The sequence below is a fragment of the Vibrio sp. JCM 18905 genome (genome assembly GCF_055393305.1).
The window spans coordinates 1,037,947-1,095,617 of record NZ_AP043879.1 but is presented as its reverse complement, the minus strand read 5'-3'; the positions used below and the strand labels follow the sequence as shown (position 1 = coordinate 1,095,617).

The following is a 57,671-nucleotide window of genomic DNA, read 5'->3' as shown; positions in this document are numbered from 1 at the left end:
GCAGTCCCCATGAAAGGCTCACATATAAGCCACTAAAGATGAGAAGACTTCGGTTGCTCAATTTAAAAAGGTGTGAACTAAGCCACTTTTTAACTACTAACCACACCGCCATAAATTTATAACCTCGATATTCATTGATTGCATCAATAGTAACTCATTGATAGTAAGACACAAAAAAACCAGCCATATTCGACTGGTTTTTGAGATTTACTTTCAGTTACGCCTACTTTTTAAGCATTACCTTTCACTTGCATATTTAGCTGCTCAGCAAAGTCCAACATACGATTTAACGGAATGAGCGATTTAACACGCAATTCTTCATCAACAAAGATCTCGTGTTCTTCACCGCCTTCGCTAAGCGCTTTCTCTATCGCTTTCAAACCGTTCATTGCCATCCAAGGACAGTGTGCGCAGCTGCGACATGTTGCGCCAGCACCTGCGGTTGGCGCTTCGATAAGTTCTTTCTCTGGCACAAGTTGCTGCATTTTAAAGAAAATGCCTTTGTCTGTCGCAACGATCATTTGTTTGTGAGGAAGCGCTTTCGCTGCTTTGATCAGCTGACTCGTTGATCCAACGGCATCGGCAAGTTCTACGACGCTTGCTGGTGACTCAGGGTGAACCAAAATAGCCGCATCTGGATACACGCTCTTCATTTTGCGTAGCGCATCAGCAGAAAACTCATCATGAACCACACACTCACCTTGCCATAGCAGCATGTCTGCGCCAGTTTTATTAGCGATGTACGATCCTAAGTGACGGTCTGGTCCCCAGATGATTGGCTTGTCTTCAGCGTCTAAGTGTTCAACGATTTCAAGCGCAATGCTTGATGTAACGACCCAGTCGGCACGGGCTTTAACCGCTGCTGAGGTATTTGCATAAACCACAACCGTGTGATCAGGGTGAGCATCACAGAACTCACTGAACTTATCCGCTGGACAGCCAAGATCGAGCGAACATTCCGCTTCCAACGTTGGCATTAGAATTCGCTTTTCTGGTGTTAGGATTTTGGCCGACTCGCCCATAAAGCGAACACCGCCAATGATCAGTGTGCTTGCAGGATGACGATTACCAAACTTCGCCATTTCCAACGAGTCACCAACAAAACCACCCGTTTCTTCCGCTAGGGCTTGAATCTCAGGATCGGTATAGTAGTGCGCGATAAGTACCGCATCCTTTTCTTTTAGCAGCTTTTTAATACGCTCAATGTAAGACGCTTTTTCTTCTTCGCTTAATGGAACTGGCTTCGGTGGGAATGGGTAAACAGTGTCGATTTTATCTAATATATGGCTCATTGCTCTTGCTCTACGCAACTTCCTTTAGTCCGAGTATTGTAACCTCGTTAATTTTCAAAAACCAACTTGTCGCGGGGATTTCTAGCTATCTAGCCGTATATCTTTGTTACAGGTAGCATTTCTGATTGAAAGGATCCGTTGCAAGATGGGGATAAAAGGCTCAATGCCATTCCTCTCGATTTATTCGATCACCACCGATAAAGAAACGGAAAAGAAAAAGGAAGCCGAAGCTTCCTTTTTAAAACATAACGCCTTACAGCTTAGAGCTGGCAAGTTTTGCAGATGCACTACCTGGGTATTCATCAACCACTTGTTGGTAGTACTTTTTCGCTTGAGCTGCATTGTTATTACGCTCTGCGATTTCACCTAACTTGAGCAAAGCATCGGCTCGCTTATTGGAGTCTTTATAAGACACCACCGCTGCAAAGCTCTTTACAGCATCTTTGTCCTGCTTCTTAGCGAAGTACAATTGGCCTAGCCAATAGTGAGAATTCGCTGAGTATGTGGAATCAGGATAATCTTTCTGGAACTGCTGGAACGCTGCAATTGCGCCAGTGTAGTCACGTTTTTTGAGAATGAGGTCGACTGCATTTTGGTATGCCGTTTGCTCATCAACATTTGGTGTGTACTGACCACCTGTTTTAGCCGGTTTCGCTTCTTGCGCAGGCGCGGATTTGATTTCTCCACGCACACGATCTAGCTCGACAAACAACTCTCGTTGACGTTGCAACATTTGCTTCATTTCGTAGCTATTTCGCTCTAATTGACCACGTAATTCACTGATCTCTTGTGACATTTGGTCAATTTGCTGTTGCATTTGGAGCTGAACGCGATTGCGGTTTTGTAGCAAGCGCTCTAGACGCTCTACTTCCGTTTCAGATGAACGGCTCTTAGAGACGGATGATGTGCTGTTGAGATCGGATACTGGAGCTGGTGCAGCGAACGCAAAGTTCGCTGCACTTGCCAGTAACGTAAGCGCAACAGCGCGCTTAGTGTTACTGAACATGAGGATTACCTCGAATTAGTATACTAGAACCGCGCGACGGTTCTTAGCGTAAACTTCATCTGATTGACCTAGAAGAAGTGGCTTCTCTTCACCGTAGCTAACGATTGAGATTTGGTCAGCTTGAACACCTAGTGCTTGCAGGTAGTTCGCTACTGCTTGTGCACGACGCTCACCAAGAGCGATGTTGTACTCAGGAGTACCACGCTCATCAGCGTGACCTTCGATAGTCACGTTAAGAGCTGGGTTCTTGCTTAGGTAAGAAGCATGAGCTGCAAGCATCTCTTCGTAATCTGTTGCAATTGTTGAGTTATCAAAAGCAAAGTAGATTGTTTGAGTTTCACGTAGCGCTTGCTCTTTTAGCTCTTGCTCTGTTAGCTGACCGCTTTGATCAATTGGCGTAGCTACTGTTGTTTCAACTGCGCCATTGTTGTTTGTTGCTGCACCAGTGTTAGAAGCAGCGTCGTCGCTTGAGCTACACGCTGTAACAGCCATTATAGGAAGCGCGATTAGTAGCCCTTTTAGAACCTTGTTCAGTTGCATCTTATTTTCCTTTATTAATCAAACTTATTACTACAAAAACGGTGACCATGCAGGCGCTCTAACACGCCCATTTGTTGCCGGTAATCTAGCTTTGAATCGACCATCAATTGACACCATCGATAGTACGTTTTTCTTGTTGTAAATCGAGCTATACACAACCATGCCACCGTTTGGGGCAATACTAGGAGACTCATCAAGCAAGGTCTTAGTTAAGACTTGAAGAGCACCAGTTTCCAAATCTTGTTTCGCCAAGTTAAATCCTGCGTTGCTGCGGTTCACCATTACTAGGAATCGCCCATCAGGAGTAATCTGGCCACCCAAATTTTGGCTGCCTTGCCAAGTCAAACGGTCAATAGAACCGCTGCCCAAATTTACTTGATAAATCTGTGGTTTACCACCCCTATCCGATGTGAAAATCAACGATTTTCCATCTGGATGCCAGAACGGTTCAGTATTATTTGATCTGCCACGCGTAATTTGCGTCAGCTTGCGAGTGTTAAGATCGAACGTGTAAACATGAAGCGAGCCTGTCTTAGAGAGAACAATCGCTAACTTATTGCCGTCAGGCGAAAATCTTGGCGCACCATTATGACGTGGGTATGAAGTAATCTTCTCACGCTCACCGGTGTAGATGTTCATGATAAAGATTTCTGCTTGACCATTTTGGAAGCTAACATACGCAAGCTTTTTACCATCTGGCGACCATGCTGGTGACATTAATGGTTGCTTAGAACGTAAAACCAAGCGCTCGTTGTAACCATCGTAATCAGCCACACGAAGTTGGTAAGGGAAACGGTCTTTATCATTCACCACCACGTATGCAATACGGGTCATGAAGGCGCCACGGTCACCCGTTAACTGCTCATACACCAAATCAGAGATGCGGTGAGCGTACTCACGCATGCGAGGACCTTGAACTGTCGCGACCTTATTGAACAGCACATGATCTTTTGACAGTACTAATTCGCCATCGCTACCAAGCGCTTTACTATTTCCACCCGTTAGCTGACCACGCACAATATCAACAAGTTGATAGTTGATAACGTAATCACCTTGAGCATTTTGTTTGATTGAGCCAGTCAGCAGAGCATCTACACCTAAATTAGTCCAGGCATCAAAATTGACTTCTGATTCACTGAACGGAGTTTGTGGCATCTTGCTCGTTGGAACGGGGCTGAACTTACCACTGCGTTGCAAATCCGAGGCAATAACAGCAGAAATATCCGTTGGAAGCGCTTGAGTACCCTCCCACTTAAACGGAACAACAGCAATTGGTCGTGCTGAATCAATACCATCGGTAATGACCAACTCTAATGCGGCATTCGCCACATTTGTCATACTGCTAAACAGTACAAACATTCCTAGTAAAAGGCGTCTAATCACGTCTTATTCCTTTTAGTCCAAAGCAACAGTTATGTTGATGTCTTTTAGTCTTTCGTTTACCGCAGCTTCTGAAGATTTAGGGAACGTCCCTACCTGAGCTATCGCTCGCTTCGCCGCTGCACATACTCGAGTATCGCCACTCAAAACGGTAACACCAGAGACCATCATATCAGTTCCTGTCGGAATCAATTTGATGTTTACCCTACACTCCTTTCCCAGCAAGTAGTCATCCTTAATCAACTTTTGCTGAATATTTTGAGTATAGATGGATGACATTCGAGAAAGTTCGTCGTCAATAAATTGATTTCGAGCAGCACTATTTTTACTAACCTCATCCTCAAGGCCTGCAAAAATATCATCTAGCGCGGCTTCTTGCGCTTTACGCTCGCGCTCTGCACGTTCCGCAGCTTCTCTCGCTTTGCGCTCTCGCTCTGCCGCCTCTTTTGCCGCTTTCTCTTTTGCGATGCGCTCTTTTTCAGCTTTTTCAGCGGCTTCACGCTCACGACGTGCTTTTTCTTCCGCTTCTTTTGCCGCCTTTTCACGAGCTAGACGTTCTTGCTCAGCTTTTGCTATAGCCGCTTCTTTCGCTAAACGCTCCTGCTCAGCTTTACGCACAGCTTCTTCTTTTGCCTTACGCTCTTTTTCTAGCTTAGCAGCTCGCTCTTTTTCTTTGCGAACGCGTTCTTCTTCCTGCTTGCGCTCTTGCTCTTTTTTCTTACGTGCAGCTTCTGCTTCTCGTGCCGCTTGAGCATCTTTCGCTTGCTGTTCTTTCAACTTGCGAATTTGCTCTTCTTCAGCTTTACGGTTTTTTTCTAGCTGCTCTGCTTCGCGTCTCAATTTATCAAGACGCTCTTGTTCTTTTTTTGCTGCCTTTTCGCGTTGCTGGCGAATTTCTTTCGCTTGTTGCTGCACAAGTTTTGGATCGATGACAACAGCTTGAACCATTTGCCCTGTAGGCTCTGGTTTAGACATGTTGAAGTCCGTCCCCCAAAGCAGGGCTGCAACTAGAATTGCATGCAAACCAACCGATATTGCTATCGGTTTGGCGTATTGGTTGGGTTTCTTCTTGTGATCTTTCATAGATAATTGATGTCTATTCCCTGATATCGGTCATTAGACCTACCTTAGGGATACCAGCTCGACTTAGTTCATCCAGCAATAGCACAACATCGGCATATGGTGTTGCCGCGTCGCCACCTACCGCAACTGGTGAATCTGGCTTAACCTCTCGCTCCGCTTTCACTCGCACAATAACATCTTGCAACGACAAACCTCGTTGAACTTCTTCATCGTTTACGCTTAGGCCTAAATTACCCTCGCTATCAATTTCGATGATGATAAAACTACTGTCAGTTTCGCCAGCAAGGTCTTGCATAGATTCAGCGGTCGATGTTTTCGGAAGATCAACATCGACGCCTTGAGTCACAAATGGAGCGGTCGCCATAAAAATGATCAACAGTACGAGCATTACGTCGATATACGGAACAACGTTGATCTCCGCTGTCATTTTTCGCTTTTTAGGTTGATAACCCGCCATGCTTTATTCCTTATCCGCGCTGTCTCGGCCAGCCATCGCTTGACGATGAAGGATGCTGTGGAATTCTTCAGAAAATGTTGCGTAAGTGTGCTCTAGTTTGCTCACTTTATTGCTTAGGCGGTTGTAGGCCATTACAGCAGGAATAGCCGCAAATAGACCCATCGCTGTCGCGATCAATGCCTCGGCGATACCCGGTGCAACCATAGACAGCGTAGCTTGTTTTACTTCACCCAACGCAATAAAAGCGTGCATGATGCCCCAAACGGTACCAAATAGGCCGATGTAAGGACTGATAGAACCGACTGTCGCTAAGAACGGTAAGCTTGTTTCTAGTTCATCAACTTCACGAGAGACAGCAACACGCATTGCGCGGCCAGTGCCTTCCATGATGTACGCTGGTGAGTTTGCGTTGCTCTTACGTAGACGAGCAAACTCCGTGAAACCTGCGTAAAAAATTTCTTCTGTGCCTTCAATTTCGTCTTTACGCGCTTTTACTTTTTGGTAAAGCTGAGAAAGATCAGTACCCGACCAAAATTTGTCTTCAAACTGCTCTGCATTTTTTGACGCTTGAGAAAGCACTTTACTGCGCTTGATGATCATTGCCCATGACACAATTGACATGCCAAGCAACGTCAGCATCACAAGCTTTACCAACAGACTGGCCTGAAGAAAGAGATCTAAAATGGAAATATCAGCAGTCACTATTTGTTAGCTCCGAATTTATAAAGGTTGGAATAGCTATTGGTTTCATTTTCTTATTATCGATACATGCTACCTTAACAGAGGCCTTGCACAATATCTTGCCTTGATCATTGACCAACTCTTGACAGAATTGCAGGGAAGCACGTTTTATTTCTGACACTCGGGTTAATACTGTCAAATGCTCGTCCAGCCTTGCCCCTTGGTTGAAATCAATATCCATGTGTCGGACAACAAAGCCGATATTTTGTTCCAGTAACACATGTTGAGAAATGCCTTTGGCACGTAACATTTCTGTCCGCGCGCGCTCAAAGAATTTTAGATAATTAGAATGATATACAACGCCGCCCGCATCGGTGTCTTCATAGTACACGGTGATCGGCCAGCGAAAGAGATTTGATGTGCCTTGCAAGGGAGTCCCAATATATTCAATTCTTTAAAGTAATTACTATAACTGAAGCGACAGCAATTGGTACCGAGCTAAGGGAATATTTTTGAAATTTGTAGAAAAAATAAAAGCTAGGCGAAATACCTAGCTTTTATTCGATGATTTAGTAACCGACTTTATTACAGCGTATTTCAGCCTAAAAGAAATAAAGTGCCGTTAAATAAATTAAGATAGCTAACGAAAAGTAGGGACTAAACAAAGCTTGCCAGTACCAGTTTCTCGGTTTGAAGCCCACACCATAAACCATGCTTGAGCATACAGACCAAATCAGTGCTGGTGCGATGATTGAGTTAAAACCACCAATTGCTTGATGGTAAGCTTCAGGATCCCACATCACCAATCCTACATGCATAAAGCCAAGGATGAGAGATAAGACTCTTAACAGAGTCTTATCCATCGGAGCGTGAAGTTGCGCTACCTTATCAGCGAGATTACTCACTGTCTTTGTCCATCATTTCTGAGTGCTCTAACCAAAGAGCGTTGATGATACCGAATGCACAAGCAAGTAGTACACCTAGAATCCATGCGAAATACCACATAGTAAATGCTCCTTAGTAAAGTGAGTTTTTGTTGTCTTCAATGTACTGATCATCAAGGCGACCAAACATCTTGTAGTAAGTCCAAGACGTGTAACCAAGGATGATTGGTACCATAACAAACGCAACGCCTGTCATTAGATTCAGAGTCAGTTCAGATGACGTTGCATCCCACATTGTTAAGCTGTGGCTTGGCATTAAGTCTGAAGGCATGATGAATGGGAACATCGCAAAACCTGCAGTAAAGATAACGCCAGCAACACCCAAGCTTGAAGTAATGAACGAAATCGCACATTTTTCAAGACGAGATGCCAATACGGCAAGAAGCGGCATTGCGACACCTAGTACAGGAGCAGCCCATAGTAGTGGGTAGTTTTCAAAATTCTTCATCCACGCACCAGCTTCACGGATTACCTCTTTGTTTAGAGGGTTAGAAGCTGCATTAGTGTCGATACCGCCAACAATGACGTAACCATCAATATTTTGGATCCAGAAACCAGCAGCTACAAACGCTGCAACCGTCAGTAAACCAGCCAACTGAGCAACGTTGCGAGCACGCACATGCACTTCGCCCGTTGTTTTCATTTGTAGCCAAGTCGAACCTTGCATCAAAATCATGAACAAGCTAACTAGGCCACACAGCAGTGCAAATGGGTTTAGAAGACCAAAGAATGAGCCGTGGTATGTTGGCATCAAGAACTCACTCAATTGGAATGGTACGCCCTGTAGTAGGTTGCCAAACGCTACACCAAAGATGATTGGTGGAACAAAACCACTGATTGAGATACAGATATCCCAGGTATTGCGCCATTTTGGATCTTCAATTTTAGAGCGGTAGTCTAGGCCCAGAGGACGAAGCCATAGCGCTGCTAGTGTCAAAATCATCGCTAAGTAGAAGCCTGAAAATGACGTTGCGTAAACCAAAGGCCAAGCTGCAAACAATGCACCACCAGCAGTGATAAGCCAAACTTGGTTACCATCCCAGTGAGGGGCAATTGAGTTAATCATGACGCGACGTTGCGTGTCGTTTTTACCGATAATAGGTACAAGCGCGCCTACACCCATATCGAAACCGTCTGTTACTGCAAAACCAACTAGTAGAACACCGATTAGTACCCACCAGATGAGTCGCAAGATTTCGTAATCAAACATCTTGTTATCTCCTTACCTTACGCTTCTACTTGGCGACTAACTTTGTCTTCAACAGAGTCAGCATTTTGCTCGAAGTGGTAGCGACCCGTTTTCAGGCTGCTTGGGCCTTTACGAGCGAATTTCAACATTAGGTAAACTTCTGCAACCAGGAATACCGTGTATAGCGCCAGAATTGCGAATAGTGAAGTCCAGATTTCGCCAGCAGTTAGTGCAGAAGCTGCAACGTGCACTGGTAAAATTTCACCAACAGCCCATGGCTGACGACCGTACTCAGCGACGAACCAACCCGCTTCAATCGCAATCCACGGTAGTGGGATGCTGAATAGTGCAGCTTTAAGAATCCATTGTTTCTGTTCGATCTTCTGACGACACGTTTGAATAAATGCCGCACCGAAAACGAATAGCATGATGAAACCACAAGCAACCATGATACGGAATGACCAGAATAGCGGCCATACTGTTGGGATTGAGTCATCCGCAGCAGCTTGGATTTGCTCTTCTGTCGCATCAACAACATTGTCTGTGTAGCGTTTTAGAAGTAGACCGTAACCTAGGTCACCCTTCACTTCATCAAACGCAGTCATGTTTTCTTCTGACTTGTCGCCCGCACGAAGCTTCTCAAGAAGTTCATAAGCGTACATACCGTCACGAATACGATCGACGTGCTCATCACGTAGGTCACGAAGACCTGTTACTTGCTCATCAAAAGAACGTGTCGCGATGATACCCATTACGTAAGGGATCTTGATTGCGTAATCTGTGTGCATGGTTTCTTGGTTAGGAACACCAAACAACGTAAACGCTGCTGGAGCTGGTTCTGTGTGCCATTCTGCTTCAATTGCAGCAAGCTTCACTTTTTGAACTTCACCAAGCTCGTAGCCAGATTCATCGCCAAGAACGATGGTAGATAAGATAGCCGCAATACCGAAAGAAGCAGCGATAGCAAATGAACGACGAGCAAACGCAATGTCACGACCTTTTAATAGGTAGTATGAACTGATGCCTAGAATAAACATTGCGCCACAAGTGTAACCAGAAGCAACCGTATGCACGAACTTAACCTGAGCAACTGGGTTTAGTACAACTTCAGAGAAGCTTACCATTTCCATTCGCATGGTTTCGAAGTTGAAGTCCGCGCCTACTGGGTTTTGCATCCAGCCGTTTGCGATAAGAATCCAAAGTGCAGAGAAGTTAGAGCCCAGCGCCACAAGCCAAGTAACCGCTAAGTGTTGACGTTTAGATAGACGATCCCACCCGAAGAAGAATAGACCAACAAAAGTTGACTCCAGGAAGAATGCGACAAGGGCTTCGATCGCTAGCGGCGCACCGAAGATGTCACCTACATAGTGGGAGTAGTAAGACCAGTTCGTACCAAACTGGAATTCCATGGTAAGGCCTGTCGCCACACCAAGTGCAAAGTTAATACCGAATAGCTTACCCCAGAACTTGGTCATGTCCTTGTAGATTTGCTTGTTCGTCATTACGTACATCGATTCCATAATGGCCAGAAGGAAGGCCATACCAAGGGTCAATGGTACGAATAGGAAGTGATACATCGCTGTCAGTGCAAACTGCAACCGCGATAGATCAACTACGTCAATCATGGTAACTCCTATGTGTCGGCTGAATGACACTCTCTACATATTGCAATCCATATTCAAGTGTTATTTACACTTGAAAAATGTTGAATTATCACAACTCATTGTTGCAAAAATGTGCTTCATTGGTTAGTTAATTGTTAAGCATCAGCTAATATAGCTAGGGCTAATATTACTTGTAAAAACAGATTGTTTCAAAAGGTTTATAGCCGGAATGCGCTTTGATATACATCAATGTTTATGCGCGGAATTTGCACAAAAATCCATCACATTGATCCAGATCAACCAGTATTAGATACGGATGTTAAGAGAGAGTAATCAGGAGAGAAATTAACCAGTTGCGAGCAAACATAGAGTTAACAATCAATGCTTTTTACTTACTAAACTGGTATGAGAAGAAATTCAAAAAATGTGAGTTTGGTCAACTTTAATGAAGCGCTGGGCAGCAAAGGTCCAGCGCGGGAATCTTATTTTTCAATTCCGAAATGCAAATACGCACGATCTGTCGCGATTCTTCCACGTGGAGTGCGTTGTAAATAACCTTGCTGAATAAGGTAAGGCTCAAGAACGTCTTCGATGGTATCCTTTTCTTCACCAATCGCTGCCGCCATGTTATCGAGTCCGACCGGACCACCACCAAATTTCTCCATAATTGCGAGTAGTAGTTTGCGGTCCATGTAATCGAAACCTTCGGCGTCCACATCAAGCATATTCAGCGCTTTGTCGGCAACCTCTGCACAAATGTGACCATTTCCTTTCACTTCCGCATAATCGCGAACACGACGTAGTAGACGGTTAGCAATACGTGGTGTGCCACGTGCACGTCTTGCCACTTCCAATGCACCTTCAGGCTCCATTGACAAACCTAAACAATCCGCGCTGCGCTGCACAATATCTTGGAGGTCTTTTATCTTATAAAACTCAAGGCGCTGAGTAATACCAAAGCGGTCGCGCAATGGTGACGTTAAAGAGCCCGCTCGGGTCGTCGCACCAATTAACGTAAATGGTGGTAAATCGATCTTAATAGAACGAGCGGCCGGACCTTCACCGATCATAATATCCAGTTGATAATCTTCCATCGCCGGATACAGAACCTCTTCAACCATCGGGCTCAAGCGGTGAATCTCATCGATGAACAACACATCGTTTTCTTCTAGGTTAGTTAACAGCGCGGCCAAATCCCCTGCTTTCTCAAGTACAGGGCCCGAAGTGGTGCGAATGTTCACTTCCATTTCATTGGCAACGATATTCGCAAGTGTGGTTTTACCCAAACCTGGAGGACCAAAAATCAAAAGGTGATCAAGAGCTTCACTACGTAACTGAGCAGCTTTAATGAAGATCTCCATTTGGTCACGGACATGGTCCTGACCTTGGTAATCCGCTAATTTTTTTGGTCGAATAGCACGGTCAATGACATCTTCATCACGAAAGGCAGGGTTTTCTGGCGCGATTAAACGATCGGCTTCAATCATCTTTTTACCTTGAAAAATGGTTACCTGAGAGAATAATGCCGCTCGTTTAACGGCAAGTGGCATATTTCTGTATCTCGTCATCCTGTACAGCGACGAAGGAGCATGATACAGGATCTTCTATCCGAGCACTTTATGGTCAAAATTGTTTCATTAACCGCTCAGCGCGCTGCTATTAGATTCCTAGTCTCGCCAAGGCTCGCAGGAATGACACAAAAATATCGTTAAGCGATTGGCATTAACCTTAGAGAATGAGTTATCTTGAACAAATGCTCACTGTGAAACCAGCGTTACACCATTGATTTTAGAGCTTCACGGATCATTTGCTCACTGCTCATGTCCGGTTTAGCAATTTGAGACACCACTTTCGACGCTTGAGTCGGCTTGTAACCCAAAGCTAGAAGCGCGCTAATTGCCTCTTCTTCCGCGTTGTTGGATGTCGAACCAGAATCCGCAGGAGCAGCATCCGTAAATGGTGTAAATAGATCGCCAGCGCCCCACCCTTTCAAGCGGTCTTTCATTTCAACAACCAATCGCTCTGCGGTTTTCTTGCCAACGCCTGGAAGCTTAACCAGCGTAGAAACGTCTTCATGTTCCACACAAGTAACAAATTGCGTTGCTGTCATACCAGAGAGAATACCAAGACCGAGTTTAGGACCAACGCCATTGGCTTTGATCACTTCACGGAAAAGTGCTCGTTCTTTTACTGTGTTGAAACCGTATAGCAATTGCGCATCTTCACGGACGACAAAGTGAGTATAAATAATGGCTTCTTCGCCAACATTTGGCAGCTCGTAAAAACAGCTCATTGGCATCTGGACTTCATAACCAATGCCATTAACTTCAATTAATACTTCAGGTGGTTGTTTTTCAATCAGTGTGCCACGAAGACGTCCAATCACTATAAATACTCTTTGGAAATGAATTTGCGACAGGATAATAAAGAACTGGATAGACATCCAGTTAATTTTATCGGTAGCGCCCTTTTCTGGCACTGGTTGCTTTGCCCGCTAAGGCAACGAGGGTTTTGTTCGTATTGGCATGACAAATCGCCACACCTAAAGCATCGGCTGCATCCGCTTGAGGCTTGGCGGGCAGTTTAAGCATCTGCTGAACCATATGCTGAACTTGCGCTTTGTCCGCGCCACCAGTACCGACTACTGCTTGCTTAATAAGACGCGCGGCGTATTCGTATACCGGCAACTCTGCATTTACAGCAGCAACAATTGCGCTGCCACGAGCCTGGCCAAGCTTTAATGCTGAATCCGCATTTTTAGCCATAAACACTTGTTCAATCGCAAATACGTCCGGTTGAAACTGAGTAATGATTTCCGTGACGCCAGCGTAAATCTGCTTAAGACGGCCCGGAAGTTCTTTTTCTGAAGTACGAATACAGCCACTACCAAGGTATTGCAAATGGCGTCCATTTTGACGAATGACCCCATAACCGGTAATGCGTGAACCTGGGTCAATGCCCAAAATAATTGACATGAATGTTCCTAAAAATGAGGCCGAATGCGACCTCAATTTCTTATTATTACTTTCTAATTTCGGAGCGAATACCGCTCACTGCACATTGAGTTTACTCTAGAGAGGCTGCAACGTCGTCAGAGATGTCACCGTTGTGATAAACCTCCTGAACATCGTCCAGATCTTCTAAAGCGTCAATCAAACGAAGCAGTTTTGGCGCAGTGTCCACATCCAGTTCTGCTTTCGTTGAAGGGATAAGCGACACTTCGGCGTTTTCCGCCTCAAAACCTGCAGCATCAAGGGCATCTTTTACGAGCCCAAAATCGCTTGGCGCGGTGTAAACATCAATCGAGCCATCTTCTGATGTTTCGATGTCATCAGCGCCACTTTCTAACGCCACTTCCATCACCGCATCTTCATCTAAACCTGAGGCGTATGAGATCACGCCTTTCTTGTCGAAAAGATAGTTTACACTACCATCCGTACCCAGATTGCCTCCTGACTTCGAGAACGCATGGCGTACGCCAGATACTGTGCGATTTCGGTTATCCGTCATACATTCGACCATGACCGCAGTGCCACCCGGACCATAACCTTCATAAATTACGGTTTCCATATTGTCATCGCCTTCACCACCAGCACCTCGGCTGACAGCGCGGTTGACAGTGTCACGCGTCATGTTGTTAGACAACGCTTTATCAATTGCAGCTCGCAAACGTGGGTTATTTTCTGGCTCACCGCCTCCCTCTTTTGCGGCAACAACGATTTCACGGATTAATTTGGTAAAGATTTTGCCGCGCTTCGCATCTTGCGCTGCTTTACGGTGACGAATATTCGCCCATTTACTATGACCTGCCATAATTCACCTTTTAATGTATTTTGACGCTTAATAGCAAACATGAGCTAAAAAGCGTTGCTTGGGAAATTGCTTTGGAAGTTTCTTAGGTTTATTTAAACAAAAACTCCCGCAGTTGCGGGAGTTTTCTTCAAATGTTGTGCGCTTATTCTGCGTCTTTTTCTTTCGCTGCAGTCACTGCGATTGCTAGCTCTTCTAGCGCAGCTGGGTTCGCAATGCTTGGTGCGTCTGTTAGTAGACACGCCGCTGCTGTTGTTTTCGGGAATGCAATAACATCACGGATGTTCTCGGTACCACATAGCAGCATCACTAGACGGTCAAGACCGAATGCAAGACCAGCGTGTGGAGGCGTACCGAATTTCAGTGCATCAAGCAGGAAGCCAAACTTAAGCTGTTGCTCTTCAGGTGTGATGCCTAGAATATCAAATACGGCTTCTTGCATATCTGCGTTGTGGATACGAACAGAACCGCCGCCAACTTCGTAACCATTTAGAACCATATCGTAAGCGTTAGAGTTTGCCGCAGCTGGGTTCGCTTTTAGCTCTTCCGCAGTCACACCTAGAGGCGATGTGAATGGGTGGTGCATCGCGTGTAGGTTGCCTTCGTCATCTTCTTCGAACATTGGGAAGTCAACAACCCATAATGGAGCCCATGCAGATTCGTCAGTTAGCTCTAGATCTTTACCTAGCTTCAGACGCAGTGCGCCCATAGCTTCTGCAACGATACCCGCTTTATCAGCACCAAATAGGATGATATCGCCAGATTCCGCTTGAGTGCGATCTAGGATAGCGTTGATCACGTCTTCGTTTAGGAACTTAGCCACTGGAGACTGGATACCTTCCATGCCTGCAGCACGGTCGTTAACCTTCATCCAAGCTAGACCTTTCGCACCGTAGATACCAACGAATTCACCGTAGCCATCAATTTGCTTACGAGTCAAAGATGCACCACCTGGAACGCGAATAACGGCAACGCGGCCTTTCTCATCGTTCGCTGGGCCAGAGAATACTTTGAACTCAACGTCTTTCACTAGGTCAGCAACGTCTACTAGCTCTAGTGGGTTACGTAGGTCTGGCTTGTCAGAACCGAAACGGCGAATCGCTTCGCTGAATGGCATTACTGGGAACTGACCTAGGTCTACGTTTAGTAGCTCTTGCCACATATCGCGAACCATGTTTTCCGTCACTTCACGTACTTGGTCAGCCGTCATGAATGACGTTTCGATATCGATCTGAGTGAATTCTGGCTGACGGTCAGCACGCAAGTCTTCATCACGGAAACACTTAACGATTTGGTAGTAACGGTCAAAACCAGACATCATTAGAAGCTGTTTGAATAGCTGTGGAGACTGAGGAAGCGCGTAGAAGCTGCCTTTGTGAACACGGCTAGGTACTAGGTAGTCACGCGCGCCTTCTGGTGTCGCTTTCGTTAGTACTGGTGTTTCGATATCTAGGAAGCCGTTGTCATCTAGGAAACGACGAACAAAGCTAGATGCTTTAGCACGTAGCTTGATGCGGTCACTCATTTCAGGACGACGAAGGTCTAAGTAACGGTACTTCAGACGTTGCTCTTCAGAGTTCTTTTGGTTGAAATCTAGAGGCAAAACGTCACTGCGGTTGATGATTTCAAGACCTGTCGCAAGGATCTCAACTTCACCTGTTGCCATGTCTTTGTTTGCTTGGCTTTCTGGACGAACGCGTACTTCACCCGTTAGTTTGATACAGAATTCATTACGAAGTGTATTAGCCACTTCATACGCATCCGCCATATCTGGATCAACAACTACCTGAACGATACCTTCGCGATCTCGCATATCAATAAAAATAAGACCGCCTAAATCACGACGACGGTTAACCCAGCCGCAAAGTTCTACAGTTTGTCCTGCAAGGGACTTGTTCAGGTGACCACAGTAATGGGTACGCATAATGAAATTCCCAATCTCTCAAATGTTGTTAACTACGCTCTGTCAGCCTCATTGCCAAGCAGAGTAAAGATTCAGTTATACGCTGAATGTCCACGAAAATCGACTACTCAACATACAATTACGTGTGTTTTATTATTCACTGGTGCTTTTTAGTACAACAAATGTTCAAAAGCGCACCAAAGCGAAAAAATTGGTGGGGATTATAGCGTGAAATTACCTATTTCAGCAAAACTCTCGTAAAGTATTCACACGAGTAGCAAGCAGTAAAGAATAATGGATAACTTACCTCTTCGACTTGGATTGACGATGTGGTCGCACAATCAATGGCAACAAAGCTTTTACGGCAGCGGGACAAAGCCCGCTGAACGTTTGGAAAAGTATGCACAGGTGTTCCATACCGTGGAAGGCAACACGACATTTTATGCCACGCCGACGCTCAACACGGTGCAAAACTGGAGATCAGCAACCCACGATGATTTTCGCTTTACTTTCAAACTTCCTAAAGCCATCACTCATGAGCAAATGCTAAGAGGTTGCAGCGAACAACTGAGAGACTTCATGAAAGTCATGGAGCCGTTGCATGACCGTGTGGGGCAATGGACAATTCAATTGCCAGCCGCATTTGGTCCTGAGCACCTTGATCGATTGAAAAAGTTCTGTGCGAGCTTTCCACCTAACTTCCCTCTTGGTGTTGAGGTTCGTCATATGGCATTTTTCTCCAAAGGTGAAGAAGAGCGAGCGCTTAACCAATGGTTAGTAGAAAATAACATTGACCGCATTATTATGGATAGCCGCCCTGTCTTTGCCGCTAAGCCAGATAATGAAGCGATCATTGATGCGCAAATGAAAAAACCAAGAGTACCAGTCCACGCTATTGCTACCGCTTCACATCCTTTGGTTCGCTTTATTGGTCATCCAGAAGAACAGCAAAATTACGAGTTTTTTACACCATGGCTCAGCAAGTTGCCGCAATGGATTGCAGAAGGTAAACAGCCGTATGTCATGATCCATACTGCGGACAATATGATTGCGCCGGAGTTGGCAGCCAATCTGTATAAAGACATACAAAAGCGTATAACACTTCCTGACTTGGCATCTTTCCCGGCTAACGATGGCAACTCGCAGTTGCAGATGTTCTAACGCAACACATGACAGAGGCGTGAAATTCCCATAAAATACGCGCCTTTTTTGGTGCCTGACGTTTTCAGGCGGCTTGTATGCAGAGACTTGGTTATGAACCCTAAGAGCAATCCAGATACTATTTTTTCGGCTCCAATCGATAAAATTGGGGATTTCACGTTCGATGAACGCGTAGCGGAAGTATTTCCTGACATGATTCAACGATCGGTGCCGGGTTACAGCAACATTATTTCTGCAATTGGTATGCTGGCAGAGCGTTTTGTAAAACCTCACTCAAACATCTACGACCTAGGTTGCTCTTTGGGTGCTGCTACGCTGTCTATGCGTCGTCATATCAAACAAGAAGGCTGTAAGATCATTGCGGTCGACAATTCACCTGCAATGGTTGAGCGTTGCAAATTGCATGTAAACGCGTACCGAAGCGATACTCCTGTAGATGTGGTTGAAGCGGATATTCGTAATATCGATATTGAAAACGCATCAGTTGTCGTACTGAACTTTACTCTGCAATTTCTTTCTCCAGACGATCGTTACGCCCTGCTTGAACGAATCTACGCGGGTCTACGTCCAGGCGGAATTTTGATTTTGTCGGAGAAATTCGTCTTCGAAGATGAAGTGTCAAACGAGCTATTAATTGACCTTCACCACGACTTTAAACGTGCAAATGGTTATAGCGAACTAGAAATCAGCCAAAAGCGCAGCGCGATAGAAAACGTAATGCGCCCAGATTCAAAGAAAGAGCATAAAGAGCGTTTCGCTAAAATTGGCTTTTCTAGCTACGATGTTTGGTTCCAATGCTTTAACTTTGGCTCTATGTTCGCAATTAAATAAACCTTGCATACAAAGGCCCTGAATCACGCCACTTTAGGCTGTTATTTAATAATTTTAATACCATCAACTCAGCGATTAACTAACTATGTTTAACTTTGCAAACTTCTACCAATTGATTGCCCAAGACACACGTCTTCAACCTTGGCTCAATGTGCTACCACAACAGCTAACGGATTGGCAAAATGCAGAGCACGGTGACTTTGGTCGCTGGTTGAAAGCACTGAACAAGATCCCAGAAGGCTCACCGGATCAAATTGACATCAAGAATTCAGTGACCATCAGCAACGACACTCCTTTCCATGAAGGTGAGCTGAAGAAATTAGAGAACTTACTTCGTACATTCCATCCGTGGCGCAAAGGGCCATACCACGTACACGGCATTCATATTGATACTGAGTGGCGCAGTGATTGGAAATGGGACCGCGTGCTTCCGCATATTTCTCCATTAAAGAACCGCAGCGTACTCGATGTTGGTTGTGGTAACGGCTACCACATGTGGCGCATGCTGGGTGAAGGTGCACGCTTAACCGTCGGTATCGATCCATCTCACCTGTTCCTAATTCAGTTCGAAGCAATTCGTAAACTAATGGGAGATGACCAACGTGCGCACCTACTGCCGTTGGGTATTGAACAACTACCTAAGTTAGAAGCGTTCGACACGGTATTCAGCATGGGCGTACTTTACCACCGTCGCTCTCCACTGGATCACTTGGTGCAGCTAAAAGATCAATTAGTGTCTGATGGTGAACTAGTATTGGAAACACTCGTGATTGAAGGTGATGAGAATGCAGTGTTGGTTCCAACTTCTCGTTACGCACAAATGCGCAATGTCTATTTCTTCCCTTCAGCAAAAGCGCTGAAAGTATGGTTAGAGTTGGTAGGATTTGAAGATGTGCGCATCGTTGATGAAAATGTCACTTCGGTTGATGAACAACGTACCACAGATTGGATGACGCATAACTCTCTACCAGACTATCTAGATCCGAACGACCCAAGCAAGACTGTAGAAGGTTACCCTGCCCCTCGCCGCGCGGTTCTTGTCGCTCGCAAACCATAATTCGCTGAGATTCCTGACATTGTCTTAACTCATTTTACGAGTTAAGACATTACCCTCTTTCCTCGTACTGAGCGTGTTTGTTTTTCGAGTCCATTTGTTACATCAAAACATAAGCACGCTCTAAATAAGGATGCGCTTTTATGTCCTTGATTTTTAGCTTTTCATCACTATTCCTCAAACAATAAGTAATAGAGAAACATTCTTACTTGTGAGGCTTTATCGATATGAGCTAAACTCCTAAAAAATAAACAACTTAATCCAATCCCAAGGTTTTCAATGTTATTACGATTGACCCCGATTGTTGCCATCGCCTTACTATCTGGATGCTCACTAACCAAAGGCGAACAGTACCACCAAGAAACGTTAGCGGCTATTCAAACTTCAGAAGCGAATGTCAATAATCGCATTACTAACTTAGAGCTTCAGCTCAGCAACCAATCGGACTATATCGACAGCCTTGAAGAACAAGTCGATAAACTACAGGTTGAACTTCTGACATTTCGTGATGAAGCAATGGCAGAAGTGAAAAAGCCAAAAGAGCCGATTATTGTCCAATCTCCTGCTCCTGTGGAACCAACACCAACTCATGATATTGTCCTTGGCTCAATTGAAAAGGTCACTATCGACTCCATTAAGCAGACTTTTGATGCACGTGTCGACACCGGTGCCGCAACCTCATCTTTAAATGCAGTTGATATTGAAGAGTTCGAAAGAAACGGCAAAAACTGGGTTCGATTCCACCTGGCAGATACCAGTAAATCTGAAGAAGAAAAAAATACTTGGATCGAAGCGCCAGTCATTCGTTACGTAAAAATTCGCCAAGTTACCAGTGAAGAACTAGAACGTCGCGCTGTAGTCGAACTTTGGGTGCGCGTTGGAAAAATTCATGAAAAAGCGCAATTTACGTTGGCAGATCGCTCGCATATGAACCATCCTATTTTACTGGGTAGAGAATTTATGCGCGACATCGCACTTGTCGATGTAAGTCGTACCTATATCCAAACGGACGAAGATAAAAAATAATAAGGTAGATTATGACGTCAAAAATACCGTTTTACCTTTCAATCATCTTATTGGTGATTGCGGGCATTGCTTTGAGTGTTTTCAGACATGAAAACTACGGCGTGCCTTGGACACCAGGCGAAACTCGTCAGGTATGGGATGTAGAGGCACGTATTGAGTTCAATGCTAACGGCAATGAAGTCAAAGCTTCACTCGCAGCACCTCATACACAAAGTGGTTATACGCTTATCGGTGAATCCGCTTCCTCTTCTGGTTATGGCGTTTCCTACATTAATTCTGATTCTGGACGTCGTGCCGAGTGGTCAATTCGTCAGGCCAAAGGTCCTCAAACCATTTACTACAAAGCGCAGTTCTTAGTGGACCCTCAGGCTAAAGTTACGCCTCTACCACCAACTGAAGACATTACGCCACCAACTCTATCAGCGCCACAAGCTGCGGCGGCAAATGCCCTTGTTGAGCGTGCGATGAGTCGTTCTGCCGACAATGTGACCTTTACTCGTGAACTCATCAAAGCGCTTAATGACCCAGACAGTCAAAACTCATCGCTACTACTGAATGACTTCAGCCGTACTGATGCACTACATAATATTTTGCTTACCGCAGGTATACAGAGCAAAACTGTCGGTGTTATCGAACTAGAAGATGGCCGTCGACGCCAAACCATTCAACCAATGGTTCAGGTTTGGTCAGATAAAGATTGGGTACTGTTCTCACCAAATTCCGAACAGAAAGCCGTGAAACCAAACTTATTAGTTTGGGATGAGTCGAATGTATCCCTGCTTGATCTTGTTGGTGGTAAAAATAGCCAAGTTCATTTCTCAATGATCAAGCAAGAAATGACTCCACAGCAAGCGACGAACAACAAGATAGAAGCTGATGGGCTGCTGAATATTTCAATTCATAGCTTGCCTCTTGAAGAACAAGCAATGTTTAAGACCATCATGCTGATCCCTATCGGTGCCCTTATCGTGGTGTTCTTGCGTGTGATTATCGGTCTAAAAACATCCGGTACTTTCATGCCAGTACTGATTGCTGTTGCATTTGTTCAAACCCAGCTATTAACGGGTATTGTCGGTTTCTTACTGATCGTTGGCACAGGCTTGATTATTCGAAGTTACTTATCGAGGTTGAACTTACTGCTTGTAGCACGGATATCAGCGGTCATTATTACCGTTATTATGATCATTTCGGTGTTCACAGTAGTCGCATTTAAGATGGGCTTAACGGAAGGCTTAACAATTACGTTCTTCCCGATGATCATCTTGTCTTGGACAATTGAACGTATGTCTATCCTATGGGAAGAAGAAGGCGCGAAAGAAGTTGCTCTGCAAGGTGGGGGCTCACTGCTCACCGCAGTATTGGTTTACTTAGCGATGACGAACTCATACATTCAGCACCTAACCTTTAATTTCATTGGTCTACAGTTGATTGTTCTGGCCGGTATTCTATTGCTAGGTACTTACACAGGTTACCGTCTAACTGAGTTACGTCGTTTCAAACCACTAGCGGAGGACTAAACGATGTTCGAAAGTTTTACTTCGCCAGCTAAGCTTCGCCATAAAGGCATTATGGGGATGAACAAACGTAACCACAGTTATATCGGCCGTTACAATGATCGTTCTAAATACCCATTAGTTGATGACAAGCTCAAGACTAAAATTATTGCGCAGGCAGCAGGGGCGACAGTCCCTGCCCTGATCGGCGTTATTCATAACCAAGCAGAAGTAAAGACAATCCATAGAATGGTGCAAGATTGGCCTGGTTTTGTTATCAAGCCCGCTCAAGGTAGTGGTGGTAAGGGTATTTTGGTTATTACCTCGCATAAAGATGGGGTCTATACCAAACCTTCCGGCTCTACAATTGGTAAGGACGAAGTTGAACGTCATATCAGTAATGCGCTTGCTGGCCTTTTCTCTCTTGGTGGTAAAAACGACGTCGCAGTCGTTGAGAACCTGATTAAGTTTGATGATTGTTTCGATGGCTTCAGTTATGAAGGTGTGCCTGATGTTCGAATCATCGTATTTAAAGGCTACCCTGTTATGGCAATGATGCGCTGTTCTACGGCGGCGTCGGACGGTAAAGCAAACCTCCACCAAGGCGCTGTGGGCGTGGGCATTGATATCGCCACAGGTAAAGCAATCCGAGCGGTGCAATTCGACCATCCAGTCACCCACCATCCGGATACAGGCAAAGACCTTTCTACCCTCCAAGTCCCGCACTGGGAGCGCTTGCTTGAGCTTGCGTCTAGTGCGTGGGAGATGACAGGGTTAGGGTACATGGGCACGGATATGGTGTTAGATAAAGAAGAAGGACCTATGGTTTTAGAGCTCAACGCTCGTCCTGGCTTGGCAATCCAAATCGCCAATGGTGCAGGCTTGCTTCCTCGTTTGAAACACATAGAGAGCCTCGGCACACCTGCCGAGTATCCAAAGCCGATTGAACGTGTCGCCTACGCAGCAGAGCAGTTTGGGGTAAAACCACAGTTCTAATCGCCAATCGCAATACCATTCGCCAGTAATTGTTCGGATTGCTGGCGTTTTTATATCCGTTTCCAAAACCGTCTACCTACTAATCTTATTAAACAAACCCATCTCACCTATAACTTGAATCAATGATCGAGCTAACAGAATCAACATAGATCGTTTCTTTTCTCCTTTAACTTTTGAGTATGATGAGGTCTCCCCTTACTCAACTTGAGAGGTTGAGAAATGCTAACAAAAGAAACAGATAACGATGAACCAGAGCTTGAAGAACAAGAGAGCTTAGACCAGCATTTACAACGCTTGTCTGAGCTTTCTGTCCAAGCACTTGAAGAGCTTGCTGAAATGATCGATATCAGAGACGATATTTCAGAGGAATAAAACTTAGCCTCCCCGCTAAGTTCTATTAATAAGCCGAGACTGTCGTCCTACAGTCTCGGCTTATTTTATACGCTTTGAAGCCTCCCGCTAACAAATACAAAAACGCCCGCGTTCATTGCGGGCGTTTTGCTAGATTCAGAGTTTACGATTCAAACTCTTCGATCATCTCTTGCGCTTCGGTCTTAGGCTTATCCGTTTGACCAAAACCACGTAGACCAACTACGTGTACGTGCTCATGGTCTTTAAACACCTTACGCACCAACTTGTAGGTAGTCCCTTTCTCTGGGCTGATGTTTTCTGGTGCCGCGATAAGAAGCTGCATATCCAGACGGTCACACAATTCGAACAATGTCGCGATCGATTTCGCATCCAGACGCGCAGCTTCATCCAAGAAGAGCAGACGACAAGGCACAATGTCTTTGCTGCGTAGACGACGAGATTCTTCTTCCCAGCTTTGAACAACCATCAGAAGGATTGACTGACCAGTACCGATCGCTTCACCTGTTGATAGCGCGCCAGACTCAGCCTGTAGCCAACCATCTGTACCACGGTTCACTTCTACACTTAGCTCTAGGTAGTTACGGTAATCCAGTAGCTCTTCACCCAGAACCTGAGGAGAACGTTGACCCATATCGATATGTGGGTTCACACGTTGGAACAGTTTCGCCATTGCTTCAGAGAAGGTAAAGCGAGTCGATTCGAACAGATCTTTATGCTGCTCTTGTTGTGTCGCTAGACCGTTCAGTAACACTTCGTGACTTTCACGAATTTTCACGTTTAGACGTACGCCCTTGACCTGACCGAACGAGATGTTCGACAAGCCTTGGTTCAGCATACGAATACGGTTTTGCTCACGCTGAATCGTCTTCTTGATGATGCTCGCTACCGACTCAGAGCTGATCGCTAGGCGGTTTTCACGTTGCGTTAGCTCTTCCGTTAGACGCGCCAGTTCCACTTCCATCTCTTCGATCGCTTCTACTGGGTCATCGGTGCGGATGATGTCCTGACGAATACGCTCACGAAGGTGTTGGTAAACAGCAATGTAGAACAGAACTTTACGCTCTGGGCGAGCGTTGTCTTCAGACAAACGGAGTGCATCACGCAAGTCATCATTGTTTGCAACAGCAAGACGCAGCGCACCCAATGATTTATCCGACATGGAACGCAATTCATCTGCCGACATATACGCCAGTTCACGTTTGTGTAGACGACGCTCAACATCGTTTTCACGCGCTAAGCGAAGTACTGAACACCAACCCGCTTTCGCTGCAACGACAAATTTGCGCAGCTCTGCGTATTCTTTCTGCACTTTCTTCAGACGTTTCGCCAAGCCTTTCATCTCAAGCTCGGTCGACGTTATCGTGCGCTCGTATTCACTCTTACGGCTACGTGAAGTATGTAAGCGTTCTTGCAGCTCGTCACGACGGCGCATTGCACGCTCTTCCGCGCCTTCATCGGCATTTACGCCATACTCTTGCAGCTCTTGTTTGAACTCTTGTACGGTTTCTTGCTTCGCTTGATGCGAACTCTTCAAAGACGCCAATACTTGGTTGTATTGGTTCATTTGTCCTTGTGCTTGCTTCAACTCTTCACGAGAACGAGTACGAGTCTGTTCAGCTTGAACCAACTTCGCTTTTAGCTGCTCACTCAGTTCGCTACTTTTGTTCAGAAGATCAACCGAGTCTGAGTAAGCGAAGTAGTGACGACGTTCAACCAGATCCGAGAGTGCAAAGATTTGCTTCTTAAGATCTTGTAACTGTTCATCTGCCGCTTTGTATTCTGCTTCTAGTGCATCAAATTGCTCTGGGTCAGCATCAAGCGCAGACGCAATATTCTCTAGTTGCGCGACGGCTTTTGCATGGTTGTTTGAGAAGTTTTTCGCCTCTGCAAGCTGAGCGATTTTCTCTTCTAGCTCATCATAACGCGCTTGCAATGATTCATCTTCAACAAGCACCATGTGTGATGATAACTTGTCCAGAGAAGACAGTGCTTGCTTACTAGTTTGAAGCTGAGAGCGTTGCTGCTGCTCTTTTGCATCCAGATCCGCCAGCACGCGAGCGATTTGGTTACGCTTATCACGAATGGTTGCGAGTGCTTGTTCTGGATCGGCGTCAAAAGCAACTTGAATATGGTTAGACACAAATTGGTTAAATGCTTGGTACAAACGCTGCATTTTCTGAGAATCAAACGCCGCTTTTGCGTGTTTCTCTACCACTTCTTCTCGTTCGTTACGCAGCAACTCAAGACGCTGCTCACGTGCTGCACGACCAAACAATGGGATCTCAGGCAAGCGAGAGTAACGCATTTGGCGGTCGTTCATGCGAACACAAACCGCGCCTTCTAGCTCTTCTGCATCGAACGAGCTGTCATCAAAGGCATCGATGTCACCTTCAATGATGTACAAGTCTTCTGGACAGTCGTCTAGCTCTACCAGTTTCTCTTCGATACCTGACAGGTCAGAAACAACGATAGCGTGACGAGCCGGACCGTACATCGCACTGAAGTAAGGCGCATCATCAATCGTGATGTCATCGTAGATCTCAGACAGTAATACACCGCCTAAAGTATCAGCCAAACCTTTCAGGCGAGGGTCGTTTGAACCACCAGGAGAAGCAAGACGTTCAATCTCAGTGTCAAGCTGACTGCGACGCTCAGCAAGTTTATCTTTAGCTAAGGACAGCGCCCTTTCTTGCTCAAGAACAACCTGCATGTGGTTCATTACCGCATGGCGACCCTCAAGGTCTGCCCCGCTCTGCTCTCTCAGTTTCTCTAGCGCATCGTTCGCCGCAATCCAAGCTGGCGCTATCGCTTCAAACTTACTGATTTCTGCCGCCGCGTTTTGCTCTAGACGGCGCTGTTCACCACGCTGATCACGAACTTCCTCTTGAGCTATCTCTAGTGATTCGATTTGCATCGCATGACGTTCACGTTCTTGTTCAAACGTAACTTCATCGGTTAGCTCGACGTGATATTGCTTTTTGTACTCAGCAACCAGCTCACGTGCTTGACGCTGCTGGTTAAGGCTACGCTCAAGATCGCGATGCTGCGCTCGCCATTGCTGTTCGTTTTGTGCAATTTGCTGTAATTCTCTAGCTTTAGCGATTGCCAATTTTGCGTGCTCAGAGGCTTCTTTGCGCTCAACAGGGCCAACGATGCTCTGTACAAGCTTCAATGCAGTATCAAACTGCTCTGCCGCAGCTGATGACATATCGAGCTTATGTTTCACAGACAACAACGTATTGGTATTTTCTGTCTCTTTGTTTTTCAGCTCCGCCACTAACGCTTGTGCGGATTCTGCCGTTAGGCTGTCATCACCAAGTAGCTGCTTCGCTTTCTCCAGCGCTTGAACGGCTTGTTGGTATTGAAGCGCGCGAGTTTGCTGAACGTCAAGAGCTTGCTGGTAATCAGCAAGTTGCGTCTTAAGGCTGTCCACCTCTTCTTCTGCAACGGTCGCTTGCTCTTCAGCCATCATCACGCGTTCTTGCGCTTCTTCCACTACCATCATTTGTTCTTCAAGACGCTCGCTCAGCTCTTCAAGATCTTCTTGGTAGCGTTCGATCTTCTCTTGCTGACGCAGCGCGTTTTGCACCAGTTGCAAGTGATCCGAAGCCGCTTGGTAGTCTTGCTCTAAAGAAGATTCTGATTCGATCAGCAGTTCCAGCTCTTCTTGAACGCGGTTAAGCAGGTTGTTTTGCTCAATCAAGGTCTCGCGAGAACCAAATAACTCTGAACGCAAAGACAGTGTCTGTTCTAGTTTTTTACGACGCTCGTTGGCATGGCGCATATAGTCTGCTGCCACGTAGTTGGTCGACTCTGTAATCAAGTGCTTGAACAAGTCACGGTCTGCTTGCGTAGTTTTGATCGCTTCTAGCGTCATGCGGTTTTCACGCAGCGCCGATTCCATATCTTGGAACGCTTTCTTCACACCACCGTTTTGTGGCAGAAGGTAGTCACGTAGCGAGCGCGTAATCGCACTTGAAATACCACCGTAAAGCGATGCTTCGATCAGACGGTAGAATTTAGAGCGGTCACCAGAGTTGCGCAGTTTCTTCGGAATAACACCGAATTCAAACATTTGTGCGTGGTAATCCACGATAGAAGAGAACGCTTTGAACTGAACGCCTTCAAATTCCGCGATCGATTCTTTTACTTCGTTGATTTGACGTACACGAGCTTGAGTCGCAGATACGCTTTCAACCAAGATATCCGTTGGTTTCACATGGCTTGGAAGACCTTGGATCACAAACGGTTTGATGTCTACTTTCTTATCACGACCTGCAACTTGCTGCAGTTTTACTGCAAACAGTAGGCGTTGGTTACGTGAGTTCACCACATCTAGCGCCGCATAACATGCGCCCGGCTGCAACTTACCGTATAAACCTTTATCGCGAGACGATTGGCTGCTGCCCGCTTCTGTCGTGTTACGGAAGTGCAGTAGCGTTTGGTCAGGAATCAATGCGGTGATGAACGCCGCCATTGTGGTTGATTTACCTGCACCGTTACCACCTGATAGCGTGGTGACCAGACCATCGATGTCAAACGTACGGGCAAAGAAGCCGTTCCAGTTGACCATGGTCAGCGATTGGTATTTACCGCGTTCAATCATGCTCATGCTTCACCCTCTTCTGTTGTTTCTTCTTGGGCTTGGTCGTCTTGATCTTCTTCAGACAATAGGCTGCCTTGGCTTGGCTCTTTGGTGTGCACTACCGCTTCACCATCACGGATAAGACGTAGCTGCGCTTCACGCATATCATCGCCAATACGTACATCGGCACCAAAGCGGAATACCGCTTCACTGATGCTGAATTTACCGGTTTCACCGATGTTGATGATCATGCCTAGACGACGCAGACGACGAAGTGACGTACGTACTTTTTCAAACAGCTTTTCTTTATCAAGGTCAGAACCGGTAGCACGGTTCGTCACTAGCTTCATCAGCTTGTTTTCATCAGCCAGAGCAAGTAGCTCGTCGTACAACTCTTGGTTAGTGAAGATGCCTTCGTGCGCAAGACGCTCTGGGCTTAGGTAAAGGAAACACAGTACCTTACCCACCAGCATATCCAGCTCAGAAAGCACACTGCGGCCAATCAAAGAAGTTGAACGAGGACGAAGGTAGAAGAAACCTTCTGGCGCTTTCACCAATTCGGTATTGTAGCGCTGGTAGAAAGAAGAAAGCTCAAGTTCGAAGTCCGATAACAACGCGTGGTTATCCAGATCTTCACTTGAGATATGACGCCCTGCTCGTAGCATGCTGTCTAGCGCTGGGAACAGAGGGTTAGAGATTGCTTTTGCCAGATTCTCTGACATGTATTCATTAGTATCGGTCGATGACATTCGCTTGTACCTTTGCCCCAAATTCGTTGATCGCTTTCCAGTCTGGTTGAATCGCTTGGTAATCCGATTCTGAATACCCTAGACGCACAGCTTGATCGACAATAATGCGAGCTAAATCAAAATGATGAGTGTAAGGATGCTGTGCAAGGTAATCTCGCAATACCACACTCAAGTCGATTGGCGTGCCTTGATCTTTATGCGCTTTTAGCATGTCACCAATTCGTTCAGACAACTCATCATTGACTTGTTGAAATTCTTCATACTCTACTTCCATCGGAACTTGGCCGGTCACTTCGTCATCACGTAGCACCAACGCCTCATCACGAAGGTCAGAAAGCCTTTCCGCATCTGCATAAGTCAGATACCAAGGCGCATCGAAGTAATCTTTGACGGATTGACGTAGACGCGAGCTAAACGCACGGTTCTTATCCATATCAATTGCAGTACGGATGAACTTGTGCACATGTCGGTCGTAACCAATCCAAAGGTCAATCGCTTGCTGGCCCCAGCTTGTGATTCGATCCAGCTTCATTTGCAGACCAAACAACGCTTCTTCGATGAACTCCAGTTCAGGATCGCCGTAAACAATTTCTTGAATATCTAGGATCTGAGTTTGCAGTTCATCACTGGCGGCTTGCAGCGTATCTTGAAGTTCACGCAACGTGCTTGATGTTTCTGATAGGAGCGCTTCACAGTTGTTGATCGCTTCGCGCCAGTCTTTATTTAGCAGATCGGCAATTTGTTGTTTTACAGATTGCTGCTGCTCATCCATCACACGTTGGTTAAGATCGATTTGATCGAAGATTTCGCCTACAGAATATTTTAAAACTCCGTATACGTTTTTCTTCCAGTGGCCCGGTGTGCCACCTTTTTGTGCTGCCTCAATCGCTTTCGCCATTTCATCTGCCACCATAGACAGTTGAATAGAAAGGCGCAGTTTCGAGAACTCACGATGACGCACGTAGTAATCGGTAATTCCTATCGCTAAAGGCGACAAGCGGTAAATGCTCGCTCCATCAGTAATCTCACTGACAAAACGGCTAATAAGGCGCTGCTTTACCATCTCGTTGATGGCGTTGTTCGCACGAAAAGCGGATGCTTCGCCAGTCTCATCAAATAATCGAGTGACGATGGCAAACGCATCATGCAATTCACCTTCACCCAATTCTTCATCGAACCTTTCATTACTCAGTACGGCAATGGCTATTAAGAATGCCAATCGCTCTGTGGTCAGGTTCAACGAGAAATCGTGCTGCTTAACCCAGCCAACCAACTCATCGATTGGTTGCTCTGCAGCATTGAGAGTCATCTCACTCATTGTTATTCCTGTTTATCGTTCTTTTTAGCCCACACATGAATGTAGCGGCCTAATGAGAGGTATGGCTCTTGTCGACAAAGTTGTTTTTCTAGCGCCAACACATCTTCAAGCTCGTAATCGCCCATGTATTGCATATTGCCTATGTAATCACTAAATGAGCGGATACCAGATTTGCCACAAATACTAAAGCCTGAATCTTCTATCCATTGGTAGACTTCTTCAGGTTTTAAGCCTTTTTGCGGCTGTAGTTTAAATCTTTTTCGGTGGGGCATGCCGTCTAATATATGAGGAATGTTGCCACAAACCACGTTTTTATAGACTAAACCATGGTGGTTATAGAACATCACTGATGCAATGCCTCCCGGTTTTACTTGTTCTAGTACCGTTTCAAGTGCGGCCTTAGGATCGACCAACCACTCCATGACGGCGTGAAACATAACAAGATCCACCTGTTCATCCATATGCTCACCAATGGATTGGACAGGCGAATGAATCAGGCGATACTGCTCAAGCAAACCGTTTTTTTCAATATCCTGCTTAGCCAACTGCAGCATTTCCGAAGATAGATCACATAAAGCGATTCGATGTCCGAGCTTAGCAAGCTTTTGCGACATTTGTGCCAAACCACCACCTGCATCCAACACCTCTAGGGGTTGCTGGTCAGCATCTAATTCACTTAGAATCTGTAGAAAATCTTCCCACACAATGATTTGGCGGATCTCCCCTTTGTCGGAGCCGTAAATATTTTTTGCAAATTTGTGGGCGATATCGTCGAAATTGCGGTCTTCTGTCACTTCTGCTGAGTTATCATAACGGATTGTGCCGCTATTCTGGCACAAGGAAAGCAGGAATAAAGAGGGGTACCCTCATTTTTATTATCAATTGATGTTTTTTCGGACTATTTATGTATGTTTGAGCTGAAAAAAGTAGTGTCAGCCTTGCTTATGCCACTTCCGGCATTGCTGCTGATAGGCTTGTTGGGTCTTGCTCTCATTAGTTTTACCACAAAACGTAAAACTGGCTGCTTCGTTGTTCTATTCTCTTTTGTTGGCATTTTTCTTGTTGCCTTCCAACCTGTTTCAACCAAGCTTCTTATGCCATTAGAGCGAGAGCATAAAGCCTTTTTGCCAGTTTCTGGCACCATCGACTACGTGATGGTTTTAGGGAATGGTCATGTTATCGATGACGAAATTCCACCCACCTCGCAGTTAAGCCGTGCAGCATTAATGCGCTTAACTGAAGGCATTCGTATTTTAAGAATGTATCCAGGTGCTAAATTAATTTTGTCTGGCTATGCTGGCGGTTCTGAAATTAGCCATGCGAGAATGATGGCGAACGTTGCCCTTGCGTTGGGAGTCGCGAAATCCGATATCATTTTATTAGAAGATGCGAAAGATACGTGGGAAGAGGCGCGTCAAGCGGCTGCATTCGTTCAACAAAAGGAGATTGTGTTAGTCACTTCTGCGAGCCACATGAGCCGTGCATTGTATGAGTTCAACGCAGCAGGCATTAAACCAATCCCAGCCCCGACCAACTTCTTAGCTATTAGCGAAATCAGTCAACCTTGGGATAAATACTCACCTAAAGCGCGTTACTTAGAACAAACGGAGCTTTATTGGCATGAGTACTTGGGCAGCATTTGGCAAAGATTGCGTGATACTGTCGGCCAAACACCAATGGTTGAAGCAAAGTAGTACTATATTGAAACCACAAAAAAGGAGAGCCGAAGCTCTCCTTTTTCTTTTTAAGACTTAGGTTTGTTCAGTTTAATCACCAGCAAACATATAGCCTTCGCCGTGCACCGTCACAAAAATTTGCGGGTTCTTTGGATCAAACTCCATTTTTGCGCGCATACGTCGAATAAGAACATCAATAGTACGATCATTGGGAGCATCAACTCGGTGGCTGATCATATTCAAAATACGCTCGCGACTTAACACCTGGTTAGGGTAAGACGATAACGCCACCAAAAGTTCGTATTCTGCTTTGGTCAATTTTACGGGTTCGCCGTTACGGCTCAGCGCACGACGTTGAATGTCGAATGTCCACTCTCCAAAACGTACAATATGTTCTTCACTGGTTTCGTTCGCTTTCGCGCTACCGCTACGCGCTGCTGAAATACGCCACAGCAAGTTTTTAACGCGAACCAACAATTCCCTCAGTTCAAAAGGTTTTGTCACATAATCGTCAGCGCCCATTTCTAGGCCTACGATTTTATCAATGCTATCCGTGCGTCCTGTTACTAATATGATACCAATATCCGATTGGCTACGTAATTCACGAGTAAGCATCAGGCCGTCTTCACCCGGCAGGTTGATATCCAGCATGATCAGGTCTACATCGCCCGCTTGCAGGACCTCACGCATTTCTGCGCCACTCTCTGCTTCGCTGACTTGGTAACCCTCATTTTGGAAATATCCCGCAAGCTTACTACGAGTTACAACATCATCTTCTACGACTAATACGTGATAGCTCATTTACACCACTTTTCTGTCTTCTTATTATCCAAGACGTATTCTATTCATAACTAGTAACATTTCTAGTCATAGATACATTAAAAAGCAAGATTTAGCGTTTTTATTGATTCAAAACAAGCTTACCCATCGCCATTAATAAACGTTAATTTTTGACCATAAAACATAATAATTATAGTTACTGCTATTCATTTTAATTGATTACACTTAGGGGATATCCCTAATTGACTTTGTGATGCACAACTTGAAGCATCATTCAGGAGCCCAAGATGCAAGAAGTGAAAGCTTTTAATGAAAAACGCGCTGAAATTTACTGGTGGTTTTCGAGCTTGTTCGCAAAAGAGCTAACAGAGAAAGAGCTGGAAGCCTACCACAGTGTTGAAATTCGCAGTTTTCTAGCAGGTTTAGGTGAAAATGAGTCACTGAAACCAGCCGTTGATAGCCTCGTTGATGCGCTAAACCGATTGCAAGATCGTGAAGACGCTCAATTGGAGCTTGCTGCTGACTTTTGTGAACTGTTTTTGAAGACAGAAAAATACGGCGCTCTTCCTTACGCATCGATGTACATCGGTGAATCAGGTTTGCTGAATGACAAGCCAGCCGAGGAAATGGAAAAGTTGATGGCAGAATTTGGCGTTCAAGTAGATGAAAATCTAAAAGAGCCTGCTGACCACTTAGCCGTTGAACTCGACTTTCTCGGCAACATGATTATCCGCTCAAACGAACTTGAGCAAGAAAAACACATGGAAGAAGCCTTCGTTAAACAAAACGACTTTATCCAGCAACAGTTGATGTCTTGGCTACCTCAGTTTGCAGACAAATGTAAACAATTCGACGAATTTGGGTTCTACTCGAGCGTCGCGAAACTATTAGTTGCATTTTGTAAACTAGACAGCGCTTACCTTCTTGGGGAATAATTGCCGCCTATTTTTAAGGAGCCCGCCTATCGGGCTTCCTGTATACCTGAAATAACTGAATGTAAGTAAGTTGGGTATATTATTCGTTTGCCTTAACTTAGCTCAAAGACGCTTGGTTATTTAGCAGTCAAAATGTGACTTCAAATACACAAATCTCTTGCTGAAAACATTGCTAGTCAGTCCACATAGGGCTAAAATGTGAGCGCAAACGATTAAATATGATTTATATGTAAACCGCTGAAATATAGCGGTTTTTGTGTTTTTTAACAGGTTGATGGCAATTTCTCATCAGATAGAAAAAAGATAAAATTCATCGACCGATGCTGCTACGTACCCTTTTGTCGTGCTTGGACCAACCGCTGCCGAAACACTTAGCGCCAACCTTAGATTGCTGGGTGTAAACCATTAGAGCATCAGGTACATCCAACACGACATATTTCAGTAGCTCGATACAGGACACCATTTATGGCCACTATAAAAGACGTTGCTCGCTTAGCCGGCGTTTCCACTACGACAGTTTCGCACGTTATCAATAAAACGCGTTTCGTTGCAGAAGCAACGCAAGAAAAAGTAATGAAAGCCGTGGACGAGTTGAATTACGCGCCAAGTGCGGTTGCACGCAGCCTAAAGTGCAACTCAACTCGTACGATTGGCATGTTAGTAACGCAGTCAACCAACCTATTCTTCTCAGAAGTGATTGACGGGGTTGAGAGCTACTGTTACCGCCAAGGCTACACTCTGATTCTGTGTAATACGGGTGGGATTTACGAAAAACAACGCGATTACATCCGTATGCTGGCTGAAAAACGTGTTGATGGCATCCTAGTGATGTGTTCTGACTTAACCGAAGAGCTTAAAGAGATGCTTGACCGTCATGCCGACATTCCTAAAGTGGTCATGGATTGGGGTCCAGAAAGCTCACAAGCGGACAAGATCATGGATAACTCAGAAGAAGGTGGCTACATCGCAACCAAACATCTGATCGACAATGGCCATACTGATATTGCTTGTCTAAGCGGTCATTTTGAAAAACTTGCTTGCCAAGAACGCATTGCAGGTTTCCGTCGCGCGATGAGCGAAGCAAACCTAGCTGTAAATGAAGACTGGATCCTTGAAGGTAACTTTGAATGTGATACGGCCGTATTAGTCGCAGATAAAATTACAGCAATGGACAAACGTCCGACAGCGGTATTCTGTTTTAACGACACAATGGCTCTGGGCCTAATGAGCCGACTACAACAAAACGGTATCAAAGTTCCTGATGATATTTCAGTGATCGGCTACGACAACATCGAGCTTGCGGAATACTTCTCTCCACCGTTAACCACTATCCACCAACCTAAACGTCGTGTGGGTAAAAATGCGTTCGAGATCCTACTTGAGCGAATCAAAGATAAAGAACACGAAAAGCGAATTTTCGAAATGCAACCTGAGCTTGTAATTCGAAACACCGTGAAGAAAATGAACTAAAATTCGCCAAATATAACGATGTCAAATAAGCGCTCTAAAAGGGCGCTTATTTTTCATCTCTAAATAACTTTTCCCTGACTTAGGTTTGTTAGACAAAAAATCTCGAATCTCTAAGTCTCTGTTTTATATGTAGGTAAATCACACACCCTCACAACCTCGAGATCATCCCGCCTTATTCTCAAATATGCACAAATATGCGCTTGTCGACACTTTTTATTGAACCAGAATCACACTTTTACGGGTAAAACGTGATGTTAATTCAATATACGAAGTATGCTCATTCTGTCACGCACAGGGCAAACCATTCGAAAGGGTGGGACGCAAAGCCTCCGGCCTGAACCATAATACTATATGGAAGGTAGCGGGGTTACCGATGGCAAGTGTGCAAGCGATGACTTTACCCTGTAATGACATTGCTTTTGCGCATGTTTGCTACTCTCTCGGACCTGACTTTTGGTGGCGTAATATTAATTACACCGAGATAACAAAACATGGATAAACCGATACTCAAAGACTCTATGAAGCTATTTGAGGCACTTGGTAATATCAAGTCGCGCTCAATGTTTGGTGGCTTCGGACTATTCGCTGATGAAACAATGTTTGCACTAGTTGTAAATAATCAGCTTCATATAAGAGCAGACCAACAAACTTCATCTGACTTCGAGAAACAAGGGCTAAAGCCTTACGTTTATAAGAAACGTGGCTTCCCAGTCGTTACTAAGTACTACGCAATTTCCAACGATTTATGGGAGTCTAGCGAACGCTTAATCGAAGTAGCTAACCAATCGTTGAAAAAGGCAAAGCTTGAAAAAGAACAGCAAGCAACTACAAAGCCTAATCGCTTAAAAGATTTGCCTAACTTACGACTGGCTACTGAACGCATGCTAAAAAAAGCAGGCATTGAGTCAGTAGAAAAACTGGAAGAGGAAGGTGCACTTAACGCTTATAAAGCGATAAGAGATACGCACTCTGCAACCGTCAACATTGAACTGTTATGGGCACTAGAAGGTGCTATTAACGGTACTCATTGGAGCGTTGTACCTCAAGCTCGCCGAGATGAGTTGATGAATGGCCTCCAATAAAAGTCGGCCTTAAAAACTATCTTGTAAAACCGCAGTCTAATCTGCGGTTTTTTTGTGAAATTTTTTCGACTTTCCTTCTGTCTTATTACATATATCCCAAATTGGAATCATAAATATGAATAAGAAACTGATATTAGGCCTAATCCTGGTCGCGATCATTATCTTTTTAGGCGTTAACTTTAGTCAGTATTTAACGTTGGAAAATGCAAAAGCCCAACAAGAAGCGCTGACCACATACATCGATCAGAACTTTGTTTTTTCGGCAGCTATTTACTTTTTTGCCTACATTGCAATTACCGCTTTTTCTATTCCTGGGGCTGCAGTGGTTACATTACTTGGTGCGGCTCTATTTGGTTTTTGGACGAGCTTATTACTGGTTTCTTTCGCCAGTACTATGGGTGCAACGCTAGCATTTTTAAGCAGCCGATATTTGCTGCGTGACTGGGTACAAAACAAGTTTGGCAATAAGTTAATCGCAATTAACCAAGGTGTCGAAAAGGACGGTGCATTTTATCTATTTTCCTTGCGTCTCATTCCGGTATTCCCTTTCTTTCTTATCAACTTGTTGATGGGCTTAACGCCAATGTCTGTAGGTCGATTTTACCTTACTAGCCAAGTAGGTATGTTGCCAGGCACTGCAGTTTACTTAAACGCCGGTACTCAGTTAGCAACAATTGAAAGCCTGTCAGGCATTATTTCACCTGCGGTATTGGCCTCTTTTGCGTTACTGGGGCTGTTTCCAATCATCACTAAATGGGTTATGAATAAAGTAAGGCCAACACCGAGTCAGCAAAACTCATAATTAGTAAGTGGACGTGTTTAATGAAAATATTCATTGCTAAAAACCCAGCAGAAGCGCATATCGTGTGCGAATTATTGAAAACCGAGCAAGTCTACTGTGAAGTCCGCGGAGAAGGTATTTTCGGTTTAAAAGGAGAGCTGCCGTTTAGTGATGATACCGATCCTTATGTCTGGCTTTTTGACGCCAAACAACAAGTAAAAGCAGAAGGAATAGTACAAGCCTACCGCAAACAATCCGATGGAAATGAGTATCAAGATTGGCAGTGCCCGAAGTGCCATGAGGTAAACGAGGGGCAGTTTGGTGCTTGTTGGCAATGTGGACATCAAATAGGGGAGCCTTAATAACTCCCCTACTCCTACTCAATCGATTTATTCAGCGCTAAGCAGAAACCGTTTGCTGCTTAATAAATTCGATGGAATGTTGATTGAAATCTTCAGGCCGCTCAACATTACAGACATGACCACAGTTGGGGATCTCTCGTAAAACACTAAGCTTATGCGCCGCAACCATTTCTTTAACAGGCTTAATAAACATGTAATCTCTGTCGCCCATTAAATAGAGTGTGGGAATGGGTAACTCTCGATCTTTAAAATACTTCATTAAAGGATTTACATCAGCAGCAAGAATAAACCAACGTTTAAATTCTTTTTGGCAAAGCTTCTTGGCCTCACGAATAAAAAGATGGCGAGACTCTCGCTGGCTTCTCTGTGGCATAACAATGTACGCAAAAAGTTTGTAGAGCCACATGTACGGCAGAATGTGCTTACAAAAATTACCTAATTTAACCAATATTTGAGAACGAGTATTGAGCCTTGTGACAGCACCACCGAGTACCATTGAACGCACGCGCTCTGCTGATAATTCAGCAAGGTTTCGAACAATAATGGTACCAAGTGACATACCGACAAAATGAGCGGATTGGATCTTTAAATGGTCCAATACTTTCAAAATATCTTGGGTAACTTCCGTAAAGGTATAACGGCTGGCAATGAGCTCTTTAAGTAACTGATTTGACTTTCCATGACCTCTTAAATCGATCAGCAATAAGTTAAAATGTTGCTTGTAAGCTTTGATTTGCTTGAACCAGATAGAAGAGCTACCGCCAGCACCATGCACAAATACAACCCACTCATGACTAGTAGGGTGCAAATAGGTTTTATGAAAAAGTAGCGGCTGGGTCATATTCAAGTATCAAAAAGGTCGTGCTATTGAGTAAAAAGCCATCCTACCACACTCCCCTTACTCAAGATAATAAAGGCACCTCATTCGGTGCCTTTCGTTACAATTTTAAGTCAATTTAACGCCGAATTGTAAAGTTGCAAATAAGCTTCTGCGGCCTTTTGCCAACAAAAATCTTGTTGCATCGCGTGCAACTGTACTTTATTCACTTCAGGTTCGTTTTGAGCATAGAGCAACAATGCCCTTAGCATCGTTAACAACAATGCCTGCGGTGTCGGTTCGAAAAAAACAAACCCCGTCGCTTCAGAAGGGTTCACATCATAATCGTTGACGCTGTCTTTTAGACCACCGACACCACGTACTATCGGCAATGTACCGTAAGCCATACTATAGATTTGATTCAAACCACACGGCTCAAACTCAGAAGGCATCAGAAAGAAATCAGAACCCGCTTCAACGATATGCGCAAGTTCATTATCATAAGCTTCTACGAAGACAAATTTACTAGAAAACTGTGCAGCAACTTCTTCTAGCTGAGCGGCTAGTACAGGGTCTCCGGTCCCAACGACAACTAGTTGAACATCGTGCTTCAAAAAATCGGCCAAAGCAGGCAACAAGTAATGCACACCTTTTTGCTGGGTCAACCGACAAACCATACCGAACATGGCTACATCTTTTTCAGGCAAATTTAGCCGCAGTTGTAATGCTTGTTTACACGCTTTCTTGCCTTGCGTCATACTTTGTTGGTCAGCGCAGTAATTAACTGGCAAGTAAGTATCCGTTTCCGGGTTCCAAGCACTGTAATCACAACCGTTCAAAATACCAACTAAGTCCTGCGCGCGTTGCTGAAACTCCCAAGCCATTCCATGACTGCCAAGCTCTGTTTTGAGTTCCTCTGCGTACGTAGGGCTGACCGCGTTTATCTTATCGGCATTCATTACACCAGCTTTGAGCATAGTAATATGCGTTGCACTCACCGCAGCATCGGGAACGTTTCGACAATGAAACTCTGGCAAGCACTGCACGTCTTCATAACTAAATACGCCTTTAAAGACCGCATTGTGAATTGAAATGACGCTTTTAATATGAGCAAAAAACGGATCATTGCCATACCTGTGCTTGAGCAAAAATGGAACAAGACCAGTGTGCCAATCGTTCGCGTGTATGATATCTGGCTGAAAAGCAAGCTTCGGCAACATGTCTAAACATGCCGCACTAAAAAACGCAAAGCGCTCACCGTTATCGGTATACGCTTGGTTGTTCTCCGCATACATCGATGGTCGATTGAAATACGGCTGACAATCAATCAGATAAACAGGATTTTGACCTAGCATGAGCCGCAGAACTCGATAGTCCGTATGCGGCCATGATGTTAGTTCTGTTTCTAATACAACTTCTGCGTCAGCGAGTTTATCAATACTGCTGTACGCAGGGATGGTAATTCTTACGTCTTGCTGTAGGTTTTGAAGGGCTTCCGGTAGTGCCTTGGCAACGTCTGCCAAGCCACCACTTTTAATGAGACCTTCAACCTCAGAAGCTACAAACAGAATAGATAAGTTGTTAGTAGCCAACTCGAGCTCCTTTCGGAATAACAACAATGCCCTCCTCAGACACGTGGAAGTGTTTTTTATCTTCTTGAAGATTCACACCAATCTGAGTACCAGGAGCAATATCGGCATCCTTATCGACAATCACACGACGTAAAACACAGCCTTCGCCAATTTTCACGTCACCAAGAAGGATACATTCGCTGATATCGCAAGCAGATGCAATATTACTGCGGAACCCAAGCACCGACTTTTCTATTCTTGAGCCTCTGACGTAACTGCCATTACATACCAAACTGTCGATGATCTGAACACGGCCATTATCAGAGTCTGTAAATGTCGCTGGCGGCAATGGAGGATAATAAGTATGCAGCGGCCATTTACGGTTATATAGTGAAAACGGTGCGTCTTTTTCTAGCAGATCCATGTGCGCTTCCCAGTACGCATCAATGGTTCCCACGTCACGCCAGTACACCTCTTCTCTTTCACCGCTGATTTTGTTAGTACTGAAGTCATACACGAACACGTCACCTCGAGGGAACATCTTAGGAATAATATCCTTCCCAAAATCATGTGATGAAGCTTCATTATCCGCATCTTCAACCAACTCAGAGAATAACACCTGAGCCTCAAAAACGTAGTTACCCATTGAAACTAAAGCGTAATCAGGATCGCCAGGAATTGACTTCGGGTTTGCTGGTTTCTCTTCAAAGCCTATCATGCGACCTTCACTGTCCACTTCGATAACCCCAAATTGCGACGCCTCTTTTAGTGGCATACGCAATGCAGATACCGTCAGAGAAGCCTGCTTTTCTGAATGGAAGTTCAGCATTTGTTTGATATCCATCTTATAGATATGGTCAGAGCCAAAAATACAAACTTGCTCTGGTTCCTCTAATTCCATAAAACGGAGATTTTGATAGATCGCGTCTGCCGTTCCTTCGTACCAACGCTTACCAGTGCGCATTTGAGCAGGAATAGGATCGATAAAGCGGTCAGTGATGCCATTAATGTTCCAGCCCTTTTTTAAATGATGGAACAAAGATTGAGATTTAAATTGGGTGAGGACGTAAATGCGCATTAAATCCGCATTTACAAAATTGTTTAGAGCAAAATCGATCAATCGATAGCTACCACCAAACGGTACCGAAGGTTTACTACGAGATTCTGTTAAAGGTCTCAAACGAGAGCCTTCACCGCCAGCAAGAATCATTCCCAAAACACCAGCCATTTGTTGTTCTCCATATCGTTATAGCTTGGATTTGGTACTCGCTTGAATGAGTCATACTCGGGGAGTCAAGCGAATACATTTAGTAACCGTATCAGGAGTTTCTTTGAACTCTTACAACACGATAAAAAAGCTACGGCACTTCCAGTATGCAACGTCCACTCTTTTCTTATTTTTCGACGCAAAATGCACACAGTTGCACTAATTTTTGTAATAAATTATCTAAGCAGGTTCTAAATTACAATTTTTAATACGCCATTCTGTGTTCCATACAGTTCTTGCTTACTCAAGACGATATCTAGATCACACATGCAAAAGCAAACGATTACATTATGAAAACAATTTACGAACGGATTCACTACACCACCGACTTTTTGAGCTTAATATATAACAAATATATGAACGCAAAATGAAAGTTACGACGAATGTTTTTTACATAAAAAATACGTTCGCTACCAATAAATCGTGACTCTGGTGTTTTCTAGCGACAATGGTGCTTGTTAAAGTGAGGAAAGGTCGATTAGAGGAAGAATGCGCAGGAGAAAACTGTCGGCCCCTACGCAAAAAAGGCAGCGATATCGCTGCCTTTTTACATTACCTTAATGGTGCATTTTTATGCTTTCGCTTTTTTACGCTTATCTGTGACTTCCCACTTACCTTCAACAAAGAGCGCTGTCCAACCAGATGGTTTGCCGTTCTCTTCCGAACGAACGTAGTTCTCTTTTGTTTTGCGACTAAAGCGTACGACTGCAGGACGACCATCAGGATCTTCTTGCGGTGCGGTCGCTAGGTATTTGAACTTCTCAGGTAAACGCTCTTCAAAACGTGCTAGTTCAGCAACCAAAGGAGCACGTGTCTCGCGCGATTTCGGGAAGTTGCTTGCCGCCATAAATAGACCTGAAGCACCATCACGAAGTACGAAATACGCATCTGAGTTTTCACATGGCAACTCGGGAAAATGAACAGGATCTTCTTTCGGTGGCGCGACTTCGCCATTCTTCAGAATCTTACGAGTGTTCTTACACGTTTCACTCGTACAGTCCATGTATTTACCAAAGCGACCGTTTTTAAGCACCATATCAGAGCCACATTTGTCACATTCAACAACTGGACCATCATAGCCTTTGACTTTGAACTCACCGTATTCAACAAGGTAGCCTTCACAGTTCGGGTTATTACCACAAACATGCATCTTACGCTTGTCATCAATCAGGTATGCATCCATCGCCGTTTCACAGATCGGACAACGCTTTTTAGCACGAAGCGCGGCCGTTTCAACGTCTTCTTCTAAAACGTTAATAATGCCTTCTTCATCACCCAAGTTGATGGTTGTCTTACAACGCTCTTTAGGTGGTAACGCGTAACCTGAACAGCCTAAGAACACACCTGTCGAAGCGGTGCGGATACCCATTGGGCGCCCACACGTCGGACATTCGATATCCGTCATGACGATATGGTTTAGCTTCATACCGCCTTCTGACTCATCCAATTCCGCTTTTTCAAGATCGCCAGTGAAATCAGCAAAGAAGTTATCTAGCACTGCTTTCCAGTTCACTTCACCTTCCGCGATTTGGTCCAGTTTCTGTTCCATGCGGGCAGTGAAGTCGTAGTTCATTAAATCGTTAAAGCTGTCATCAAGGCGGTCGGTAACAATTTCGCCCATTTTTTCGGCGTAGAAACGACGCTGATCAACTTTTACGTAACCACGATCTTGAATCGTAGAAATGATCGATGCATAAGTCGAAGGACGGCCAATGCCTCGTTTTTCCAGCTCTTTAACCAGTGCTGCTTCAGTGTAGCGCGCAGGTGGCTTTGTAAAGTGCTGTTTAGGGTCAAGTGACTCCAAGCTTAGCTTATCGCCAAGTTGTACCGCAGGAAGGATTGTATCCTCGTTTTTGCCCATTGGACGCTGCACACGAGTCCAACCGTCAAATTTAAGGATACGGCCTTTCGCTTTAAGCGTGTATTCTGCCGCTTTTACACTGATGGTTGTTGAATCGTATTCTGCTGGCGTCATTTGACACGCGACAAACTGATTCCAAATCAAAGCGTAAAGTTTGTGCGCATCAGCATCGACACCTTGCAGGTCTTCCGCTTTAACACCCACATTTGAAGGACGGATCGCTTCGTGCGCTTCCTGTGCCCCTTCTTTACTGCCATACGTCAGCGGTTTCGCTGGTAAATACTTATCACCAAACTCAGAACCAATAAAGTCACGTACAGCGTCCACAGCCTCGGCACTTAGGTTAGTCGAGTCCGTACGCATATAAGTGATGTAACCGGCCTCATAGAGGCGCTGAGCTAGCATCATGGTCTTTTTCACACCGTAGCCCAGACGTGTACTCGCTGCCTGTTGAAGCGTAGAGGTGATGTAAGGTGCTGAAGGCTTGCTCTTCGTCGGGCGATCTTCACGCTTACATACTTCGTAACTTGCATTCTCAAGCACAGACATCGCTGCTTTGGTTTCTGCCTCATTAACTGGCTTAAACGCAGAACCATCTTTCTGAGCAACAAGTAGTTTAAAGTCCGCTTTGTCTTTCGTTTTCGTATTCGCATGAATATCCCAGAATTCTTCTGGTACAAACGCGTTAATCTCACGCTCACGCTCAACTAATAGTTTCACCGCAACAGACTGCACGCGACCAGCAGATAAACCACGAGCCACTTTCTTCCAAAGTAAAGGTGAAACCATAAAACCAACGACACGGTCCATGAAGCGACGCGCTTGTTGGGCATTAACACCATCCATGTTCAGCTCTCCAGGTGTTTGGAAAGCTTGTTGGATCGCGTTTTTCGTAATTTCGTTAAAAACTACACGTTTGTATCGCTCTTCATCGCCACCGATGATCTCACGAAGGTGCCATGCGATTGCTTCCCCTTCGCGGTCCAAGTCGGTTGCGAGATAAACGCAATCTGCGTCTTTGGCGAGTTTTTGTAGTTCGTTGACAACTTTTTCTTTGCCTGGAAGGATTTGGTAATTCGCTTCCCAGTCATGATATGGGTTAATCCCCATTTTTTTGATCAACGCTTTGCGGTCTTTCTCTTTTTTAACGCGCGCTTTCTCTTCCGGACTCATCCCTTTTGTTGAGATGGCTGCGGCTTTTTTCTCACCAGTGCTTTGACCGGCCGTAGGCAGATCACGCACATGACCAACACTAGACTTAACAATAAAGTCTTTACCAAGGTACTTATTTATCGTCTTTGCCTTGGCTGGTGACTCCACTATAACGAGTGATTTACCCATAACTGACTCTAACGTCCTTCATAATAATGCGGGTAGAAACCTTGTTTAAAGGCCACCCGCATAATGTTCTATTTCATTGCTTCTTTTTTTACTATTGTGCGAGATGAAAAGAAGATCAACTGCTTTTTTGAAATTCAGATCCGATTGGTTGACAATTCATCGTCTTTATACTTCAAAGAGACAGGGTTCTGAAAGGTATTGAGCGGCATATCTAAACAGGCAAACTTAGCATCCGCTAATCCAATGCAATAAATTTTGTTACGCATCACAAAATAGTTTCGTTCAGTGGCTCTGTCATACTCCTCCAACTAATCATACTTACACTCTAAAAATTGATCTGTTTAGGCTAAGTGAACGATTGACTGAATTAATCATGCAAACCCATTTTAGTTGTAGGTATACTCAGCGTTCTCAACTGAAATGAATGGTAGAAAAAGTATGTCTGATAGAACGTTTATCGAAGAGTTCGACCTTCTTTTGATCGCTAACCAAATCATCCAAGAGCACGATGATTACATCGAAGGGATGCGAGCAACAAGCGTAGAAGAAAAAGAAGGTGTTTTAGTTTTTAAAGGTGAATACTTCCTTGATGACAAAGGTTTACCAACTTCAAATACGACTGCAGTATTCAATATGTTCAAATACTTAGCGCATCACCTTTCCAAGGAATTTACGCTGGTTAAATAGTAGCGGAAAACAAAAATAGCCAAAGTGTTATTTACTCTGGCTATTTTTGTTTCAGGTCAGAATATTTAGCAGCTTAAAGCCTTAAGTTTGTCGAAGTAGTCAGGGAACGTTTTCGACGTACACTTTGGATCGTTAATCGTCACAGGCGTATCACTAAGTGCCACCAGCGAAAAACACATCGCCATTCGATGATCATCGTAAGTATCAATCGCAGCATGCTTTAACTGAGAGACAGGTTTGACAATGATGTAGTCTTCCCCTTCTTCCACTTCCGCACCAACTTTACGTAATTCCGTCGCCATAGCTGACAAACGGTCTGTTTCTTTTACACGCCAGTTATAAACGTTACGAATAGCGGTAGTGCCTTCGGCAAATAACGCTGTTGTCGCGATGGTCATTGCAGCATCAGGGATATGGTTGTAATCCATATCGATGCCTTTCAACTGACCAACACGTGAAATTACGTAGTCATCACCCCACTCAATTTCTGCACCCATTTTTTCAAGCGCATCAGCAAATTGAATATCACCTTGAATGCTGTTTTTACCGATACCCGTGACTTTAACTTCTCCGCCTTTGATGGCTGCCGCCGCCAAGAAGTAAGAAGCAGAAGACGCGTCACCTTCAACCAAGAAATCACCTGGAGCGATGTATTGCTGACCGGCAGGAATCACAAACTCTTGATAGTCGTTGTTGATCACATCGACCCCAAACTGCTTCATGATATGCAAGGTGATATCGATATAAGGCTTAGAAACCAACTCGCCTTCGATGTTGATGCGAATTTCACCTTCAGCCAATGGCGCAGACATTAAGAAAGCGGTCAAGAACTGACTCGAAATAGATCCATCGATAGAAACTGTACCTGCTTTTAGGCCAGTACCGACTATTTTGAGAGGCGGAAAGTTCTCGTTTTCCATGTACTCAACGTTCGCACCAGCATCTTTCAGTGCCGTGACAAGGTGACCAATTGGACGCTCTTTCATACGAGGTTCGCCCGTCAGTACATACTCCCCTTCTCCAAGACAAAGAGCCGCAGCTAATGGTCGCATCGCAGTGCCAGCATTACCGAGAAATAACTCTACCGGTTCTGAGACAGAAAACGGACGCCCAAGGCCTTCAACGAGACATTCTGTTTTATCTTCGGAAAGTTGGTATTGAACGCCGAGTTTAGTCAGCGCATTCAGCATATGACGGATATCATCACTGTCGAGGAGATTAGTAAGGCGAGTTCTGCCTTGAGCAAGAGCAGCAAGTAAAAGAGCTCGATTAGAAACGCTTTTAGAGCCAGGAAGGTTCACTTCCCCTTGAATTTTATTGATAGGTTGTAACGTTAGGCTTTCCATTAAAAGTTGATAATCCTTTGTGCCCTCAACATACGATTTTTATGAGGGCTAAACAATTCTTCGTGAATTCAGACTACCCAAAAAAACACGACAAAACCAGAGTAAATCGGCGCTAATTAATGAATATCCTCAAGCAGTCTAAAGATACAGAATTAAAGGCATTACCAGCGATGTAAATAAGAGCGAAAGAAGCACGACGAAACAGCAAGCTATTTCGACTTTATTTGACGATAAGCCAGCCCTACTGTGCATGCCTGGTTAGGCTACCTTATGTTAAAATAACCTAGGGTTAATAAGTGATATCAACCCTGACTCCATCATCAAAATATAAGATACGAACTTCATCCCCTCGACTAAATAGCATATTTTTATCAACATCTTGGATAACATTAATCAGCTTGTCGCCCTTCACTTTAATGAGTAGCTCAACTAACTTATATTCAACCGTGTATTGGTAATTACTTTGATTTTGTGCAACCGCTGCACCTGCAAGTGCACCCACTGCCGTCGCAACTTCTCGTCCAGTACCACCACCAAATTGATTGCCGACTAAACCGCCTATTGTGGCACCAAGTAGCGTTTTCCAACCATTATTTTTCGATTGAACGACCTCTTGCTGAGTAATATAACGGACAGAGTCAATCTTCCCATACACCACTTCATTTACCGGCTTGGCAACATTTCTTTCATATGCTGCGTTGGCGGCAAGTGGGAAAAACAGTATGATCCAAAGCCATACTTTCACAATATTTCTTGACCAGGTCATCATAAACTCCTCTGACTCTAATGTTGGTAACGACTTCTTATGGCTATTTATTTAACTGAACTCGATGATACGTTCAACTTTCCCTCTCCGTATAAAGCACTCAGCGATCCCAATGGTTTGCTTGCTTTTGGCGGTGACTTAGATCCCATGAGAATCCTCAATGGTTACTATCAAGGCATTTTCCCTTGGTATGGTCCTGGAGAACCTATTCTATGGTGGAGCCCTTCCCCACGCGCTGTTTTTGATCCCTTAGCGTTTAAACCGTCTAAAAGTCTCAAAAAATTTCAGCGTAAACATAACTATAAAGTAACGCTCAATTTCGCGACAGAAGAAGTGATTAGACTATGTTCATCAACACGTCCTGCAGAGGAAACTTGGCTCAACGAGGAAATGCAAGCGTCTTACATTGAGTTAGCTAAACTTGGTCACTGTCACTCTGTAGAAGTATGGCATGACAACGAGCTCATTGGGGGACTATATGGCATCTGCGTTGGTCAACTTTTTTGCGGAGAGTCGATGTTTAGCCTAAAAGATAACGCATCTAAAATTGCATTGTGGTACTTATGCAACCATTTGGCGTCAAAGCAAGGTCAATTAATCGATTGTCAGGTTATGAACTCGCACTTGGCATCACTTGGCGCATTTGAACTAGAGCGTAACGAGTTTATGCAAAAACTACTATCTTTAAGAGAAAAACAAACACTATTTGATACCTATAAGCCCCAAGTTTTGCAGGATTCAGTATGAGTACGGATATACAACATATTCGAATTGGATTAACGAATAATCACCCTTGCAGTTACTTGCCTGAACGGCAAGAGCGTGTGGCGGTAGCACTTGATGCAGGGCTGCATACTGAAGAAAACTATCAACTGCTGATGGCCAACGGCTTTCGTCGTAGCGGAGATACCATATATAAACCGCACTGTGAGCATTGTAATGCTTGCCAGCCAATTCGAGTCTCGATTCCGGATGTGACGCTATCAAAAAGCCAGAAGAGGCTGCTCAGTAAAGCACAGCCTTTACGTTGGGAAATGAAACCCGAAATGGATGAGGAATGGTTTGCGCTTTACAGTCGTTACATTGCCAAACGACACAAAAACGGCACTATGTACCCACCAAAGCGTGATGAATTTTATCGGTTTGCCCAAACCAGCTGGTTGACCACTTCATTTTTGCATATTTACGATGAGTCAAATCAATTACTCGCCATTGCGGTAACGGATGTAATGACTCAATGTTCGAGTGCATTTTATACTTTTTTTGACCCTGACTACCCGTTATCTCTTGGCACTTTGGCAGTGCTCTATCAAATAAAATACTGCCAAGAAAACAAACAACAGTGGCTTTATTTGGGTTATCAGATTGATGAGTGTCCAGCAATGAACTATAAAACACGCTTTCAACGCCACCAAAGGCTAGTAAATCAGCGTTGGCGAGGGTAGAATACGCCTCAACTTTACATAATTACTATTTAGCGGCAGAATATAGCCCGCTAATATTGCCTAATTTCTAAAGAGGATTAAATGGCTAAAGAAGACGTAATCGAGATGCAAGGCACGGTCCTTGACACTCTACCAAACACTATGTTCCGTGTTGAACTTGAAAACGGTCACGTTGTGACTGCTCACATCTCTGGCAAGATGCGTAAGAACTACATCCGTATCCTAACGGGTGACAAAGTAACTGTAGAGATGACTCCATACGACCTGTCAAAAGGCCGCATCGTCTTCCGCGCTCGTTAATCTCTGATTTTCGGATGCAATAAAAAACGGAGCAGTTTGCTCCGTTTTTTATTGCATGATTTTTATTTCCGAGTAGGTTCAGACAAACAAAAAGCGCACGATAAAATCGTGCGCTTTTACTTCCCTACGGAGCAATTAATGCATCGCTGCCTCTTTCTCACTCAAATATTCAAATTTAAGTGTGTCATTCACTAGTGTTACTTTCACAGTGCCGCCGTCGACTAGAGAGCCAAACAACAATTCATTAGCCAAAGGTTTCTTAAGTTGCTCTTGGATAACGCGTCCCATTGGGCGAGCACCCATCGCCTTATCATAACCTTTATTCGCTAACCAATGGCGTGCATCTTGCGATACCTCCATTGATACGCCACGAGCATCAAGTTGCACCTGCAGTTCAACAATAAACTTATCAACAACTTGATGGATAACGCTTTCATCAAGGCTGTTAAACCAGATGATGTTATCAAGACGGTTACGGAACTCAGGAGTGAATACCTTCTTAATTTCCGCCATCGCATCGTGACTGTTGTCTTGCTGAATCAAACCAATTGATTTCTTCTCAGTTTCAGCCACACCCGCGTTGGTTGTCATAACGAGGATGACATTACGGAAGTCTGCTTTACGACCGTTGTTGTCCGTTAGCGTACCATTATCCATCACTTGCAATAGCAAATTAAAGATATCTGGATGCGCTTTCTCAATCTCATCGAGTAATACGACTGAATGTGGGTGCTTGATAACAGCGTCTGTCAGCAAGCCACCTTGGTCGTAACCGACATAACCAGGAGGTGCACCAATTAAGCGACTCACGGAGTGACGCTCACCATATTCCGACATATCAAAACGAAGTAGCTCGATCCCTAGAAGCTTAGATAGCTGCACCGTCACCTCTGTTTTACCCACCCCAGTAGGGCCAGCAAACAAGAATGAACCAACTGGTTTGTTATCCACGCCCAAACCTGCACGTGTCAGCTTGATCGCTTCGGATAATGCATCAATCGCATTATCTTGACCAAATACCAACATCTTCATCTTGCTATCTAGGTTCTTCAAGATGTCTTTATCTGAAGAAGAAACCGACTTCTCTGGGATTCGTGCCATCTTGGCAACCATCGCTTCGATATCGGCAACACCAACCGTTTTCTTACGGCGGCTTGCAGGAGCAAGACGACTGCGAGCGCCAGCTTCATCAATGACATCAATGGCTTTATCTGGTAAATGACGTTCATTGATGTATTTCGCCGAAAGTTCTACCGCGGCACGCAGTGCTTTATTGGTGTAACGTACTTCATGGTGTGCTTCGTACTTCGGCTTCAAGCCCATCAAGATTTTAGTTGTGTCATCCAGAGAAGGCTCTACAACGTCTATCTTTTGGAAACGACGGGACAACGCACGCTCTTTCTCGAAAATGTTGCTGTATTCTTGGTATGTAGTCGAGCCGATACAACGCAACTTACCGCTACTTAGTAGAGGTTTGATAAGGTTTGCGGCATCAACTTGACCACCAGAAGCCGCACCCGCACCGATGATTGTGTGTATCTCATCGATGAACAAAATTGCATCTTCTTCTTTTTCAAGCTGTTTCAAAATCGCCTTGAAGCGTTTTTCAAAATCACCACGGTACTTAGTACCAGCCAATAGAGAACCAATATCCAATGAGTAAATCACGCTGTTTTGAATAACTTCCGGGACCTGCCCTTCTACAATTCGCCAAGCAAGACCTTCTGCGATGGCTGTTTTACCTACCCCGGCTTCACCCACTAGTAATGGGTTATTCTTGCGGCGGCGGCAAAGTACTTGAATAGTGCGCTCTAGCTCTTTATCGCGACCAATCAGTGGATCGATATTGCCATCTTTAGCGACCTGATTAAGGTTAGTCGCAAAGCTTTCCAAACGTTCTTCAGAATTCGGCTCTTCGACACTCTCTGAACTGAACGAATCTGATGATGGGTCTTCGCTTGCACCTGACGCTTTAGTAATACCATGGGAGATAAAGTTAACAATATCTAATCGGGAGATGTCGTTTTTCTTCAGTAGGTAGGCGGCATGCGACTCTTGCTCACTGAAGATCGCCACAAGCACGTTTGCACCTGTTACTTCGTTGCGGCCAGACGACTGTACATGAAAGACGGCGCGTTGTAGCACACGTTGAAAACTCAAAGTCGGCTGGGTTTCACGCGTCTCATCACTGTCTGGGATAAGAGGCGTAGTTTGATCGATGAATATATCGAGTTCGTTACGTAAAGCGTCAAGATCCGCTTTACAAGCTAAAAGGGCTTCCTTAGCTGCATCATTTTCCAATAATGCAAGTAGGAGGTGTTCGACAGTCATAAACTCGTGGCGTTTATCTCGCGCCCGAGCAAATGCACCGTTAAGGCTTGACTCTAGTTCTTTATTTAGCATAAGTACCTCCCGAAAAAACAACTTGGGTTGTTCGAGCAAGTCTTCTTTGTTTACGCTTGCTCCATAGTGCAAAGTAGCGGATGTTCATTTTCCCTTGCGTACATCGTAACTTGCGCTACTTTTGTTTCGGCAATTTCTGCACTGTATGTGCCACAGATTGCCTTTCCTTCATAGTGAATCTTGAGCATGATCTGAGTCGCTTTATCAATGTCATGTGAAAAGAATCGCTCAAGTACCTCTATGACGAAATCCATAGGTGTATAGTCATCATTATTTAGTACAACATTGTACAGCTTAGGTGGCTGAACTTTCGTACTTTCTCGCTCCAGAAGATCAGAGTCCGGAGTGACCCATTCAAAATTTTTACTCATGGCAATTTAAAGATATCGTATCAAAGGGTTGATGTTTTCGACCTATAAAAACAATCTACCACAAGCGTGCAGCGCGGTGTAGTGAGATATGGCACCGAATTCGATCTTTGATCGATAAAAGTTGCTACCTAATGTTGCTACCTAATATAGAGACTAATGCAGGTCTTGAGGGGGCGCAAATAAAAGATGCTTGTCGATAAGTTACACATTTTTACTTATAAAATAACTTTCTTTTTACCCCCTCCGAGCTATTGCAAAACATCTCTCAGTCTTCTACCGAGATCACACTTCCTAACTGAGAATAGGGTAATTATCACGAAAACTTCATTTTTTATTCAGTTAGAGGATTCGTCTATCATAAGCAACACGAACAGTATGGTTTTTCCAGTGAATACTACTTTGCAGGCTAATTGACCAAACTTCCGCGTATATACGAAAAACTGTTTGCAAAATTGTTAATCTCAAAAGTGATTTGTTTTCAATTATGTTTCTGTTTGTTGCTTAATGCTATTGACTGTCGGGATTCATTGACTACAGTGGAAAGTGTTGATGCATAAATCGTCATTTTGAATCCATTTGTTTTTAAGCAGCTTGGTGAATGTGGTTTCTCATTGACTAGATGTTTGTTAGCGTTCGCTGACAATAGTAGTACCAAGTTAAAGGTATAACTTGGTTGTTGTAACAACTCAGTAAAAAATGCATGAGGGATGTAAAAGCATGGCTACAGGTACAGTAAAGTGGTTTAACAATGCCAAAGGATTTGGGTTTATTTGTTCAGATGAAGAAGAGGGAGATATCTTTGCCCACTACTCAACTATCCAGATGGACGGTTATCGTACACTGAAAGCAGGCCAACAAGTCTCATACGAGATTGAAAAAGGTCCCAAAGGCTGTCACGCGAGTAGCGTCGTGCCTCTTGAAGGTCAAGCCAAATAATTAGAGCGCTGTCGAAAAATAAAAATATTGCTCTCGAAACATCATTTTGATGTTCTGAAGAGAAAAATAAACCCGCCAAGATAGCGGGTTTCTTACTATTTGTAGCTTATGAAATGCAGATAGACCACATACAAAGTATTGATAAAATAAGAAACACGTCGAAAGCGACGTGCTCTTTTCATCTATTTTACTTGTTAATGATCGCGTTAAAGGTTTCGCTTGGGCGCATCAACTTAGAAACCAATGCATCGTCTAGCAGGTAGTAACCGCCCAGCTCTCCTTTCACACCCTGTGCGTTGTTTAGCTCAGCGACGATTTTTTCTTCATGCTCTGACAACGCTTTCGCAATCGGTGCAAACTCAGCAGCGAGATCAGCATCGTCTGTTTGCTCGGCAAGTGCTTTCGCCCAGTAAAGTGCGAGGTAGAAATGACTACCGCGGTTATCTAATTCGCCCACTTTACGTGACGGAGACTTGTTGGTATCTAAAAACTCACCAGTCGCTTTGTCTAGCGTATCCGCCAAAACTTGCGCTTTCGGGTTGTTTGCCACCACACTTAGATGTTCTAGGGATGCAGCTAGTGCTAAGAACTCACCTAAAGAATCCCAACGAAGGTGATTCTCTTTTTCTACTTGTTGAACATGCTTAGGAGCAGAACCACCAGCACCTGTTTCAAATAGACCACCGCCATTCATCAATGGAACGATAGATAGCATCTTAGCTGACGTACCTAACTCTAGAATTGGGAACAGGTCTGTTAGGTAGTCACGAAGAACGTTACCCGTTACAGAGATAGTATCCAGACCCGCTTTCATACGCTCTAGCGAGTACTTACAAGCATCAACAGGAGATAGGATCTTAATCTCTAGACCGTCAGTATCGTGCTCTGGTAAGTAGGTATTTACTTTCTTAATGAGTTCAGCATCGTGCGCACGGTTTTCGTCTAGCCAGAATACGGCTGGAACACCTGTTGCACGTGCGCGAGTCACTGCTAGTTTAACCCAATCTTGGATTGGTGCGTCCTTCACCTGACACATACGGAAGATATCGCCTTCTTCAACCGCTTGCTCTAACAATACGTTACCCGCAGTATCAACAACGCGAACAGTACCCGCTGCGTCTAGAATGAATGTCTTGTCGTGAGAACCATACTCTTCTGCCTTTTGAGCCATTAAGCCAACGTTAGGCACGCTACCCATAGTGGTCGGGTCAAATGCGCCGTGCTCTTTACAGAAATCAATCACCGCTTGGTAAATACCTGCGTAGCTACGATCTGGTATCATCGCTTTGGTGTCTTTTTGTTTACCATCTGGTCCCCACATTTGACCAGAAGAGCGAAGCATTGCTGGCATAGAAGCGTCTACAATAATGTCGCTTGGTACATGTAAGTTGGTGATACCACGATCAGAGTCAACCATCGCAAGTTCTGGTTGAGTTTGGTAAACCGCTTGAATTGCCGCTTCAATTTCTGCTTTTTGCGCTTCAGGTAGAGACTCAATTTTCGAGTAGACATCACCAATGCCATTGTTTACATCAACGCCCAGTTCTTCAAACAGCTTACCGTATTTATCGAAAACGTCTTTGTAGTAAACTTTCACTGCATGGCCGAAAATGACTGGGTCAGAAACCTTCATCATCGTCGCTTTCATATGAAGAGACAACAGCACGTCTTGTGCTTTCGCTTCAGCAATCTCTTTCTCGAAAAATTCAACCAGCGCCTTCTTCTTCATCACTGAAGTGTCAATGACTTCTTTATCTAGTAATGGGAACGCAGACTTGAGCTCTTTAACTGCACCATCATTACCAACAAAATCGATTTTTACCTCTGTTGCACCAGAGATAGTCGTAGACTTTTCGCTCCCAAAGAAGTCATTGTCTGACATGCTCGCGACATGAGACTTAGATTCTGATGACCACGCACCCATTGAATGTGGATTTTTCTTCGCGTAGTTCTTAACCGAAGTTGGAGCACGACGGTCTGAGTTACCTTCACGAAGTACTGGGTTAACCGCACTACCTTTGATTTTGTCGTAAGCCGCTTTAATCGCTTTCTCTTCGTACGTGCTCGGTTCTTCTGGGTAGTTTGGTAAATCGTAACCTTTCGCCTGAAGCTCTTTAATCGCCGCTTTAAGCTGAGGAACTGAAGCAGAAATGTTAGGCAGCTTGATGATATTTGCTTCTGGAGTTTGAGCCAGTTCACCAAGCTCAGTCAACGCATCGCCAATGCGCTGTTCTTCTTTTAGATGCTCTGGGAAGTTAGCGATAATTCGACCTGCTAGTGAAATATCACGAGTATCTACATTGATGCCAGACGATGCTGTGAATGATTGAATGATTGGTAGTAATGAATAAGTTGCTAGCGCCGGCGCTTCATCAGTGATGGTGTAGATAATTGTAGGTTTTTCTGTAGGCATGAAATTTCCCTATTTTTTAATCAACTTGTTGGCTGATCAACTCAGCGTCTGAGTTGGTTTAATTGACGCATTGCTGCACGTTAGCAGTACATGTCTCCTCACTAACGCCACATGCGGTTCGCACTCTTTGTTGTAGTTTGAAGCTCTGGGCTCTGAATCCATGAGTGCACTGATATAATTAAACAAATAACACGAATTAGTCTATCATTCTGTGCGCGTTTGTTAGTTTTAGGCGCGCAAATCATATCCGATCATGAGAAAACTTAAAACTTTCAAACACAGTTCATTTACATTTTTGCAGGGTAGTTAACATGTCATCTCGTACAGGTCATGAAAAAGGTCGCGGTCGCAATCAATCCCAAACGGGCCGATTTAAACACTCAGGAGCTCGCAATAGCTCAAAGACTCGTACTCAAACAAACCGTCGCCCTGTTCGCTCAGCAAGAAACCAAAAGCCAAAAGTGGATCCAAAAGACCGTAAAGTCATTATATTCAACAAGCCTTACGACACGCTCAGTCAATTTACCGATGGTGATGGTCGCAAAACGTTAGCGGACTATATCCCAGTCAAAGATGTCTATGCGGCTGGCCGATTGGACCGAGACAGCGAAGGTTTGATGGTGCTCACTAACGATGGCATCTTGCAGGCGAAGCTCACGCAGCCAAAGTCAAAATCCCCGAAGACTTATTGGGTTCAAGTCGATGGCGCTCCTCTAGAGCAAGATCTTGAAAAATTGAGAAAGGGAGTAGAGCTAAAAGATGGTATGACCCTACCAGCCGAAGTTGAAGTGATTCCAGAACCACAAGTCTGGGATAGAACCCCTCCTGTTCGTTTTCGTGCAAATATCCCTACCACTTGGTTAGCCATTACCATTATTGAAGGAAGAAATCGTCAGGTGCGTCGCATGACTGCGCACATTGGCTTCCCTACTTTGCGCCTCATTCGTCATTCGTTGGGTGATATCGTCCTTAAAGACCTAATGCCTGGTGAATGGAGAGAAATCTCTCTCTAATAGGCAGAAAAGATAAAAGCAGGCTTAAAGCCTGCTTTTTAGATTCGTACTTTTTCAGTTAAGCCCTATCTAATGAACTAAGGGATTACTGCTCAGCAAGCCAGTTTTTAAATGCCTCTTTTTCCGCCGGAGACGCTTTCTGGTACATCGTCTTTAATACATCAACCATTGGGCTGTCGTTCGATGCGACTGTTGAACGGGTATCACTACTCTCAACTCGAGGCTCGATATCACTTACTGATTGTTGATGCTGATTCACAGTTACATAACTAACGGCAACACTCGCGATACCGCCAGCAATATTGTAGTTACGAGATTCTTGAGGGTAATTACGACCAATTTGAACACCATCTGACTCTAATACATCTTCGACCAAAGCAATAGGTTGACCTTTGGTGTCCAGCAGTTGCCAATCTAAAGGTGAGATGTTGTTTTGCGCTTGACGAAGAGTTTTAAACTCTGGTAGTTCAAACTTTAGTTTTTCATTTTCAACATCAAACTTAGCGATGATCACGTCACTGTAAACTGTCTTAAGGTTTTCGTTTGTTTCAAAAGCAGGTTGATATTTGAAGACAATTTGGTTAGTTCCGTCGGGGATCTCAATTGTCTTCTCACTAGAGAAAAGTCCCCCCTCAAGTTTTGGCTTCTCCATATTGACGGCCAGTAACTTCACGTCTTCTGGAACCACTAAAGTCGTTGCAGCATAAAGGTTTGTACTGGCAAGAATAGACAACGCCATTGCCACTTTTAATGATAACTGCATAGAGTTTTTCATCCTTATCTTCATAGTAAAAGACCCAGCATATAGCTGGGTCTTACAATATCAAACTGGGTATTGATTACCAGTAGAAACGTGCACCAACACCGAAGTCAGTTTTAGAATCAGTTTCTGCAGTTGTTTTACCAGCTTCTAGCTTATCACCATCAAAATTGTAACCCGCTTCTGCGAATACGCGAGCCCATTTAGAGAACTTGTATTCAACGCCAGCGTAAAACTTAGATTGGTCGCCATCTTTCTTGCCAGATTTGTCAGAAGATGACATTACTAGCTCGTAGCCAGAGTAAAGTGTTGTTTTAGGAGCTACAGCGAACATGCCTGCTAGAGAGATACCGTGAGAATCGATAGTCTCGTTAGCTGCTTTGTCTTCATTTTCGTTGTAGTAGTACGTAGCACCTAGAGTGTGCTCATCTAGAGCGTATTCAGCAGTTACTTCGAAAGATAGGTTCTCAGTGTTGTTACCTTTAGAAGCAATCTTGTTCTCAGAAGAAAGAACGCCAGCGTGTACAGATAGGTCATTGAAAGACTTACCTACGAATACTTCGCGGATTTCTTCGTTTTGATCTTTCTCACCTAGCGCGTAACCAGCTTTTAGCCAGAATGCGTCATTTTCGTAAGCGTATTTAATTTGAGAAGAGTTGTTCCACGCGTGTCCGTAAAGAAGTGCAGAACCACCGAAGAAGTATGAGTAATCAGCTCCGTAGATGTCATCAGCCCAAGTACCTTCTTTACCAAAACGAAGTGTACCCATATCGCCCATGTCGAAGCCAAAGATGTGACGGCGTACGTATACTGAGTCATCAGTACGCTCGCTTGAATCAGCACCTGCACCGTAGTTGTCACCTAGAGCAACACCGATTTCAACTTCACCTAGAACTTTTAGGTTGTCGTTTACAACGTAAACACCATTTACACCCATACGAGAAGAGCTAGTGTTTAGCTCTGCAGTGTGGTCTGTGCTGTCTAGGAATAGAAGAGTTGGACGTAGCTGACCGTAGAAATCTACAGAACCTTCTTCAGATTTGAATACTTCAGCTGCGTTCACTGAAGTTGCAGACGCAACTACAGCTAGTGCTAATAGAGTTTTTTTCATAATTAATCCACTGCCTTTTCTTAGTTCGGGATATCCTTGTCCGGTTCCCTTTTTTTATATGTTTGAGATAGAGCGTTAACAAAACGTTATACAGCGCCTTCTCAAAATCTGGAGCTAAGAGTGCAAAAGATTATTCTGGCTGTCAAATTTTCTAAATACCAATGTAAAAAAACAAAAATAACATTTAAAAACAATAACTTGAAAAGTTTACCTTTATTTATTCGACGAACATCTAATCAATCCTCTTGATTTTTCATAATTTATAAAACCATTAACAATGAGATTTTAAACCCAAAATAAATACTAAAAAACACAATATATAGAATAAAAAACCATGCAAATATCATATTTGGAGTTTTATATTTTTCATATAATGAAATTAATTTCATTTAGATAAGGTTCAATATTTTTTTGTGAAGAAGATCTACATTCCTCATAAAAGCATTCCGTTTTGTGAACTACTGTACAACTAGTGATGTGTGCTACTATTCGCCTCCAACGCATTTGAGGCCCGTATGCTGACCAGTAACATTCAAAAATCGATTCGTAATAGCTATCAAAACCTGCAAGATCAACTTGATAACTTTGTACCTAGAAGAGCACAAAACTACCTTGTTGCAGAGATTGCAAAAACGCTGTGCGGTCAGTACCACAAATCTAACCGAATACTGGTTGCAGAAGCAGGGACTGGAATTGGTAAGTC

General features: G+C 44.3%; 54 protein-coding genes and 1 riboswitch (2 of these 55 only partly in view). Of the genes, 20 read left to right on the top strand and 34 right to left on the bottom strand.

Annotation, left to right across the window (positions count from 1 at the left end):
• The 18 genes from ACZ5ZC_RS13305 to aspS form a co-directional block, all read right to left on the bottom strand.
• Positions 1 to 112, bottom strand: the beginning of a protein-coding gene (locus ACZ5ZC_RS13305) for a potassium channel family protein (protein WP_464931976.1). Its footprint begins 932 nt before the window's first position; only the first 112 of its 1,044 coding nucleotides appear in the window; its start codon is at positions 110 to 112; the stop codon falls past the left edge of the window.
• A gap of 118 nt (positions 113 to 230) precedes the next feature.
• On the bottom strand, positions 231 to 1,292 hold the full coding sequence (nadA, locus tag ACZ5ZC_RS13300) for a quinolinate synthase NadA (RefSeq protein ID WP_005390762.1): 1,062 nt from the start codon (positions 1,290 to 1,292) through the stop codon (positions 231 to 233).
• A gap of 253 nt (positions 1,293 to 1,545) precedes the next feature.
• Positions 1,546 to 2,298, bottom strand: coding sequence for a tol-pal system protein YbgF (gene ybgF, locus ACZ5ZC_RS13295; protein WP_006742904.1), 753 nt, complete (start codon positions 2,296 to 2,298; stop codon positions 1,546 to 1,548).
• Between the two features lie 15 nt (positions 2,299 to 2,313).
• Positions 2,314 to 2,838, bottom strand: coding sequence for a peptidoglycan-associated lipoprotein Pal (pal, locus tag ACZ5ZC_RS13290; RefSeq protein ID WP_464931975.1), 525 nt, complete (start codon positions 2,836 to 2,838; stop codon positions 2,314 to 2,316).
• 30 nt (positions 2,839 to 2,868) lie between these two features.
• Complete coding sequence (gene tolB, locus ACZ5ZC_RS13285) at positions 2,869 to 4,221, bottom strand: Tol-Pal system beta propeller repeat protein TolB (RefSeq protein WP_464931974.1); 1,353 nt, start codon at positions 4,219 to 4,221, stop codon at positions 2,869 to 2,871.
• Positions 4,222 to 4,233: 12 nt separating this feature from the next.
• Positions 4,234 to 5,301: a cell envelope integrity protein TolA gene (tolA, locus tag ACZ5ZC_RS13280; RefSeq protein WP_046874744.1), complete on the bottom strand. Its 1,068-nt coding sequence runs from the start codon at positions 5,299 to 5,301 to the stop codon at positions 4,234 to 4,236.
• A gap of 13 nt (positions 5,302 to 5,314) precedes the next feature.
• Entirely contained in the window at positions 5,315 to 5,758 is a 444-nt protein-coding gene (locus tag ACZ5ZC_RS13275; protein WP_005378298.1) for an ExbD/TolR family protein, read from the bottom strand.
• 3 nt (positions 5,759 to 5,761) lie between these two features.
• Positions 5,762 to 6,460 (bottom strand): protein TolQ, encoded by a 699-nt coding sequence (gene tolQ / locus ACZ5ZC_RS13270; RefSeq protein WP_005378301.1) that lies wholly within the window; start codon positions 6,458 to 6,460, stop codon positions 5,762 to 5,764.
• Positions 6,450 to 6,869, bottom strand: coding sequence for a tol-pal system-associated acyl-CoA thioesterase (gene ybgC / locus ACZ5ZC_RS13265; protein WP_012841975.1), 420 nt, complete (start codon positions 6,867 to 6,869; stop codon positions 6,450 to 6,452). The genes tolQ and ybgC overlap by 11 nt, the downstream gene beginning before the upstream one ends.
• Before the next feature lie 172 nt (positions 6,870 to 7,041).
• Positions 7,042 to 7,344: a cyd operon protein YbgE gene (ybgE, locus tag ACZ5ZC_RS13260; RefSeq protein WP_041852976.1), complete on the bottom strand. Its 303-nt coding sequence runs from the start codon at positions 7,342 to 7,344 to the stop codon at positions 7,042 to 7,044.
• Entirely contained in the window at positions 7,337 to 7,444 is a 108-nt protein-coding gene (gene cydX, locus ACZ5ZC_RS13255) for a cytochrome bd-I oxidase subunit CydX (RefSeq protein ID WP_000270284.1), read from the bottom strand. The genes ybgE and cydX overlap by 8 nt, the downstream gene beginning before the upstream one ends.
• Before the next feature lie 12 nt (positions 7,445 to 7,456).
• A complete protein-coding gene (cydB, locus tag ACZ5ZC_RS13250) occupies positions 7,457 to 8,593 on the bottom strand; it encodes a cytochrome d ubiquinol oxidase subunit II (RefSeq protein WP_006742909.1) in 1,137 nt (378 codons plus the stop codon).
• A gap of 17 nt (positions 8,594 to 8,610) precedes the next feature.
• Entirely contained in the window at positions 8,611 to 10,197 is a 1,587-nt protein-coding gene (gene cydA / locus ACZ5ZC_RS13245) for a cytochrome ubiquinol oxidase subunit I (protein WP_012841977.1), read from the bottom strand.
• Positions 10,198 to 10,658: 461 nt separating this feature from the next.
• Positions 10,659 to 11,663: a Holliday junction branch migration DNA helicase RuvB gene (ruvB, locus tag ACZ5ZC_RS13240; RefSeq protein ID WP_031780162.1), complete on the bottom strand. Its 1,005-nt coding sequence runs from the start codon at positions 11,661 to 11,663 to the stop codon at positions 10,659 to 10,661.
• A 287-nt stretch (positions 11,664 to 11,950) separates the two neighbouring features.
• Positions 11,951 to 12,562 carry a Holliday junction branch migration protein RuvA gene (ruvA, locus tag ACZ5ZC_RS13235; protein ID WP_005390750.1) on the bottom strand — a complete coding sequence of 204 codons (612 nt, stop codon included), beginning with the start codon at positions 12,560 to 12,562 and terminating at the stop codon, positions 11,951 to 11,953.
• Positions 12,563 to 12,629: 67 nt separating this feature from the next.
• Positions 12,630 to 13,151 carry a crossover junction endodeoxyribonuclease RuvC gene (gene ruvC / locus ACZ5ZC_RS13230; RefSeq protein ID WP_012841980.1) on the bottom strand — a complete coding sequence of 174 codons (522 nt, stop codon included), beginning with the start codon at positions 13,149 to 13,151 and terminating at the stop codon, positions 12,630 to 12,632.
• Between the two features lie 91 nt (positions 13,152 to 13,242).
• Positions 13,243 to 13,989, bottom strand: coding sequence for a YebC/PmpR family DNA-binding transcriptional regulator (locus tag ACZ5ZC_RS13225; protein ID WP_054867745.1), 747 nt, complete (start codon positions 13,987 to 13,989; stop codon positions 13,243 to 13,245).
• Between the two features lie 142 nt (positions 13,990 to 14,131).
• Entirely contained in the window at positions 14,132 to 15,910 is a 1,779-nt protein-coding gene (gene aspS, locus ACZ5ZC_RS13220; protein WP_046874741.1) for an aspartate--tRNA ligase, read from the bottom strand.
• 273 nt (positions 15,911 to 16,183) lie between these two features.
• On the opposite strand from aspS, the gene ACZ5ZC_RS13215 reads away from it, so the two are divergent.
• From ACZ5ZC_RS13215 to ACZ5ZC_RS13185, 7 genes are all read left to right on the top strand, one after another.
• The gene (locus ACZ5ZC_RS13215; protein ID WP_256894871.1) at positions 16,184 to 17,050 is read left to right on the top strand and encodes a DUF72 domain-containing protein; all 867 of its coding nucleotides are present in this window, start codon (positions 16,184 to 16,186) and stop codon (positions 17,048 to 17,050) included.
• Positions 17,051 to 17,143: 93 nt separating this feature from the next.
• The gene (cmoA, locus tag ACZ5ZC_RS13210; RefSeq protein ID WP_048626189.1) at positions 17,144 to 17,881 is read left to right on the top strand and encodes a carboxy-S-adenosyl-L-methionine synthase CmoA; all 738 of its coding nucleotides are present in this window, start codon (positions 17,144 to 17,146) and stop codon (positions 17,879 to 17,881) included.
• Positions 17,882 to 17,966: 85 nt separating this feature from the next.
• Positions 17,967 to 18,938: a tRNA 5-methoxyuridine(34)/uridine 5-oxyacetic acid(34) synthase CmoB gene (gene cmoB / locus ACZ5ZC_RS13205; protein WP_104969239.1), complete on the top strand. Its 972-nt coding sequence runs from the start codon at positions 17,967 to 17,969 to the stop codon at positions 18,936 to 18,938.
• A gap of 276 nt (positions 18,939 to 19,214) precedes the next feature.
• Positions 19,215 to 19,961 carry an ATP-dependent zinc protease family protein gene (locus tag ACZ5ZC_RS13200; RefSeq protein WP_012841986.1) on the top strand — a complete coding sequence of 249 codons (747 nt, stop codon included), beginning with the start codon at positions 19,215 to 19,217 and terminating at the stop codon, positions 19,959 to 19,961.
• A gap of 11 nt (positions 19,962 to 19,972) precedes the next feature.
• Positions 19,973 to 21,478: an inactive transglutaminase family protein gene (locus tag ACZ5ZC_RS13195; protein ID WP_464931973.1), complete on the top strand. Its 1,506-nt coding sequence runs from the start codon at positions 19,973 to 19,975 to the stop codon at positions 21,476 to 21,478.
• Between the two features lie 3 nt (positions 21,479 to 21,481).
• On the top strand, positions 21,482 to 22,450 hold the full coding sequence (locus tag ACZ5ZC_RS13190) for an alpha-L-glutamate ligase-like protein (RefSeq protein ID WP_006742116.1): 969 nt from the start codon (positions 21,482 to 21,484) through the stop codon (positions 22,448 to 22,450).
• A gap of 219 nt (positions 22,451 to 22,669) precedes the next feature.
• Positions 22,670 to 22,822, top strand: a complete 153-nt coding sequence (locus tag ACZ5ZC_RS13185; RefSeq protein ID WP_005390736.1) for a hypothetical protein — start codon at positions 22,670 to 22,672, stop codon at positions 22,820 to 22,822.
• A 142-nt stretch (positions 22,823 to 22,964) separates the two neighbouring features.
• On the opposite strand, the gene mukB is transcribed toward ACZ5ZC_RS13185, so the two are convergent.
• Genes mukB through cmoM form a run of 4 tightly spaced genes read right to left on the bottom strand, consistent with a single transcriptional unit; the run spans position 22,965 to position 30,268 of the window.
• The gene (gene mukB, locus ACZ5ZC_RS13180) at positions 22,965 to 27,428 is read right to left on the bottom strand and encodes a chromosome partition protein MukB (RefSeq protein ID WP_464932138.1); all 4,464 of its coding nucleotides are present in this window, start codon (positions 27,426 to 27,428) and stop codon (positions 22,965 to 22,967) included.
• 2 nt (positions 27,429 to 27,430) lie between these two features.
• Positions 27,431 to 28,156, bottom strand: coding sequence for a chromosome partition protein MukE (mukE, locus tag ACZ5ZC_RS13175; protein WP_005378379.1), 726 nt, complete (start codon positions 28,154 to 28,156; stop codon positions 27,431 to 27,433).
• Positions 28,137 to 29,474, bottom strand: coding sequence for a chromosome partition protein MukF (gene mukF / locus ACZ5ZC_RS13170; protein ID WP_048626187.1), 1,338 nt, complete (start codon positions 29,472 to 29,474; stop codon positions 28,137 to 28,139). Before mukF ends, mukE begins: the two co-directional genes overlap by 20 nt.
• Before the next feature lie 2 nt (positions 29,475 to 29,476).
• A complete protein-coding gene (cmoM, locus tag ACZ5ZC_RS13165) occupies positions 29,477 to 30,268 on the bottom strand; it encodes a tRNA uridine 5-oxyacetic acid(34) methyltransferase CmoM (RefSeq protein WP_464931972.1) in 792 nt (263 codons plus the stop codon).
• 114 nt (positions 30,269 to 30,382) lie between these two features.
• On the opposite strand from cmoM, the gene elyC reads away from it, so the two are divergent.
• Positions 30,383 to 31,168, top strand: coding sequence for an envelope biogenesis factor ElyC (elyC, locus tag ACZ5ZC_RS13160; RefSeq protein WP_006742121.1), 786 nt, complete (start codon positions 30,383 to 30,385; stop codon positions 31,166 to 31,168).
• A gap of 72 nt (positions 31,169 to 31,240) precedes the next feature.
• Here the strand turns inward: elyC and torR are convergent, their stop codons facing one another.
• Entirely contained in the window at positions 31,241 to 31,951 is a 711-nt protein-coding gene (gene torR, locus ACZ5ZC_RS13155) for a two-component system response regulator TorR (RefSeq protein WP_005390726.1), read from the bottom strand.
• Between the two features lie 266 nt (positions 31,952 to 32,217).
• Here torR and torD point away from each other — a divergent pair, with 266 nt between their 5' ends.
• The 5 genes from torD to ACZ5ZC_RS13130 all read left to right on the top strand — a co-directional run bounded on the left by torD (position 32,218) and on the right by ACZ5ZC_RS13130 (position 36,560).
• The gene (gene torD / locus ACZ5ZC_RS13150; RefSeq protein ID WP_006742122.1) at positions 32,218 to 32,865 is read left to right on the top strand and encodes a molecular chaperone TorD; all 648 of its coding nucleotides are present in this window, start codon (positions 32,218 to 32,220) and stop codon (positions 32,863 to 32,865) included.
• A 465-nt stretch (positions 32,866 to 33,330) separates the two neighbouring features.
• Positions 33,331 to 34,335, top strand: a complete 1,005-nt coding sequence (gene purR / locus ACZ5ZC_RS13145; RefSeq protein WP_053807169.1) for an HTH-type transcriptional repressor PurR — start codon at positions 33,331 to 33,333, stop codon at positions 34,333 to 34,335.
• A gap of 285 nt (positions 34,336 to 34,620) precedes the next feature.
• Positions 34,621 to 34,710: riboswitch (cyclic di-GMP riboswitch) on the top strand.
• A 116-nt stretch (positions 34,711 to 34,826) separates the two neighbouring features.
• Positions 34,827 to 35,417, top strand: coding sequence for a TfoX/Sxy family DNA transformation protein (locus ACZ5ZC_RS13140; RefSeq protein WP_005390721.1), 591 nt, complete (start codon positions 34,827 to 34,829; stop codon positions 35,415 to 35,417).
• A 115-nt stretch (positions 35,418 to 35,532) separates the two neighbouring features.
• Positions 35,533 to 36,219, top strand: a complete 687-nt coding sequence (locus ACZ5ZC_RS13135) for a TVP38/TMEM64 family protein (protein ID WP_046874737.1) — start codon at positions 35,533 to 35,535, stop codon at positions 36,217 to 36,219.
• A 20-nt stretch (positions 36,220 to 36,239) separates the two neighbouring features.
• Positions 36,240 to 36,560: a hypothetical protein gene (locus ACZ5ZC_RS13130; RefSeq protein ID WP_005390719.1), complete on the top strand. Its 321-nt coding sequence runs from the start codon at positions 36,240 to 36,242 to the stop codon at positions 36,558 to 36,560.
• Between the two features lie 37 nt (positions 36,561 to 36,597).
• Here ACZ5ZC_RS13130 and ACZ5ZC_RS13125 read toward each other — a convergent pair whose 3' ends face one another.
• The 4 genes from ACZ5ZC_RS13125 to topA all read right to left on the bottom strand — a co-directional run bounded on the left by ACZ5ZC_RS13125 (position 36,598) and on the right by topA (position 43,417).
• Positions 36,598 to 37,401: an alpha/beta fold hydrolase gene (locus tag ACZ5ZC_RS13125; RefSeq protein WP_006742124.1), complete on the bottom strand. Its 804-nt coding sequence runs from the start codon at positions 37,399 to 37,401 to the stop codon at positions 36,598 to 36,600.
• Between the two features lie 110 nt (positions 37,402 to 37,511).
• A complete protein-coding gene (gene glgA / locus ACZ5ZC_RS13120) occupies positions 37,512 to 38,969 on the bottom strand; it encodes a glycogen synthase GlgA (RefSeq protein ID WP_054867738.1) in 1,458 nt (485 codons plus the stop codon).
• On the bottom strand, positions 38,959 to 40,176 hold the full coding sequence (gene glgC / locus ACZ5ZC_RS13115) for a glucose-1-phosphate adenylyltransferase (protein ID WP_005390714.1): 1,218 nt from the start codon (positions 40,174 to 40,176) through the stop codon (positions 38,959 to 38,961). The genes glgA and glgC overlap by 11 nt, the downstream gene beginning before the upstream one ends.
• Positions 40,177 to 40,786: 610 nt before the next feature.
• On the bottom strand, positions 40,787 to 43,417 hold the full coding sequence (gene topA, locus ACZ5ZC_RS13110) for a type I DNA topoisomerase (protein ID WP_047008550.1): 2,631 nt from the start codon (positions 43,415 to 43,417) through the stop codon (positions 40,787 to 40,789).
• 438 nt (positions 43,418 to 43,855) lie between these two features.
• Between topA and ACZ5ZC_RS13105 the strand changes: the two genes are divergently transcribed.
• The gene (locus ACZ5ZC_RS13105; protein ID WP_005387884.1) at positions 43,856 to 44,104 is read left to right on the top strand and encodes a YciN family protein; all 249 of its coding nucleotides are present in this window, start codon (positions 43,856 to 43,858) and stop codon (positions 44,102 to 44,104) included.
• A 65-nt stretch (positions 44,105 to 44,169) separates the two neighbouring features.
• On the opposite strand, the gene aroA is transcribed toward ACZ5ZC_RS13105, so the two are convergent.
• Positions 44,170 to 45,450: a 3-phosphoshikimate 1-carboxyvinyltransferase gene (gene aroA / locus ACZ5ZC_RS13100; RefSeq protein WP_464931970.1), complete on the bottom strand. Its 1,281-nt coding sequence runs from the start codon at positions 45,448 to 45,450 to the stop codon at positions 44,170 to 44,172.
• Between the two features lie 289 nt (positions 45,451 to 45,739).
• A complete protein-coding gene (locus ACZ5ZC_RS13095) occupies positions 45,740 to 46,216 on the bottom strand; it encodes an outer membrane lipoprotein (RefSeq protein WP_054867737.1) in 477 nt (158 codons plus the stop codon).
• 39 nt (positions 46,217 to 46,255) lie between these two features.
• Here ACZ5ZC_RS13095 and aat point away from each other — a divergent pair, with 39 nt between their 5' ends.
• From aat to infA, 3 genes are all read left to right on the top strand, one after another.
• Positions 46,256 to 46,963 carry a leucyl/phenylalanyl-tRNA--protein transferase gene (gene aat / locus ACZ5ZC_RS13090; protein ID WP_048626183.1) on the top strand — a complete coding sequence of 236 codons (708 nt, stop codon included), beginning with the start codon at positions 46,256 to 46,258 and terminating at the stop codon, positions 46,961 to 46,963.
• Complete coding sequence (locus ACZ5ZC_RS13085) at positions 46,960 to 47,661, top strand: arginyltransferase (protein WP_006742128.1); 702 nt, start codon at positions 46,960 to 46,962, stop codon at positions 47,659 to 47,661. The genes aat and ACZ5ZC_RS13085 overlap by 4 nt, the downstream gene beginning before the upstream one ends.
• An 81-nt stretch (positions 47,662 to 47,742) precedes the next feature.
• Positions 47,743 to 47,961, top strand: coding sequence for a translation initiation factor IF-1 (gene infA, locus ACZ5ZC_RS13080; protein ID WP_001040192.1), 219 nt, complete (start codon positions 47,743 to 47,745; stop codon positions 47,959 to 47,961).
• A gap of 135 nt (positions 47,962 to 48,096) precedes the next feature.
• Here infA and clpA read toward each other — a convergent pair whose 3' ends face one another.
• Together clpA and clpS are read right to left on the bottom strand one after the other, a co-directional pair.
• Positions 48,097 to 50,364, bottom strand: coding sequence for an ATP-dependent Clp protease ATP-binding subunit ClpA (gene clpA, locus ACZ5ZC_RS13075; protein WP_005390700.1), 2,268 nt, complete (start codon positions 50,362 to 50,364; stop codon positions 48,097 to 48,099).
• A gap of 50 nt (positions 50,365 to 50,414) precedes the next feature.
• Positions 50,415 to 50,735: an ATP-dependent Clp protease adapter ClpS gene (gene clpS / locus ACZ5ZC_RS13070; RefSeq protein ID WP_031780157.1), complete on the bottom strand. Its 321-nt coding sequence runs from the start codon at positions 50,733 to 50,735 to the stop codon at positions 50,415 to 50,417.
• A gap of 717 nt (positions 50,736 to 51,452) precedes the next feature.
• Here clpS and cspD point away from each other — a divergent pair.
• The gene (gene cspD, locus ACZ5ZC_RS13065) at positions 51,453 to 51,671 is read left to right on the top strand and encodes a cold shock domain-containing protein CspD (RefSeq protein ID WP_005378407.1); all 219 of its coding nucleotides are present in this window, start codon (positions 51,453 to 51,455) and stop codon (positions 51,669 to 51,671) included.
• Between the two features lie 187 nt (positions 51,672 to 51,858).
• Here cspD and ACZ5ZC_RS13060 read toward each other — a convergent pair whose 3' ends face one another.
• Complete coding sequence (locus ACZ5ZC_RS13060) at positions 51,859 to 54,084, bottom strand: NADP-dependent isocitrate dehydrogenase (protein ID WP_145474282.1); 2,226 nt, start codon at positions 54,082 to 54,084, stop codon at positions 51,859 to 51,861.
• Between the two features lie 311 nt (positions 54,085 to 54,395).
• Between ACZ5ZC_RS13060 and ACZ5ZC_RS13055 the strand changes: the two genes are divergently transcribed.
• Positions 54,396 to 55,097, top strand: coding sequence for a pseudouridine synthase (locus ACZ5ZC_RS13055; protein ID WP_464931969.1), 702 nt, complete (start codon positions 54,396 to 54,398; stop codon positions 55,095 to 55,097).
• Positions 55,098 to 55,182: 85 nt separating this feature from the next.
• Here ACZ5ZC_RS13055 and ACZ5ZC_RS13050 read toward each other — a convergent pair whose 3' ends face one another.
• On the bottom strand, positions 55,183 to 55,860 hold the full coding sequence (locus ACZ5ZC_RS13050; RefSeq protein WP_012841993.1) for a DUF2057 family protein: 678 nt from the start codon (positions 55,858 to 55,860) through the stop codon (positions 55,183 to 55,185).
• Positions 55,861 to 55,936: 76 nt separating this feature from the next.
• Positions 55,937 to 56,968 (bottom strand): porin, encoded by a 1,032-nt coding sequence (locus ACZ5ZC_RS13045; RefSeq protein ID WP_006742133.1) that lies wholly within the window; start codon positions 56,966 to 56,968, stop codon positions 55,937 to 55,939.
• 515 nt (positions 56,969 to 57,483) lie between these two features.
• Here ACZ5ZC_RS13045 and dinG point away from each other — a divergent pair.
• Positions 57,484 to 57,671, top strand: partial view of an ATP-dependent DNA helicase DinG gene (dinG, locus tag ACZ5ZC_RS13040; protein ID WP_464931968.1) — the beginning only. 1,888 nt of this gene lie beyond the right edge of the window; 188 of the gene's 2,076 nt are visible here — the first part of the coding sequence; it begins with the start codon at positions 57,484 to 57,486; its stop codon lies off the right edge, out of view.

What these genes read in the sequence shown, in the direction of transcription:
- aspS (WP_046874741.1), bottom strand. Translation starts at nt 15,910, where the DNA reads ATGCGTACCCATTACTGTGGTCACCTGAACAAGTCCCTTGCAGGACAA.
- elyC (WP_006742121.1), top strand. Translation starts at nt 30,383, where the DNA reads ATGTTTGAGCTGAAAAAAGTAGTGTCAGCCTTGCTTATGCCACTTCCG.
- infA (WP_001040192.1), top strand. Translation starts at nt 47,743, where the DNA reads ATGGCTAAAGAAGACGTAATCGAGATGCAAGGCACGGTCCTTGACACT.
- ACZ5ZC_RS13185 (WP_005390736.1), top strand. Translation starts at nt 22,670, where the DNA reads ATGCTAACAAAAGAAACAGATAACGATGAACCAGAGCTTGAAGAACAA.
- ACZ5ZC_RS13130 (WP_005390719.1), top strand. Translation starts at nt 36,240, where the DNA reads ATGAAAATATTCATTGCTAAAAACCCAGCAGAAGCGCATATCGTGTGC.
- ACZ5ZC_RS13215 (WP_256894871.1), top strand. Translation starts at nt 16,184, where the DNA reads ATGGATAACTTACCTCTTCGACTTGGATTGACGATGTGGTCGCACAAT.
- cydA (WP_012841977.1), bottom strand. Translation starts at nt 10,197, where the DNA reads ATGATTGACGTAGTTGATCTATCGCGGTTGCAGTTTGCACTGACAGCG.
- ruvB (WP_031780162.1), bottom strand. Translation starts at nt 11,663, where the DNA reads ATGATTGAAGCCGATCGTTTAATCGCGCCAGAAAACCCTGCCTTTCGT.
- ACZ5ZC_RS13055 (WP_464931969.1), top strand. Translation starts at nt 54,396, where the DNA reads ATGTCATCTCGTACAGGTCATGAAAAAGGTCGCGGTCGCAATCAATCC.
- tolA (WP_046874744.1), bottom strand. Translation starts at nt 5,301, where the DNA reads ATGAAAGATCACAAGAAGAAACCCAACCAATACGCCAAACCGATAGCA.
- pal (WP_464931975.1), bottom strand. Translation starts at nt 2,838, where the DNA reads ATGCAACTGAACAAGGTTCTAAAAGGGCTACTAATCGCGCTTCCTATA.
- cydX (WP_000270284.1), bottom strand. Translation starts at nt 7,444, where the DNA reads ATGTGGTATTTCGCATGGATTCTAGGTGTACTACTTGCTTGTGCATTC.
- cspD (WP_005378407.1), top strand. Translation starts at nt 51,453, where the DNA reads ATGGCTACAGGTACAGTAAAGTGGTTTAACAATGCCAAAGGATTTGGG.
- mukF (WP_048626187.1), bottom strand. Translation starts at nt 29,474, where the DNA reads ATGAGTGAGATGACTCTCAATGCTGCAGAGCAACCAATCGATGAGTTG.
- clpA (WP_005390700.1), bottom strand. Translation starts at nt 50,364, where the DNA reads ATGCTAAATAAAGAACTAGAGTCAAGCCTTAACGGTGCATTTGCTCGG.
- cmoA (WP_048626189.1), top strand. Translation starts at nt 17,144, where the DNA reads ATGAACCCTAAGAGCAATCCAGATACTATTTTTTCGGCTCCAATCGAT.
- ACZ5ZC_RS13105 (WP_005387884.1), top strand. Translation starts at nt 43,856, where the DNA reads ATGTCTGATAGAACGTTTATCGAAGAGTTCGACCTTCTTTTGATCGCT.
- aat (WP_048626183.1), top strand. Translation starts at nt 46,256, where the DNA reads ATGGCTATTTATTTAACTGAACTCGATGATACGTTCAACTTTCCCTCT.
- mukE (WP_005378379.1), bottom strand. Translation starts at nt 28,156, where the DNA reads ATGTCATCGACCGATACTAATGAATACATGTCAGAGAATCTGGCAAAA.
- ACZ5ZC_RS13140 (WP_005390721.1), top strand. Translation starts at nt 34,827, where the DNA reads ATGGATAAACCGATACTCAAAGACTCTATGAAGCTATTTGAGGCACTT.
- ACZ5ZC_RS13050 (WP_012841993.1), bottom strand. Translation starts at nt 55,860, where the DNA reads ATGCAGTTATCATTAAAAGTGGCAATGGCGTTGTCTATTCTTGCCAGT.
- ACZ5ZC_RS13095 (WP_054867737.1), bottom strand. Translation starts at nt 46,216, where the DNA reads ATGACCTGGTCAAGAAATATTGTGAAAGTATGGCTTTGGATCATACTG.
- clpS (WP_031780157.1), bottom strand. Translation starts at nt 50,735, where the DNA reads ATGAGTAAAAATTTTGAATGGGTCACTCCGGACTCTGATCTTCTGGAG.
- ACZ5ZC_RS13045 (WP_006742133.1), bottom strand. Translation starts at nt 56,968, where the DNA reads ATGAAAAAAACTCTATTAGCACTAGCTGTAGTTGCGTCTGCAACTTCA.
- ACZ5ZC_RS13195 (WP_464931973.1), top strand. Translation starts at nt 19,973, where the DNA reads ATGACGTCAAAAATACCGTTTTACCTTTCAATCATCTTATTGGTGATT.
- ACZ5ZC_RS13190 (WP_006742116.1), top strand. Translation starts at nt 21,482, where the DNA reads ATGTTCGAAAGTTTTACTTCGCCAGCTAAGCTTCGCCATAAAGGCATT.
- ACZ5ZC_RS13085 (WP_006742128.1), top strand. Translation starts at nt 46,960, where the DNA reads ATGAGTACGGATATACAACATATTCGAATTGGATTAACGAATAATCAC.
- ACZ5ZC_RS13135 (WP_046874737.1), top strand. Translation starts at nt 35,533, where the DNA reads ATGAATAAGAAACTGATATTAGGCCTAATCCTGGTCGCGATCATTATC.
- ruvC (WP_012841980.1), bottom strand. Translation starts at nt 13,151, where the DNA reads ATGTCAATTATTTTGGGCATTGACCCAGGTTCACGCATTACCGGTTAT.
- cmoB (WP_104969239.1), top strand. Translation starts at nt 17,967, where the DNA reads ATGTTTAACTTTGCAAACTTCTACCAATTGATTGCCCAAGACACACGT.
- ACZ5ZC_RS13060 (WP_145474282.1), bottom strand. Translation starts at nt 54,084, where the DNA reads ATGCCTACAGAAAAACCTACAATTATCTACACCATCACTGATGAAGCG.
- aroA (WP_464931970.1), bottom strand. Translation starts at nt 45,450, where the DNA reads ATGGAAAGCCTAACGTTACAACCTATCAATAAAATTCAAGGGGAAGTG.
- glgC (WP_005390714.1), bottom strand. Translation starts at nt 40,176, where the DNA reads ATGGCTGGTGTTTTGGGAATGATTCTTGCTGGCGGTGAAGGCTCTCGT.
- cydB (WP_006742909.1), bottom strand. Translation starts at nt 8,593, where the DNA reads ATGTTTGATTACGAAATCTTGCGACTCATCTGGTGGGTACTAATCGGT.
- torD (WP_006742122.1), top strand. Translation starts at nt 32,218, where the DNA reads ATGCAAGAAGTGAAAGCTTTTAATGAAAAACGCGCTGAAATTTACTGG.
- ACZ5ZC_RS13275 (WP_005378298.1), bottom strand. Translation starts at nt 5,758, where the DNA reads ATGGCGGGTTATCAACCTAAAAAGCGAAAAATGACAGCGGAGATCAAC.
- ACZ5ZC_RS13200 (WP_012841986.1), top strand. Translation starts at nt 19,215, where the DNA reads ATGTTATTACGATTGACCCCGATTGTTGCCATCGCCTTACTATCTGGA.
- ACZ5ZC_RS13125 (WP_006742124.1), bottom strand. Translation starts at nt 37,401, where the DNA reads ATGACCCAGCCGCTACTTTTTCATAAAACCTATTTGCACCCTACTAGT.
- mukB (WP_464932138.1), bottom strand. Translation starts at nt 27,428, where the DNA reads ATGATTGAACGCGGTAAATACCAATCGCTGACCATGGTCAACTGGAAC.
- purR (WP_053807169.1), top strand. Translation starts at nt 33,331, where the DNA reads ATGGCCACTATAAAAGACGTTGCTCGCTTAGCCGGCGTTTCCACTACG.
- torR (WP_005390726.1), bottom strand. Translation starts at nt 31,951, where the DNA reads ATGAGCTATCACGTATTAGTCGTAGAAGATGATGTTGTAACTCGTAGT.
- ybgF (WP_006742904.1), bottom strand. Translation starts at nt 2,298, where the DNA reads ATGTTCAGTAACACTAAGCGCGCTGTTGCGCTTACGTTACTGGCAAGT.
- topA (WP_047008550.1), bottom strand. Translation starts at nt 43,417, where the DNA reads ATGGGTAAATCACTCGTTATAGTGGAGTCACCAGCCAAGGCAAAGACG.
- nadA (WP_005390762.1), bottom strand. Translation starts at nt 1,292, where the DNA reads ATGAGCCATATATTAGATAAAATCGACACTGTTTACCCATTCCCACCG.
- ACZ5ZC_RS13225 (WP_054867745.1), bottom strand. Translation starts at nt 13,989, where the DNA reads ATGGCAGGTCATAGTAAATGGGCGAATATTCGTCACCGTAAAGCAGCG.